This window comes from Pseudomonas sp. KnCO4 (assembly GCF_045344305.1).
Lineage (GTDB): Bacteria > Pseudomonadota > Gammaproteobacteria > Pseudomonadales > Pseudomonadaceae > Aquipseudomonas > Aquipseudomonas anuradhapurensis.
In genome coordinates this window covers 3104034-3160051 of record NZ_CP174199.1, presented here as the reverse complement: position 1 = coordinate 3160051, position 56018 = coordinate 3104034, and the positions used below count along the sequence as shown (strand labels likewise).

Sequence of the window (56018 nt, the reverse complement as noted above, 5' to 3'; positions counted from 1 at the left end):
GGCCAAGCTGCCGCCGGCGGTGGTCGATGCCCTGCGGGCCCGTGGCGAACTGCCGGATGCGCGCTACGAAACCCTGGCCGCCTTCGCCCGCGAAGTGATCGCCACCCGTGGCAATGTCAGCGAGGCCACTTACCAGGCCTTTCGCGCGGCCGGTTTCAGCGAAGGGAATGCGCTGGAGGTGATTCTGGGGGTGAGCCTCGCAACCCTGTGCAACTTTGCTAATGTGTTCGCCCAGACGCCGCTCAATGACGAGCTGAGCAAGTACCGCTGGCAGCCAACCGCGTAACTGTGCGCCTGGCGCTGGTGGCGCCTGCGATATCAAAAGGAGTAGGGACATGCTTGATGCTGCATTTCGTCAATGGCTGGATGCCAATGCCGAGGCAATCGACCAAGGGCAGTGCGACCCGCAACGGGTGCTGGCGCACATCGCCGAATCGCAGCTGCTGCGCATTGGCGTCGACCCCGCACTGGGGGGCAACGGTGGCACGGTCACCGATGCGGTCGAGGCCATCGCCGCCATCGCCAGCCGCTCACTGGCCGCAGCCTTCGTCTGCTGGGGCCAGCGGGCGTTTATCGAATACTTGCTGCAAAGCCCTAACCAGGCCCTGCGCGAGCGCCTGCTGCCCAGCCTGCTGACCGGCGAGCTGGCGGGGGCCACCGGGTTGTCCAACGCCATGAAATTCCTCTCCGGGATCGAGGCGCTGCAAGTGCGTGGCCGCCCCGGGGCGGCGGGCTGGACACTGGAAGGGCGGCTGCACTGGGTGACCAACCTGCGCAAGAGCGGGTTCGTGGTGGCGGCAGCCATCGAGGACGATGCTGGCGGTTCGCCCTTCGTCCTGGCCATTCCCTCCGACAGCCAGGGGCTGGAGCGTTCTGATGACCTGGAGCTGATGGGCCTGCAATCGAGCAATACCGCAGCGCTGGCGTTCCACCAGGTAGAGCTCGGCCGTGACTGGCTGCTACATGACAACGCCCGCGCGTTCCTGCCCAAGGTGCGCCCGGCGTTTCTTGCCTTGCAGTGCGGCATGGCCATCGGCCTGGCGCGGCGTTCGCTGCATGAGGTGCACGATCACCTCCATGGGCGGCTGTCGTTCCTCGAAGAGCATCGCCAGGTCCTCGACGAGCGCCTGGAAAACACCGTGGCCGAGCTCAAGCAGGGGTTGCTCGAAGAGCGCTTCCAGAGCCAGCCGGCGGCGCTGTTCAAGTTGCGCATCACCCTCGCTGAATGTGCTGCCGATGCCGTGCAGCTGGAGCTGCAAGCCAGCGGCGGCAAGGCGTACCTCGATGAGTTCGGTGCCGGTTTCGCCCGCCGCTGGCGCGAGTCGGCGTTCGTGCCGATCGTTACCCCAAGCCTGGTGCAGCTGAGGGCCGAGCTGCATCGCCAGGCTGCCAGCGCATGAGCCAGGCATTGCTCGAAGCCCGCGAGATCAGCCTGGGCTACCCACGCGACGGCGGCTGGCAGCAAGTGCTGGCGCGCTTCGACCTGCAACTGGCGCCAGGGGAGGTGGTGAGCATCCTCGGCCCCAGTGGGGTGGGCAAGTCCAGCCTGCTGCGGGTGCTGGCCGGCCTGCAGCAGCCGCATGGCGGCCGCGTGACCCTGCACGGTGAGCCGCTGCAAGGGCCCCACCCACGCCTGGCGGTGGCCTTCCAGGACCCGAGCCTGCTGCCCTGGCTGAGCCTGGAAAAGAACGTCGCCTTTGGCCTGGATTTCGCCCGCCAGCCCAAGCTGGCCGCAGCCGAGCGCCAGGCCCGCATCGACCATGCGATCGGCGCGGTGGGCCTGGCCCATGCGCGCAACCAGTACCCGGCGCAGTTGTCCGGCGGCATGGCCCAGCGCACCGCGCTGGCACGCTGCCTGGCGCGCCAGCCTGAGGTGCTGCTGCTTGACGAGCCGTTCGGCGCGCTCGACGAAGTGACCCGTGCCGACATGCAGCAATTGCTGCTGCAACTGATAGCCACCCATAACACCGCAGCCGTGCTGATTACCCACGATATCGACGAAGCCTTGTTGTTGTCCGACCGGGTGCTGCTGCTGGGCGATCACCCGGCGCACATCCTCGGCCAATGGCACATCGACCTGCCACAACCGCGCGCGCAGCGGGTCGAGGAACTGGGCGCACTGCGAATCGAGATTCTCAAGACCCTTCGGCGGGCCAGCCGCACCGCTGCACCTTCCTCTACCTCGTTGCCTTCGGAGCCTGCACATGTGCATGGATGACTGCTGTTCCTCCACCTCGCGTCGTGATTTCCTCAAGCTCAGCGCCATGCTGACGGCTGCCGGGGCCGTGCCGCTGCTGTCCAGCCTGCAGGCCCGTGCCGCCGCCGAGCCCGACGCGCCGGTGCGCATCGGCTACCTGCCGATTACCGATGCCACGCCGTTGCTGGTGGCGCACAATAACGGCCTGTTCGAGGCCGAAGGCATCAAGGCCGAGCGCCCGGTGCTGTTGCGCAGCTGGGCGCAAGTGATCGAGGCGTTCATCTCGGGCCAGGTCAACGTCATCCACCTGCTGTCGCCGATGACCGTGTGGGCACGTTATGCCAGCAAAGTGCCGGCCAAGGTGGTGGCCTGGAACCATGTGGGGGGCTCGGGCCTTACCGTGGCGCCGGACATCACCGACATCAAGCAGCTGGGCGGCAAGACCGTAGCCATCCCGTTCTGGTATTCGATCCACAATGTGGTGCTGCAGCAGATGCTCGGCGACAACGGCCTGACGCCGGTGTCGAAGCCCGCCGACAGCCAACTAGCGGCCAACGAGGTCAACCTGCTGGTGCTGCCGCCCTCGGACATGCCGCCGGCCCTGGCCAGCAAGCGCATCGCCGGCTATATCGTCGCCGAACCGTTCAACGCCCTGGCCGAGAACCTCAAGGTCGGCCGTGTGCAGCGCTTCACCGGCGATGTGTGGCGCAACCACGCCTGCTGCGTGGTGTTCATGCATGAACATGACCTGAACAACCGCCCGGAGTGGTCGCAGAAGGTGGTCAATGCCATCGTCAAGGCCCAGCAATGGACCCGCGACCACCGCGCCGAAGCGGCGGCGCTGTTGTCCAAGGCCGGCCCCAACAAGTACACGCCGCATGAACCGGCGGTGCTGACCAAGGTGCTGGCGCCGGCTGCCGACGACCGCGCCGGCTACATTGCCAGTGGCGCGATTCAACATCAGCAGTGGGATGAAAAGCGCATCGACTTCCAGCCCTACCCGTACCCCAGCTATACCGAAGAGCTGGTCAAGCGCCTCAAGCACACCTTGATCGAGGGCGAGCACAGTTTCCTTGCCAGCCTGGACCCGGCGCACACCGCCCGCGACCTGGTTGACGATCGCTTCGTGCGCAACGCCATCGCCGCCGTCGGTGGCCCCTCGGTGTTCGGCATTGCCGAGAACTACCAGCGTAGCGAGGAGTTCGCGGTCTGATGCGCAAGCATGTCGTACATGTCGGCCTCGGCCTGGCCGGGCTGCTGGGGTTGCTGTTGTTGTGGTGGGCGGGCGTGCAGGTATTCGGCGCGGCCGATGGCCTGTCGGCACGCTTCTCGCCCCAGGCGACCCTGGCCAGCCTGGCCGAGTTGCTGGGGCAGGGCGAGGTCTACGGGCATATCTGGGTCAGCCTCAAGCGCATCCTGATCGGCTTGCTGCTGGCGCTGCTGATCGGGGTGCCGCTGGGCTTGCTGGTGGGCAGCTACCGGCACCTGGAGGCCGCGACCACGCCGGCGTTCCAGTTCCTGCGGATGATCTCGCCGTTGTCGTGGATGCCGGTGGTGGTGATGCTGATGGGGGTGGGTGACCAGCCGATCTATTTCCTGCTGGCATTTGCCGCGTTGTGGCCAATCCTGCTGAACACCGCCGCCGGGGTCCGGCAGCTGGATCCGCGCTGGCTGCAGTTGACCCGCAGTTTGAGTGCCACCCGTTGGGAAACCTTGTGCAAGGTGATCGTGCCGGGGGTGATCGGCCATGTGCTCACCGGTGTGCGCCTGGCCATCGGCATTCTGTGGATCGTGCTGGTGCCGTGCGAGATGCTCGGGGTGAGCGCCGGGTTGGGCTACTTCATTCTCGATACCCGCGACCGCCTGGCGTATTCCGAACTGATGGCGATGGTGTTGCTGATCGGGGTGTTGGGGTTCGTGCTGGATGCCCTGGCGCGTGGGTTGCATCGGCGCTGGGTGCATGGCTGAAGAACCATGGGGCTTGTTCGCCGGTAAGCCCGCGAACAAGCCGTTGGATCAGTGCACGCTAAGGCGTTGGCGCACACACGCCTGTGCCTGAGCGGTCAGCTCATCCAGCCGCTCATCGCGCTGCTGTTCCGCTTCGAGCATGGCATCCTCACCCTGCTGGTTGAGCAGGTAGGTATGGATCTGCATCACTTCGGCCGTCTGGTAGATCGGCGCGATATCCAGGCGCCCGATCAGCGCACCGCTGGCGCGCCCGGTGCTGCTCATCAGCACTTGCGGGCCATTGGCGGCCACCACCTGCATGCCCATGGCCTCGAACCACGGCACCTGGCTGGCAAAGGCATTCAGCTCGACACAGGTGTAGCGTGCCTGCAACTCGGCCAACAGGGCGCGGGCGATGCCCTGGCGCCGATGGCTGGGGCGCACGGCCAGGAAGGCCAGCGCACACACCTGTTTGTCATCCTCGGCAGGCAGGGACAGGGCAAAGCCCAGCAACTGGTCCGGTGCTTCGGCATCCAGCGCCAGGGTCAGCGCCACGGCCAGGCCGCGGCTGCCGTCCAGCGCCTGCAGGTACTGGTGCACCTCCATGCCGACGCCGTACTGGTACAGCGGATACAGCGGGTTGTCGGCGCTGATGGCAACACTGCTCAGTGTGCCGACATTGTGGATCACCAGCTCGCGGATCTGGTTCTGGAAAGATTCGGGCGGCACGCTGTCGAGGCGGCTCAGGATGAACATCGGGGGGCGGGCTCCGGCGGTTGGATGGACGGCCTGCGCCGTGGCGGCGCGGGCCCGGTAGTCTAACCGTTTTTTGCCATCAGCCTTGTAGCTGCAACGCACCGAGCATCAGGTCGAGGTTTTGCACTGCCGCACCCGAGGCACCTTTGCCGAGGTTGTCGAACACGGCGGTCAGCAGCACCTGGCCATGTTCGGGGTTGGCGAACAGTGCCAGGCGCAGGTCGTTGCTGTCGTTCAAGGCCTCCGGATCCAGCGTTGGCGCTGCACCGTGCTGATGCAGGGGCATGACCTGGACGTGGCGGGCACCTTGGTAATGCTGCTCCAGGCAAGCCTGCAGCTGCGCGGCGCTGACCTGGCCGGGCAGCAGGCGCAACTGCAGCGGGATGCTCAGCACGATGCCCTGGCGGTAGGCCGCGTAACCGGGCAGGAACATCGGCCGTGCCGACAGCCCGGCGTGCTGCTGAATTTCCGGCACGTGCTTGTGCGCCAGCTCCAGGCCATACAGTTGCAAGGTCGGGGCTTTGTCGGCACCGGGCTGCTCATGCCGTTCGACTGCCGCGCGGCCACCACCGGAATAGCCGGAGATGGCGTGGATGTTCAGCGGGTAATCCGCTGGCAGCAGGCCAGCCTGGACCAGTGGCCGCAGCAGGGCGATGGCCCCGGTGGGGTAGCAGCCGGGGTTGCTGACGCGCTTGCTGTGGGCAATGCGTTCGGCTTGCTGCGCGTCGAGTTCCGGCAGGCCGTAAACCCAGCCAGGGGCGGTGCGGTGCGCGGAGCTTGCATCGATCACCCGCACCTGCGGGTTGTCGATCGTCGCCACCGCGTCGCGCGCGGCATCGTCGGGCAGGCACAGCAAGGCGATGTCGGCGCTGTTGATCGCCTCGCGGCGACGTTGCGGGTCTTTGCGTTCGGCGCCCGGCAGGGTCAACAGGCTCAGGTCGCGGCGGCCTTGCAGGCGCGCATGGATCTGCAGGCCGGTGGTGCCTTGGTCACCGTCGATGAAAACAACAGGGGTGTGCATGGTCAGCGTCCGCTCGGGGAAGGATGGCCTATCCTCGCCTGTGGTGTTGATAAAGGAAATTTGAATATCATGACGGCAACCTTCAGATTTGCTGAACAACACGGCCCTTGATATGCGCGAAATCAGCCTTGACCGCCTGCGCACGCTGGTGGTGATCGTCGACCTCGGCTCGTTTGCCGAGGCCGCCCGCCAGCTCAACCTGGCGCCGCCGACCATCAGCCTGCACGTGGCCGAGCTGGAGGCGCGCATCGGCGCGCCGTTGCTCACCCGTGCCCGCGGCCAGGTGCGCCCGACCGCCATCGGCGAAACCCTGCTGGCCCGCGCCCGGCGCCTGTTGGCCGATGCCGACCAGGCGCTGGATGAAGTGCGCCGGCAGGTCGAGGGGCTGACCGGCAGGGTGCGCCTGGGCGCCTCGACCGGTGCCATCGCCCACCTGCTGCCGCAGGCGCTGGAGCATTTGCGTGCCGTGCACCCGGGGGTCGATGTGCAAGTACAGGTACTGACGTCCCAGGCATCGCTGGCCCGCTTGCGCGAGGGCAGCCTGGATATCGGCCTGGTGGCCTTGCCGCAGGTGGCTGGCAAAGGGCTTGAGGTCACCCCTTGGCGGCGCGACCCGATCCTGGCGTATGTACCGGCCGACTGGCAGCCTCCGGCCAAAGTCACGCCGGCCTGGCTGGCACAACGGGCATTGATCCTCAACGACAGCAGTACCCAGCTGTCGCGGGTGACTGGCGAATGGTTCGCGGCGGCAGGGTTGTACCCCGAAGCACGCATCGAGCTTAACTACAACGATGCGATCAAGAGCCTGGTCGGGGCCGGGTACGGGGCAACGTTGTTGCCGCAGGAAGGCGAGGCGGCCGAGCTGGACCGGCGCATCGTCCGCCGGCCGTTGCGCCCGGGGCTGTGGCGGCAACTGGGTATCGCCTGCCGCAAAGGGCAGGTGGAGCGGGCCACCGGGTATGTGCTGCAGGCATTGGCGCGGCTGCGGCAGTAGGGGGCTGCCGCAGCCCCCAGGTTTCACCCCCGTTCTCGCGCTCGCACCGCGGTCACCGTCTCGCCACCTACTCCCCAGTTGTCGGTCGGCACTTCCTCGATCACCACGAAGGTACTGGCCGGCGGCTTGCCCAGCACCTGCTGCAACATCTGCGTGGTCTGTTCGATCAACTGGCGCTTGTGTTCCGCGCTCACCCCTTCATCGGTCACACGAATATGGACATACGGCATGGCTGTTCGCGCCTCCACTCAGTGCCAGGTGCCAGCGGTGCTACCGCCATCCACCGGCAGGATGACACCGCTGACGAAGCGTGAGTCGGCCAGGTACAGCACGGCGTCCACCACATCCTGCGGCAAGCCGGTGCGGCCACTGGGTGACAGCGCGCCCATCCCCTGCATGTTGCCGCCATGCAGCGGCGTGTCGATGATCCCTGGCGCCACGGCATTCACCTGCACGCCGCTGGCCGCCAGCTCCAGTGCCAGGCCTTTCACCGCCTGGTTCAGGCCGCCCTTGACCAGCACCGGCAGCAAGGCCGGCACGCGGGTGTCCGGTTGCAGGGCGATGGAGGCGGTGATGGCGATGATCTTGCCATGCCCCTGGCGGGTCATGAGCCGCGCCGCCTCCTGCGCCGGGTAGAAGAACCCCTTGAGGTTGGTGCCGACCAGCGCGTCGACATCCGCTGCGCTGTACTCCGTGGCTGGTTTGGCAATGAAGATGCCGGCATTGTTGATCAGCAGGTCGACCCCGCCGAAGGCCTCCACGGCGCGGGCGAACAGGCGCTGTGCGGTGCCTGGCTCGGCGATGTCACCGGCTACGCCGATGAAGCGCGAAGGCTGGCCGAGGCGGGCGGCGGCCTGCTCCAGGCGGGCCTGGCTGCGGGCGTTGCCGATCACGTTGTCGCCGCGTTCGAGGAAGGCCTCGGCCAGGGCGAAACCCAGGCCGCTGGAGGCCCCGGTGATGATGACGGTACGTGCGGTGTTCATGTGGCGGATCTCCAGTGAAGTGAGCCATGAGCTTGGTGTGGAGCCACTCTAGGACGTTACCGCTACTTGAAAAATGCGGCGCATGGTATTTCAATCGATACACCATGTAATCAATCGAGCCGCCATGAGCCGCCATTTCGATGACCTGCAACTGGGCAGCCTGGAGCTGTTCTGCCTGGCTGCCGAGCGGGGCAGCTTCAGTGCTGCCGCCACCGAGGCCGGCGTCACCCCGGCGGCGGTCAGCCGCAGCGTGGCACGCCTGGAGGAACGCCTGGGGGTGCGCCTGTTTGTCCGCACCACCCGGCAGATGCGCCTGTCCGCTGCGGGCCAGGCCTATTACCAGCAATGTCGGCAGGCGCTGGGGCAGCTGGTCGAGGCCGAGCGCCAGGTCACCGGCGGGCAGGTCGAGCCGAGCGGCCGTTTGCGCATCAGCGCGCCCACGCCCTACGCCCACCACCGCTTGCTGCCGCTGCTGCCGCGGTTCCGCCAGCGCTACCCGGGTGTGCAGGTGGATGTGCATGTCAGCAACCGCAATGTCGACTTTGCCGAGGCACCGTTCGACCTGGCGATTCGTGGCCGCGAGCCGGCCGATTCGCGTCTGGTGGCGCGCCGCCTGGAGAATGCCGAGCTGGTGGTGGTGGGCACGCCGGGCTACCTGGCCCGTGCCGGTACCCCGCAAACCCCGCAGGACTTGCTGCAGCATGAGTGCATCCAGTTCGAGCTGCCCAGCACAGGCCGTCGCCCAGCGTGGACCTTTCGCCAGGGTGGGGTACAGGTGGAGCTCGACACCCAGGGGCCGTTCACCTGCCAGGGCGACTTCCTCGCCACCGCCACGCTGGTGCGTCATGGCGGCGGCCTGATGCAGGCTTACCGGTTTACCGTGGCCGATGCCCTGGCCAGTGGCGAGCTGGTGGAGGTACTGAGCGCGTATGGCGGGACGTCAAGGCCATTCATGCTGCTGTACCCGCAGGCTCGGCATATGCCGTTGCGGGTGCGGGTATTGATCGACTTCCTGTTCGCCGAAGCCGGCTCAGCGCGCGGCTGATCAGAACCAGCGATCGTTCTTCTTGCGCCCACGGGTCAGCGACGGCAGGATCAGCCCGGCCAGCAGGCCAGCGCCAGCAATGCTGCCGCCATACACCATGTAGCGCATCATCACCTGCTTGTTCTCGTCGCCCAGGCGGGCCTTGGTATCGCGCAGGTCCGACTGGCTCTGGTCGAGCTGTTCGTTCAATGCCTGGTTGCGCGCCTGCAGTTCATCGATCAGCTTTTTCCGTGAATCGAGCGTCTCCTGCATGCCCTGAACACGGTTCTTCCAGCTGTCGTCGATGGTCTTCAGCTGCCCGGTCAGGTCGGCGACCTGGGCATCGAGCTGCGGCAGGCGCTCGCCCTGGCCCGGCACCGCTTGCAGGTCGCTGCTGAGAATCCACACCACGTCGCCATTCTGGCCACGCACCTGGCTGTAGTTGCCCTGGGTGCCGAGCAGGGTCAGTTTCTGCCCGGACTTGAGGGTACCGACGATGCGGTGGCCATCGGTCGGGCCGCTGCGCACATAGGTGCTCAGGCTGTCGCTGACCCAGCGTGCATCGCTGGCGGGCTCTTCGGCGTGCACCGGTGCGGCAAGCGCCACCAGGGTGGCAATCAGGCCGCTGCGCAGGGCAGTGAGGGCGGAAGCAGTCGGGCGGGAATCGGGCATGTTGGTCTTCGCTGAAACAGGACAAAGGTAGGCCCGGTGACTGGGCCGATGAACCGGTCGGTGAGTTGACCGCCAGCGAAAGACCGTTTTTTTATCGGCAGGTTCACCACCTGACGTCGGAAATGTCTGCAGAATATTGCAGAAGCAGCCACTTGGCCGGGCTCGCGCCGGTGTTTGATGCGGCGCGCTAGACTCCAGTGTCCACCTCTTTCATGGAGCAAGACCATGACTGCCAAGAACACCATTTGCCTCTGGTACGACAACGATGCCGAGGCGGCGGCAACCTTCTACGCCAGCGTTTTCCCCGATACCCGGGTGACGGCGGTACACAAGGCACCGAGCGACTACCCGTCGGGCAAGCAGGGCGATGTGATCACTGTCGAATTCACCGTCATGGGCATACCTTGCGTGGGGCTCAATGGTGGCAAGGCCTTCAGCCATTGCGAGGCGTTTTCGTTTCAGGTCAGTACCGAGGACCAGGCCGAGACCGACCGCTATTGGCAAGCCATTGTCGACAATGGTGGCGAGGCCAGCGTCTGCGGCTGGTGCAAGGACCGCTGGGGGATTTCCTGGCAGATCACCCCGCGCATCCTGATCGAAGCCATCGGCCACCCGGATCGCGCGGCGGCCAAGCGCGCGTTCGAGGCCATGATGCAGATGGGCAAGATCGATGTGGCCAGGATCGAGGCCGCCCTGAAGGGCTGAGCCGAGGGGGAGGTAGCCGCGCGCGTGGCGCACGTCCAGCCGCGAACACCGGCGAAGCCGGTGCCAGGGGTGGGATGATTCGCGGCTATCGGCCCCACCCAGGCCGCGTCAGGTTTCAGACACCTCGCTTGCCGCTGGCGTGGCCTTGCTGGATGCCTTTTTCTCCTGCACCACGATGTAGAACTCCTCGCCGTGCTTGACCGCGCCATACAGCACGGCCTTTTCGATCAGTTCGTTACCGCGCAGGTGGCGCAGCATCATCGGGTCCTTGCGCAGGTCGCGGTACAGCGCCAGGCACAGCAGCACCATCACCACCACGAACGGCAGGGCCACGACGATGGTCAGGTTCTGCAGCCCCGTCAGCGCCTCGCCGGGGTCGCGTGGGTCGCCGATGGCCAGCATGATCGCCGCCACCGTACCGGTCAGCGCGCCCCAGAAGATCACCGTGCGGCGCGATGGCGTGGTGGTGCCGTGTTCCGACAGTGTGCCCATCACCAGCGAGGCGGCGTCGGCCCCCGAGACGAAGAAGATGCCCACCAGGATCATTACCAGCACCGAAGTCGCCGAGGCCAGCGGGTAGCTGGCCAGCAACTGATACAGCGCATGGTTGCTGTTGACTGCGCCATTGGCCAGTTGGAAGGCACCTTCGCGCAGGGCCTCGATGCTCGCGCCGCCGAAGATGGTGAACCACACCAGGCTGACCAGGCTCGGTACCAGCAACACGCCGGTGACGAACTGGCGGATGGTACGGCCACGGCTGATGCGGGCGATGAACATGCCCACGAATGGCGTCCAGGAAATCCACCAGGCCCAGTAGAACACGGTCCAGCCGGCCAGCCAGCTGTTCATCTGCTCGCCGCCGCTGGCATTGGTGCGGGCCATCATTTCCGGGAGCATCTTGATGTAGATGCCGATCGAGGTCGGCAACAGGTTGAGCATCAGCAGGGTCGGGCCCACCATGAACACGAACGCCGCCAGCGCCAGGGCCAGCACCATGTTGGTGTTGGACAGCCACTGGATACCCTTGCCGATGCCGGAAACCGCCGAGGTGACGAAGGCGATGGTCAGCAGGGTGATGACCGAGATGTAGAACAGCTTGCCGGGGTTGTCGATCCAGCCGTTGTATTCCAGGCCGCCGGCAATCTGCAGGGCGCCCAGGCCGAGTGAGGCGGCCGAACCGAACAGCGTGGCGAAGATCGCCATCATGTCGATCATGCGGCCCAGCGGGCCATTGGCATGCTTGCCGATCAACGGCCGGAAGGCGGCGGAAATCAGCTGCGAGCGGCCGCGACGGAAGGTGCCGTAGGCAATCACCAGGCCGACGATGGCGTACATGGCCCATGGGTGCAGGGTCCAGTGAAACAGCGTGGTGGCCATGGCCACCTGCATCGCTTCGCTGGTCTGCCCAGCGGCTGCCCCTGGCGGTGGTGACACGTAGTGCGAAAGGGGCTCGGCAACGCCGAAGAACATCAGGCCGATGCCCATGCCGGCGCTGAACATCATCGCCACCCAGGACACCGTGCGGAACTCGGGCTGTTCGCCATCCCGGCCCAGCGGTACCCGGCCGTAGCGGCTGGCGGCCAGCCACAGCACGAACACCACGAACAGGGTAGAGGTCAGCACGAAGAACCAGCCGAAGTTGAGGATGACCCAGGACTGCGCGCTGGAGGCGTTGCTGGCGAGGCTGGCCTGGTTGAGGAAGCCCCACAGGACGAAAGCGATTGCCAGGAGGCTGGTGAAGCCAAAGACGATCCAGTCGAGCTTGCCCTCGAAATGCCGGTCCTGGCGTGCTTCGGCGGTTTTCGAGGGGTCTGTCACGCCAAGGTCGAGCGTTTCGGTGATGTGTTCCTTTGCCATGAATTTCAGGGCCCTTTTTCTGGCTTACCTGCTGGTGCAGGCTTGTTGTCGTATGGGCTACCGGGCTCGCGCATTGCCTCGGCGGGAAACTGCTGGCGCGATTATCCTGCGCAGGAAATGCCAACGCCTGTCCCGACAGCGCCGTGGGGCGTCCATTGCGCGACCTGGCAAATACTTTTAGTTCTGGGGGTGATGGCCCTTTCTGCTTCGCGTTCTGGTACCCTGAAGGGCATTAACCGGGCCCGCCCATCCAGGCACCGTAGAAGCGCTGCTGCGTGGGCCTGGCCGTACCAGGAAACGGAGATTCGTCAACATGGCCACTGATCGCGTGAGCCTGATTCATTTCGATAAATTGAGCATGAGCCCAGCCGCTGCCGATCGGTTCCAGAAAGCCCTCGATGCGCTGGAAGCGCTCAAGCTGCAGGACCGTTACGTGTACCTCATCGCTCCTTATCTGGGTGATATCGCCGACGCCTCCGACAGCGAGCAACTGGCCATCGCCCTGGACCAGGGCCTGCGCGTGGTCGACGAGCTGCCGGTCAGCAAGGCCGAGGACGTACGCCAGGTGTTCCAGGGCGCCGCCGCACAGGCGCGGGCAGCCATGCCTGGCTAAGTGGCAGCATGGCCAAAGACATCGACAACCCTTGCGTCTCGCTGTGCCAGCTCAATAGCGAGCTGTGCCTGAGCTGTGGCCGCACCCGCGACGAAATCCGCAAATGGCGCGGCATGAAGCGCCCCGAGAAGATGGCCACCGTGCAGCGGGCGGCCACGCGCATGAAAGCTATCGCCAAGAAGGCGGCCAAGCGGCAGAATGCCAGCTGAACCTGCGTACCCTGCACGCGGCCCTTCCTGTTTTGTTGTCTGACGAGCCTGAAATGGATTCTCACTCGCTGTTAGCCTTTACCCTGGTCGCGGCCATCGCGATCGCCAGCCCTGGCCCTGCCACCCTGATGGCCATCAACAACAGCCTTGCCCACGGCCAGCGCAGCGCGATCTGGTCGTCGCTGGGCAATGGCTCGGGCCTGTTCTGCCTGTCGGCTGCAGCCATGCTCGGGCTGGGCGCACTGCTGGCCAGTTCTGAAATGCTCTTCAATGCCGTGAAGATTCTGGGCGCCGGCTACCTGTTCTACCTGGGCGCGCGGCAATTGCTGAAAACCAGCCCGATGCTGGCACAGGGTGGTGCAGAAGGGGTGCCCAAGGTACGACCGACGCCGCTGAAACTGTACAAGTCGGCCTTCTTCACGGCCGTGACCAACCCCAAGGCGACCATGTTCTTCACCGCGCTGTTCCCGCAGTTCATCGACCAGGGCGCGGCATTGCTGCCACAGTTCCTGATCCTGACCGGGATCTTCGTGGCCTTGTCGCTGGTTTCGCTGAGCCTGTATGCCGCGTTGGCGGCACGCGCCAAGGGCGTGCTCACTCGGCCGTCGCTGTCACGCTGGGTAAGCCGGGTAGTGGGCACCACCTTCATCGGCTTTGGCGCGGCGATCCTGGCGATGCGCCGGCAGGGCGCCTGAGGTACGGGTGGTGCAGGCGTGACGCCTGCCGCTTCGGGCCACCCGTGCTGGCCGACAGACGGCCAGCGGGATGAGCGCAGGTGTTCCAGACTGTTCATGGCGCGCACAGACAGATGCTGCAGCCGACCGAGGGTTGTCCATGATCGAGCGTTGCTTTCGCCACGCCTTGCGGCTGTTGCCGTGCCTGTTGCTGCTGCCGCTGGTGGCAGTAGCAGATGAACCATGCCGGCGGCTGACGGCCACCGGCAACCCGGAATACCCGCCTTATCTGTGGCGCGACCCGCAAAACCCGCAGCAACTGATCGGTGTCAACGCCGACCTGCTGAAATACCTGGGCAAGCAGCTGGGGCTGGAAATCGAATTGATCTATACCGGGCCGTGGTCGCGCGCGCAGGAAGAAGTGCGCACCGGCCGTATCGACCTGATGGCCGGGTATTTCCTGACCCAGGCCCGCCAGCAACAGATGGACTTCATCGCCCCACCATTCCTGCACACCCCAAGTGTGGTCTGGGTGCGCCAGGACAGTGGCTTCGCCTACCAGCAATGGGCCGACCTGAAAGGCCGCAAGGGCGGCATCCTGGTCAGCAACAGCCATGGCCAGCAGTTCGACGACTACGCCAGGGCCAACCTCACCCTCGAAGCAGTACCCGGCGCCAGGCAGGCGTTCGAGAAGTTGCTGCACAAGCGCAGCGATTATGTGGTGTACGAGCAGTATCCTGGCATGGCCCTGGTGCGCAGCTTGGGTATCGCCGGCACGGTGCGGGTGCTGGAGCCGCCGATTTCCAGCGAAGGGCTGTACCTGGCGATGTCGCATCACTCGCCCTGCAACCAGCCGCAGTTGCGTGAAGCGCTGGCGCGGGAAATGGAAAAGATCGTCGCCGGCGCGTTGCCTGAACAGCTGTTGCAGCAGAACCTGGAGCGTTGGCAGTAGGCCCTCTGCGTGGCCCTTGTAGGAGCGGCCTTGCGTCGCGATGGGGCGCGAAGCGGCCCTGGTTTTCAGCTTCGCAGCGGAGATTGCCAGGGCCGCTTCGCGCCCCATCGCGACGCAAGGCCGCTCCTACACGGTCCGTGATAGCTGCTCGGCTTCCTTGGCCCGGGTCACATTGACCGCGCCGGGCAGGCTGACGGCGTTCTTCGCAGCGAGGAGCTCGGCCATCACGCTGACCGCGATCTCCGCCGGTGTCTTGCTGCCGATATAGATCCCGATGGGGCCATGCAGGCGCTGCAGTGAGGCTTCGCTTTCGCCGAAGTGTTCGATCAGGCGCTCACGGCGCAGTTGGCTGTTGCGTCGCGAGCCAATCGCACCGATGTAGAACGCCGGGCTGCGCAGGGCTTCGAGCAGGGCCAGGTCGTCCAGCTTGGGGTCGTGGCTGACGGCGACGATGGCGCTGCGCAAGTCCGGGGCAAAGGCGCGCACCACGTCGTCCGGCATGCCGGCCAGGTGATTGACCCCGGCAAGGTTCCAGCCCGCCCGGTACTCGGGGCGCGGGTCGCACAGGGAAACACTGAAGCCATTGAACAGGGCCATGGTCGCCAGGTATTCGGCCAGCGCACCGGCACCGATCAGCAGCAAGCGGTAGCCGGGGCCGAGGGTGTGGCACAGGCGCTGGCCATCGAAGCTGAACAGCTCGGGCGTGCTGGTGGCGGCGAGGCTGGCCGTGCCGCTGCGCAGGTCGAGGTCGCGGCGCACCAGGTTGCCGCTGTCGAGGCCAGCCAGCAGCTGTTCCAGCTGCGGCAGCGACGGGGCGAACTCCAGCACCAGTTCGAGCGTGCCGCCGCAGGGCAGGCCGAAACGGTGGGCATCGTCGGCGCTGACGCCGTAGCGCACCAGCTGCGGCAGGCCATGGGGCATGCCAGGGCCGCCATAGGCGGTGGTGTAGCGGTGGATGAGGTCGTCTTCGATACAGCCACCGGAGACACTGCCGACCACCCGGCCATCGCTGCGCAGGGCCATCATCGAGCCCACCGGGCGTGGCGACGAGCCCCAGGTGCGGGCGACGGTGGCGAGCAGGGCGCGGTGACCGGCGGCGAGCCAGTCGCGGGTGGTGCGCAGCACCAGCAGATCGATGCTTTCCATGGGGACTCCATTAAACCTGATGTTGGCTGTGCCGGCCTCTTCGCGGGCTTGCCCGCTCCCACAGGGACCCCACAGTCCTGATACCTGTGGGAGCGGGCAAGCCCGCGAAGAGGCCGGTACAGGCATTACCCATTTCAGCGCATGTGCAAAATGATCGGGCTACTGCTGGCCGGGTCGGTATGCCCGCGCAACTTGCCCACCGCCTGCGCGTTCACCGCACCGCCATTGTTCCCCCAGGCACTGCGCACGAAACCCAGCACATCAGCAATGTCCTGCTCGCTCAATTGCTCACGGAAGGCCGGCATGCGATAGGCATCGGGCAACCCGGCCGTCACCACCCGTTGCGAACCATTGAGGGTGATATTGATCGCCGAGGCGGCTTCCTTGGCCAGTGCCGAAGTAGCGCCGGCCAAAGGTGGCATCCATTCGGCCTGGCCCTTGCCATCCAGGCCGTGGCACGACGCACAGCGAGTTACATAGGTAGGCGCCCCAGGGCTATCGAGCCGTGCCGCTGCCGATTCGGCCTGGTACTGCCACGGCGCACCATCGCGTTGCGGGTCGCCGGGCAGCGACTTCAGATAGCGGGCGATGGCGGCCAGGTCGTCGTCGCTCATGAACTGCGTGGAATTGTTGAAGGCCTCGGTCATCGAACCGAATACCACGGCGTGGCGGTTGCGCCCGGTCTTGAGGAACTGCGCTATTTCCGCCTCGCTCCAGCGCCCCAGCCCGGTGTTGTGGTCGGCGCGCAAGCTGGGGGCGTACCAGCCATCGAGCAGGGCGCCGGCGAGGAACGGCTTGCCACTGTCATCCAGGGCCTTCTCGTTGAAGGCCAGGCCGCGTGGGGTGTGGCAGCTGCCGCAGTGGCCAGGGCCCTGGACCAGGTAGGCACCGCGGTTCCACTGTGCATCCTGGCCGGCCTGCTCGGCGTATGGCGTGCTGGTGGCGAACAGGCCGTTCCACACGGCGATGGGCCAACGCAGGTTCAGCGGCCAGGGGATGGCACCGGGCTGGTTGGCCTGTGGCACCGGTTGCACACCGAGCATGAAGAAGGCGTAAAGCGCCTTGACATCGTCATCGCCAAGCTTGGCGTAGGACGGGTAGGGCATGGCCGGGTACAACCGCCGGCCACCGGGCGCGACGCCGTGGCGCACGGCGCGGTCGAAGTCGGCCAGGCTGTAGCGACCGATGCCGGTGTCGCGGTCGGGGGTGATGTTGGTGGCATGGATGGCACCCAGCGGGGTAGCCATTTCCAGCCCGCCGGCGAACGGCTTGCCGTCCGGCACGCTGTGGCAGGCCACGCAGTCGCTGAGCCGGGCCACGTACTCGCCACGGCTGACCAGCGCCGGGTCGGCGGCCGTGGCCGGTGCGCCGGCAAACGGCGAAACCGGCTCGCGGGTGACATACCAGGCCAGCAGGCCTGCCGCGACCAGGCACGGCAACGCCAGCCAGCCAGCGGTTCTTGCGAAACGATGGGTCATGCTGCGTCCTTGTGCGGTCAGCTGAAGGTATGGCGGCTCAGCGGCAGGCTGCGCACGCGCTGGCCGGTCAGTTGCGCGACCGCGTTGACCACTGCCGGGGCGACGGCGGGCAACGGTGGCTCGCCGATACCGCCCATCTTCGCCCCGCTCTCGACGATACGCACATGTACCCGGGCCATGCGCGAGGGCGGCAGGATCGGGTACAGGTCGAAGTTGCGCGCGCGTGGCTTGCCGTCGACGTATACCGCTTCTTCCAGCAGCGTCTGCGACAGGCCCAGGGCGACAGCGCCGTTGACCTGGTGCTCGATGATCGCCGGGTTGACGATGCTGCCCGGGTCGATGGCCTGCCAGATGTCGTGCACCTTGACCTGGCCGTTCTCGATCGACACCTCGGCAATGACCGCTGCCTCCGAACCGAACGGCGAGGCCATGGCCACGCCGCGTGCACGCTTGCTACCGTCCTCGGCAGTGAACGGCCCGCGCTTCCAGCCACCGGACAGTTCGGCGACCGCCTGCAGCAGGGTGGTCAGGCGCGGGTTGTCACGTAGCAGGTGCAGGCGCAGTTCGAACGGGTCCTTGCCGCCCTTGTCGGCCAGCTCGTCAAGGAACGACTCGTAGAAGAAGTCGTTCAGCGAGTTGCCCACCGAGCGCCAGTAGCCAAGCATGGCCGGGCCTTTGACGTAGACCTGGGCGATGCGTTTGTTGGCGATGGCGTAGGCCTTGCCCGACAGCCCTTCGAGCGCAGTCGGGTCGAGCTTCTCGCCCTGTTTGCCGGCGAGGGCTTCGGTCGGGCCTTCGGTGGCGCTCACGGCTTCGAGGGCCACCGGCAGGCCGTCGGCATCCAGCCCGGCGCGGAATTTCACCACCGCCACCGGACGTAGTACGTCACGCAGGAACTCTTCCTCGCGGCTCCAGATCAGCTTCACCGGGCGGCCGACCTCCTTGGCCAAGGCAATCGCCTGAGGGTAGGGGTTGGCCGAGTCGTAGAGGAAGTGGCGGCCGAAGAAACCACCCAGCAACGGCGAGTGCAGGGTGATCTGTGCCGGAGCCAGGCCGGTGCGCCGGGCGATATCGTCACGGAACATGTCCGGCGCCTGGTTGGGCAGCCACACCTCCAGCGTACCGTCGGCGTTGAATCGCGCCAGCGCCGAGGGTGGCTCAAGCTGGGCATGGTTGAGGTACTGATTGTGGTAGGTCGCCTCGACGCGGGTCTTGGCACTGGCCAGCATGCCGGCCACATCGCCCTGGTTTTCTTCGTCGCGGGCCGGGGCTTCGACCGTGGCCAGGTGGTCGCGCCAGCCATCGCTGGAGAAGTCGGCCGGCATCGGCCGTACCGGGCTGTCGGCGGCAGGCTCCTGCCAGTCCACCTGGATGGCTTCCACCGCACGCTTGGCGTGCCACCAGCGCTCGGCAACCACCGCCACGGCGCCAGGCAGCTGATGCACCGAGTGCACACCCGGCATGGCCTTGACCTGCTCTTCGTTGCGCAGGCTGCCGACGGTCATGCCCAGGCGTGGCGCGTGCTGTACGGCAGCATGGAGCATGCCGTCGACCTTGACGTCGCTGCTGTACACGGCCTTGCCGGTGGACTTGTCATAGGCATCCAGGCGGCGTACCGGCTTGCCGATCCAGCGAAACTGGCTGGGGTCGCGCAGCTTGACGCTGGCCGGGTCGGGTACCGGCAGGTCCATGGCCCGTGCGGCCAGTTCACCATAGGGCACGGAACGCCCACTCGTGGTATGTACCACGTTACCCGGGGTGGTGGTGAGTTGCTCAACCGGTACGCCCAGCTGTTCGGCGCCTGCCTGCAGCAGCATGGCGCGGGCGAGGGCGCCCAGGCGGCGCATGGTCGGGTAGCTCATGCGTACCGACATGCTGCCGCCGGTGATGCGCATGCCGTTTTCCATCACTACATAGGCTTCCCCAGGCGGCGCGCTATCGACCACGAACCTGGCCGGGTCGACATCCAGTTCTTCTCCGACGATCTGGGCCATGGCGGTGAACGGGCCTTGTCCGCCTTCCATGAACGGGCTGAGCAGGCGTACCGTGCCGTCCGGGCGGATCTCCAGGAATGCCGGTACCTGAGTGCCGCGTTCGGCGCTGGTAGCGGCCGCTGCCTGCACGCGGGCCGAGCCCAGCGGCAGGCCGAAGCCAAGCACCAGGGCGCCGACCGCCGTGCCGGCCAGAAAGCGCCGACGCGACAGGTTGAGGGTCGCGCCGTGCTGCAACTTGAGCAGTTCGTCTGCAGGTGTATCGATGGGCGTGCGCATCAGGCCTTCTCCCCTTGAGCCAGGTCATGCATGGCGGCGTGGATGGCGTTGTAGGTGCCGCAGCGGCACAGGTTGACCATCGCCGCGTCGATCTGCGCGTCACTGGGTTTGGGCGTGTGCTTGAGCAACGCGGTGGCCGCCATCACCTGGCCAGACTGGCAATAGCCGCACTGGGCAACCTGGTGTTCGACCCAGGCCGCGACCACCCGCTTGCCCACGGCGTCGGCCTCGATCGCCTCGATGGTGGTCACCTCGCGCCCGACCACACCGGCCACCGGCGTGACGCAAGCGCGCACCACGTTGCCGTCCACCAGCACCGAACAGGCGCCGCACTGGGCCAGGCCGCAGCCATACTTGGTGCCGGTCAGCCCCAGGTCGTCGCGGATCACCCACAGCAAGGGTGTATCGGCGTCTGCCTCGACCTGGTAGGTCTTCTGGTTGATGCGTAGTTCCATGGTTCACCTGCCCGTCTACGGTTACTGTCGCGCTGTCTTTGCGGTCGGGGAATACGCTGTTCCCCAGTCCGAAAACGCTAGCACAGGGGGCTGACCGTTGATCTGCTGGACAGTCCAGATTCAGAGGATCAGGCAAGTAATCCGGTGGAATGCGCAAGCTGGTCGCGCAAACAGGACTTCCGCGGTGAAAACCCGGATAATGCCGGCCACTTTCGTTTTGCACGCTTAAATCACGGTAATCCCGCATGGAAATCAAGGTCAATTTTCTCGACAATCTCCGTCTCGAAGCCAAGTTCGACGACTTCACGGTGATCGCCGACCAACCGATCCGTTACAAAGGTGATGGCTCGGCCCCGGGGCCGTTCGACTATTTCCTGGCGTCCTCGGCCTTGTGCGCGGCTTACTTCGTCAAGCTGTACTGCCAGACCCGCAACATCCCGACCGAAAACATTCGCCTGGCACAGAACAACATCGTCGACCCGGAAAACCGCTACAACCAGATCTTCAAGATCCAGGTCGAGCTGCCCGAGGACATCTCCGACAAGGACCGCCAGGGCATCCTGCGTTCCATCGACCGCTGCACCGTGAAGAAGGTGGTACAGACCGGCCCCGAGTTCGTCATCGAAGTGGTCGACAACCTCGATGCCGATGCCCAGGGCCTGTTGATGCCGGTGTCGGACACCAGCACCTACATTCCTGGCAAGGACCTGCCGCTGGAGCAGACCATCGCCAACATGTCGGGCATCCTGGCCGGGCTGGGGATGAAGATCGAGATCGCTTCGTGGCGCAACATCGTGCCCAACGTATGGTCGCTGCACGTGCGTGACGCCCAGTCGCCAATGTGCTTCACCAACGGCAAGGGCGCGACCAAGGAAGCCGCGCTGGCCTCGGCGCTGGGCGAATTCATCGAGCGCCTGAACTGCAACTTCTTCTATAACGACCAGTACTGGGGTGAGGACCTGGCCAACGCGCCGTTCGTGCACTACCCGAACGAGCAATGGTTCAAACCGGGCCCGCGGGACGCGCTGCCGGTGGAGATCCTCGACGAGCACTGCCTGGCCATCTACAACCCGGACGGCGAGCTGCGCGGCTCGCACCTGTACGACACCAACTCGGGCAACACCGCCCGTGGCATCTGCTCGCTGCCGTTCGTGCGCCAGTCCGACCAGCAGGTGGTGTACTTCCCGTCCAACCTGATCGAGAACCTGTTCCTCAGCAACGGCATGAGCGCCGGCAATACCCTGGCCGAAGCGCAGGTGCAGTGCCTGTCGGAAATCTTCGAACGGGCGGTGAAGCGTGAGATCCTCGAAGGCGAGCTGTGCCTGCCGGACGTGCCGCAGGAGGTATTGGCCAAGTACCCGGCGATTGTTGCCGGCATCCAGGGCCTGGAGGAGCAGGGCTTCCCGGTGCTGGTCAAGGATGCTTCGCTGGGCGGCGCGTTCCCGGTCATGTGCGTGACCCTGATGAACCCGCGTACCGGTGGCGTATTCGCCTCGTTCGGTGCCCATCCGAGCCTGGAAGTGGCGCTGGAGCGCAGCCTCACCGAATTGCTCCAGGGCCGTAGCTTCGAGGGCCTCAACGACCTGCCGCAGCCGACCTTCGAAAGCCACGCGCTGACCGAGCCGAACAACTTCGTCGAGCATTTCATCGACTCCAGCGGCGTGGTGTCGTGGCGCTTCTTCAGCGCCAAGGCCGACTTCGAGTTCGTCGAGTGGGACTTCTCCGGCCATGGCGAGGATTCCAACGTGCAGGAGGCCGCGACCCTGTTCGGCATCCTCGAAGACCTGGGCAAGGAGGTGTACATGGCCGTGTACGACAACCTTGGCGCCACCGCCTGCCGCATCCTGGTGCCGGGTTACTCGGAAATCTACCCGGTGGAGGACCTGATCTGGGACAACACCAACCGCGCCCTGTCGTTCCGCGCCGATATCCTCAACCTGCACAGCCTCGACAACCGCGCCCTCAAGCTGCTGCTCAAGCGCCTGGACAACTGCGATGTCGATGACTACACCACCATCACCACGCTGATCGGCGTGGAGTTCGACGAAAACACGGTCTGGGGCCAACTGACCATTCTTGAACTGAAGCTGCTGATCTGCCTGGCAGTGCAGCGCTTCGAGGAGGCCAAGGAACTGGTCGAGGCGTTCCTGCAGTTCAACGACAACACCGTCGAGCGTGGGTTGTTCTACCAGGCCTTGAACGTGGTGCTGGAAGTGTTGCTGGACGACGAGCTGGAAATGGACGACTACGAGGCCAACTTCCGGCGTATGTTCGGCGACTCGCGCATGGACGCAGTGTTGGGCTCGGTCGATGGCAGCGTGCGCTTCCATGGCCTGACCCCGACCAGCATGAAGCTCGAAGGCCTCGACCGCCACTTGCGCCTGATCGAGAGCTATAAAAAGCTGCATGCGGCGCGGGCCAGGCTGGCCTGACCAGGCGTTACTGGCTGATATCGCCGGGGGCCGCTTTGCGGCCCTTCGTGACGCAAGGCCGCTCCACAAGTGCGCGCCCGTATAGATCGCTTTCAAATAGCCGCTATCCCCAATCTGTCTTGTCGCTTCGCCTGCCAGGCGCGTAGCGTTTTGCTTCTACCCCCTCAATCCATGGCGCGTTGACCGCCAGAAGGACCTCGGCCGCGCACCTTGCAAAGGCGCAGACCATGAATACCTCTTTGGATACCAATGCCCTGAAAGCCCGCCAGCAAGCCATATGGGCCAGTGGCGACTACGCGGTAATCGGCACCACCATGCAGATCGTTGGCGAGCGCCTGGCCGAGGCCTGTGACCTGCGCTGGGACGAACAGGTGCTGGATGTTGCCGCCGGCAATGGCAACGCCACCCTGGCCGCAGCCCGACGCGGTTGCCGCGTCACCTCCACCGACTATGTGCCCGAGCTGCTCAGGCGCGGCGAAGAACGGGCGCGGGCCGAGCGCCTCGATGTGGTGTTCCAGAGCGCCGATGCCGAAGCACTGCCGTTTGCCGATGGCACCTTCGATGCGGTGCTGTCGAGCTTCGGCGTGATGTTCGCACCCGACCAGGCCCAGGCTGCGCGGGAACTGAGCCGGGTGTGCCGGCCCGGTGGCCGGATCGGCCTGGCCAACTGGACCCCGCAAGGCTACGTCGGGCAGATGTTCAAGACCCTGGGGCGGCATGTACCGCCGCCTGCCGGGGCCTTGCCGCCCTCGCGCTGGGGTGATGAGGAACAACTGCGCGTGCTGTTTGCAGGCGCGTTTGACGCGTTGCAGGTCAGCCGCCAGCTGTTCAACTTCCGCTATCGCTCGGCGGCACATTACCTCGAGGTGTTCCGCACCTGGTTCGGACCGATGCGCACGGCCTTTGCCTCGCTGGAGCCGGAGGCGGCTGCGGCGCTGGAGCGTGACCTGACCGAGTTGCTGAATGCCTGCAATGTCGGCGGCCCGACATCACTCGTGGTGCCGAGCGAATACCTGGAGGTGGTGATCACGCGCCGCCGTTAGCAGGGGTTCCTTCGAACGCCTCTGCCGGTGGTGGCGCAGCCTGGACATTGAACAGTTTGCAGATGAAGTACCAAGCGATGGCAACTGTCAGGTTGTAAGGGAACAGCACGGCCCAGAACGGTAGTTGCCAGTTCTTCTTGCCCTGCATTTCACCGGGTTCGCCGGTTCGCCAAGGGGCATAGTGGCGCCAGGCTTCGGCCGGGGTCAGGCAGATGGCGTGCAGAGGCTTGTGCCACCAGTTGGGTTCGCCGGGAGGGGGGAGTTTGTCCGGGCCATGGTCCATGAAGTGACGCAGATATTCCCATACTTCGGCGACGTGCTGGACGTCGGAGTCGGTGGGTTCGTTGCTGTCGACCCAGAGGCAGTCTTTCTGGTGGAGGCTGCCGTCTGCTCGGCGTGGGGCGAAGGCTAAGGCGTAGCTCGTGGAATAGGAAGAACCGCCGAATTCTCTGCGTTTGAATAAGCCGCCTCTGATGTTGCTCCAGCCAAAGGTAAATAACTTTCCTACTCGCTTGTAATAGATTTTTCTTGTAAGCCTATTGAGGTAGATGTCTGAGAGGTTTTTTATATAAAATATCCTGTAGGCCAAGAATGGAGTAAATGTGAACGGTAAGATAATCTGCATGGCAAGAAATTCGTAGGCACCATCAAGTTCGTAGTTTGTCGAGTCATCGAGAAGCAGCGGGTAGGTAAAAAGCGCTGTGCATATACACATTGCTGTATACATCTTGCCCATGAATACTGAGTCTGTAACCCATGGGTTCCGCAGGCGCAGAATGAACTTGGTCGTATCGACTAACTGCCCTGAGATTTTTGGCTCTATGTTGGTTTTTGTATTAGGGCTGAATAGCCATATGGTTGCCATGGGGTTATCTCTGAATGAAAAAGACGGCGTGGGATTTGGGGGAAGTAGCCAGGTAGTGGTTGAGGTGATAGCTTATTGATAGTTTTGCATTTCTGGCTTTTTCTCTGTAAATTTTATAATGCAATGCGACGCCAGCGGGAGTGATATAGCAATCTGGTGTTGGAGTAAGCGTTACTGCGTTTCCGTCGGTGTCTTCGATTCTTAATGTGCCAGACCATTCGCTTTGCCCGATCATGAAGTCGGGTAGTAATATCGTGAACTCAATCGTGGGCACCTCAATTGATACTTGGCCATGTATAATTGTTGCCCAGTCCGGCGTTGGCCAATGGCTGTTAGTACTAAGCTTTGTTGTTAGCGCTCCTAAGCCGAGCTGCGCTGATTGTTCTAGGGAAATTGCTATTGGGGCATACGTCTCAGCATGCCATGATTCGACTTCTTCGATAAGGCTGGCGAAGCGGGGTAGCTTGTTTTGAAAGTCTAGGTTCAAGCCAGGCCGGATTTCACCATCGTTTTCCCTAGTCCCAAAAATACACCTGCTTGCCCATAGCTCTATCGGACTGTGCAAGCGCTCGTGCGCTTTCGAATAGAGATATAGTCCTGCGATATTAGTGTGGCCCCTATCAGCACGATCCCCACTGCAGCCCAACCCGCAAAAGGAATAAAGAATGTCGGGCCGGCGATGGCTAAGCCTCCCTCTAACATAAGGATAGAACCAATAGCAGTTGCTGTGCCGCCAGTTATATTGTACAAGCCGGAAACCGAGTCTCCCTTTTGTGATTGGCGCCACCCCTTTGTGAAATCAGAGAAAAGACCGAAAATTATTGCCGGGTAGCCTGATGCCCTTGAGAAGAGATGACTACTTAATAGGTTGATCATTCCGTTGCTAAAGCCCATGCCCGGCGCCGTGGCACTTAATCTCAACATTACGGCTTTCTGTGCGGCCCTCACGCTGACTAGTGTGGCTGCTGTCGCACCCATTACGCCGAAGATGGACGCAGCGAACCCAGCGTGTATTCCAAGGCATCACTTTTCTGCAGGCTGCTGTAGGCCGTCTTCAGCGATAACACGTTGAACCACAGCATCCCGGCGTTCAAACCACCGCCAACGCTGGATGTCAGCAACCCGAGAAAGTTGGGTTTCACCCGTACGGTAGTGGTCATTTCAACTGAAATCGTCCGGCTTCCCGAGATACGCAGGCGCTTCATTTCCTCCACCTGCGCCATGCCGCTTTTCAGGTACTTCTGCACCTCCTGGCTGAATGGATTTTCCCTGATTGCCTGGTCGGTAATCCGGTAGCGTGCCGCCAACAGCCCGAGCGCTTTCTCGGCATTGGCTTCACCTGCCGCCAGCAGCACTTGCTGGCGCAGGCCACGGCTGGCATCCCAGCGAGTCTGCCCACGCAGGCGCTTGAGCACCACGGTGTTGACCGACTGGGCCGTCAGGTCGGTGATGTCGGCCATGGCCGGAAAACGCCCGGCCAAGCCTTCGATCACGTTGTCGCTGGCGCCGAGCAGGCTGCCGATCGCGTCGGCCTTGTCCTTGAACGGGTTGAACGGGGCGAGGGCGGTGTAGAGCGGGCTGTCGTGCTGGTCCAGCCACTGCTCCAGGCGCTTGAAACGGCGGTCCTGGTCTTCGCTACCGGGGGCCGGCTGGCCCATCGGCTGGATCAGCAGCGCCAGGGAGATTTCCAGCCCGCGGGCGGAAGTGAGTTCGTCGCGGTCGTAGCAGGCCAGGGCGGCGGCCAGGCTGTAGGGATCGTCGATATGCAGGGGTTCGGCGGTTGCCAGCCTGGCGTCATGGTCGTGGCTGGCTTGCAAGGCCTGGTTGCGCAGGGCGCCGATGCGCTGCTCCAGCTCATCGCGTTCGGCGAGGAAGCGCAGGTAGCTGGCGCTATCGAGGCGCTGTGCCAGGCGCGCGCCATTGGGTGAATAGTCTTCGTGGGTGAGGGCCTGGAACCGCGATGCCGAGGGCGACAGGGCTGGCCCGCGCCGTTCCGTGCCCAGCCGGAACGCGGCCAGCTCCGGGGATGGCGCATCCGCCGGATACAGGCTTTCCAGGGTCTTGTTCAGCAGCATGGCAACCAGGTTGCGGTGGTGGAAGTCGCGGCTCTGCGGGCTCAGCTGTTCGGCATCCAGCCGGTAGCAGGCCGGCACCCGTTCGTGCTCGGGGCCCTCGGCGGGTTTCAGGTGCTGCAGCTGCTCGGCGGGCATCAGGTCGCGCAGTTGGTGCTGGTAGGCGGACACCGACAGGCTCAGGTCCAGGGCCATGCCCTCGGCGTCGGCGAGCGCCAGCACCACCGGTACCTTCGGCTGGGTGTAGGGGTAGTGCCGACCGATGGCAACGAGGTTGCCGATGGGCAAGGTTTCGCTGAGCGGATCGCTGCTCCAGCTCAGGGGCATGCGCCGCGCGGCAGGCTTGAAATCTTCGACCCAGGTGGGCAGGGCACTGACTGGCAAGACGTGGGGCTGGCTTGACGGGGCCTGGCTGGCGCTGATGAGTTCGGCCATGTCCAGCTGGCGCATGTGGCGTTTGCGCAAGGCTGGCGAAGCGCTGATGCGGGCGGTCATGGCGTTGGTCCACAGGTGCGGGCTGTAGCCGATCCACACGTCGCTGGCGGTATCGGGGCAGGTGTCGGCCCAGACCCAGCCCAGGGTGCGGCTGGACAGGTAGCGATCGCGCAGGTGGTAGCCCTCCAGGCCGCGATAGCGCAGTTCCTTGTAGAGGCCTGCGCCGAGGTACTCGTGGATGACCAGCTTCTGGCCCCGGGGGCCCTGCATGAACACGTAGACATAGCCCGGGCGCAGGGCGCGCAGGGTGTAGGCGGAATGCTGCAGCGGAGGGAAATCCTGCTCCAAGTTGAAGCCGGCATCGGCATAGCGGCAGGCGGGAGCGTCGCCGCTGCGCGGGACGATGGCATAGCGCACCGGCAGGATGGGAATGCGTGCGCTGCAGGCAGGGCCGGAGGTGGCGCTGCTCACGGAGGCGTCGTTCATGGGGGCTCCTTACCCAGGGGCAATCTGTGTGAATCATGAAAAGCCAAAAGCCTGGTTCACGACAGATAAGTCCATCGTTCGCCTATCAACGGTTGTTGAAAAGCAGTCGGGCGGGAATGCGTTGTTGTTGCGTTATTGGCGGCTTGTATCGCCGGGGAGTTCCGGTCAAGTTGCCATCGAGCAGCCTTGCTGGTCTGGTTTCAATGGCAAGACAATGCCCAGGCTTTCGCTTTCAAGTCGAGAGCGAAAGTGTAAAAACATATTTGATCTAGTTGCGATCAGGGCGTGGCGCAACAAGCAGAAAATATTTCAGATTTATTTGTAGGAAAGAACTTACTTTAGTTTTTGTTTAAATACATTCAGTTCTTGCACTTGGCCATGACCACCTGGCAAGTTCGCGGTGAGCCCCCCGACCGGCTGGCATAACGCACGCAGTTGTCCAGCGACTTCTTGCGGGCGATGCTCAAGGTATCGCCCCATGCCAGGCCACCTTCGCCAGTGGTGGGGACGGCTTTGGCGAAGCAGTTGGAGCCTATGGTGCGTGCCGCGTAGTGGGTCGTGCCGGTCTTGCTGGAGCAACCGGCCACGAGCACCAGGCCGAGCGCCAGCAGGGTGGTCAACGCCCAGGGTGAACGCGGGCGAATCGGGTTGCTGCTCATCGGTGGTCTCCTTGCGCCAACGCCTCGCAGCATAGGCCATTCAAACCAAACGGTGAACTATCGCCTCGTCCAGAGGCTCCTTTGCTAGGCGCGCCCTGCGCACGCCTGGTGGCCACGCCATCAGCCCTTGGGTCACTGAATGAAAAGGAGGCACCGTGACCGCATCCGAGCAAACCTTCTACCGCCATACCCCCAGCCCGCTGCATGCCTTGCTGCTGGCCGGCAGCGTGCCGTTGTTTCTCGCTGCGCTACTGAGCGACATCGCCTACTTCAACAGTTACCAGATCCAGTGGAGCAACTTCGCCGCCTGGCTGATCGCCGGCGCCCTGGTATTTTGCGGGCTGGCACTGTTGTTTGCGTTGGCCAACCTGATCCGTGCCGAGCACAAGGGCGGCCGGCCGACGCTGTACTTCGTGCTGCTGCTGGTGACCTGGGTGCTGGGGCTGATCAATGCCTTCGAACATGCCAAGGACGCCTGGGCGGTAATGCCGTCCGGGCTGGTGCTGTCGGTGCTCGTGAGCGTGCTCGCGACAGTGGCCGCCTGGACCGGTTTGAGCGGCCTGCGCTCGGGAGGTGCGGCATGAAGCTTGTACCTGCATTGAGCCTGTTGAGCATGGCGTTGCTGTTGACTGCCTGTGGCGGTGATGGCGAGCCGAACCAGGCCCTTGGGCCCGACCCGAAACTGCCGGCGCCACAACGTGGCCTGCTGCCGAGCATGAAAATCGCCCAGCCGGTAGCCTGGGGTGAGCAGAAGCCGACGGTACCTGAAGGCTTTACCGTCACTGCCATCGCCACCGGCCTGAAGATCCCGCGGCAGACCCTGGTGTTGCCCAATGGCGATATCCTGGTCGCCGAGGGCCGCGGTGGCAGCGCGGCCAAGCTCAAGCCCAAGGATGTCATCGCCAGCCAGATCAAGGCCAAGGGCAATACCCAGGTCAAGGGGGGCAACCGCCTGACCCTGCTGCGCGATGCCGACGGCGACGGTACCTATGAGCTGCAGACGGTGTTTGCAGAGAACCTCAATGCGCCGTACGGCCTGGCCTTTGCCGACGGCAAGCTGTACGTGGCCAACCAGGATGCCCTGGTGCGCTTCGACTACCAGGACGGCCAGACCCGGGCCGATGGCCCGCCGACCAAGGTCACCGACCTGCCAGCCGCGATCAACCATCACTGGACCAAGGCGCTGACGATCAGCCCGGATGGTCGTTACCTGTACGTGGGCATCGGTTCCAACAGCAACATCACCGAACGCGGGCTGGAGGTGGAGATCGACCGGGCCATGGTCTGGCAGGTCGATGCTGCAACCGGCGCGCACCGGCCCTATGCCACGGGCCTGCGCAACCCGACGGCGCTGGCCATCCAGCCGCAGACTGGGCAGCTGTGGGCGGTGGTCAACGAACGCGATGAGCTGGGCCCCGACCTGGTGCCGGACTACCTGACCTCGGTGCGTGACGGTGGTTTTTACGGCTGGCCTTACAGTTACTGGGGGCAGAACGTGGATCAGCGGGTACGGCCGCAGAACCCGGACAAGGTAGCGGCGGCGATCAAGCCGGATTACAGCCTCGGTTCGCACGTGGCGGCATTGGGCGTGGCCTTCTCCATCCCGGCCATGGGCGAGCGCTTCGCCGACGGTGTCTTCGTCGGTGAACATGGCAGCTGGAACCGGCCCAAACCGGTCGGCTACAAGGTCATCTTCGTGCCGTTCGGCAATGGCAAGCCGGCAGGTGAGCCGATCGACTTCGCCACTGGCTTTCGCGGTGAGGATGGCAAGACCCGCGGGCGTCCGGTGGGGGTGACGGTGGACCCGCGTGGTGCATTGATCATCGCCGATGACCTGGCCAATACGGTCTGGCGGGTAACGCGCAAGCGTTGATGGCGTGGGGGGATGCGCCGGTGCTGGAGCGGCCTCGTGTCGCGAAAGAGGCGCGCAGCGGCCCCGCATTGCAGCTTCGCCGCGATGATCAATGGGGCCGCTTTGCGGCCCTTTCGCGACACAAGGCCGCTCCTACACGGGGCGCGGGCTGCTTGCCCGGCGATCAGAAGCGGTAATTGAAGCTGGCTTCCAATGTACGCGGTGCGCCTGGGGTGATCAGGTCCACCGAGCCGTGCGCAGAGGCGTAGTAGTCGCGGTCGAACACGTTCTTTAGGCGCAGCGCGGCGTCCCACTGCGGCACGCTGTACAGCAGCGCGGCGTCGAAGCTGGTGTAGCCCGGCATCACTACCACGTTATCGAGTGCGGTGTAGCGCTCGTCGACGTAATTGGCACCGGCGGCCACGCGCCACTGCGGGGTCAAGGTACGCACCAGCCAGACGTTGGCGCTGTTACGCGGCGTCAGGGTAGGGGTCTGGCCTTCGTTGGCCACGCCATTGGTCTTGCTGTTGGATTTGGTGATTTCGGCGTCCAGATAGGCATAGCCGGCATAGATCTGCCACTTGTCGCTCAGCTGGCCGCTGACGGTGGCTTCGAAGCCGTCGGTGCGCTGCTCGCCAGCCAGCACGGTGAGGTTGGGGTTGGCCGGGTCGGCGGTCTTCATGTTGGTGCGCTCGAGGCGGAACAGCGCCGCTGTCAACGACAGGCGACTGTCGAGCAGGTCCCACTTGGCGCCGATTTCGTAGTTGGTGGTTTGTTCCGGCTCAAGGTGCTGGTTGCTCGGGCTGACCGCGAACACCTCGCCCGAGGGCTGGTAGCTGCGGCTGACCGAAACGTAGTAGGACTGCATGGCATCCGGCTGGTAGACCAGGCCAGCGCGCGGGCTCCAGGTCTTGTCGGTGCGGTCGAGGTCGACATTCTGCGCGCGGTCGTCGTCGTATTCCTGGCCAAAGATGTCATAACGCACGCCGACCAGCGCTTTCCAGTGTTCATTCAGCTCGATCAGGTCCTGCACGTACAGGCCAGTGGTCTGCTGCCAGTTGGTGCCCTTCGACGACAGGTTGGCGGCGTGTTCCGGCACCGCTACCAGGGCGTCTCGGTACACCGGCACCTGGGCCACGTTGTTCTGGCTCAGCACCCGCTGGTGCTTGTCCTGGAAGCCCACCTCCAGGCCATACAGCAGGTTGTGCTGCATCCCGGCCAGCTGCGCCTGTTGCTTGAGCTCGGTCTGGTTGAACAGGCCGTACTCGTCGCGGGCGACATTGCCGCGGTTGAGCTTGACCAGCAGCTCGCCATCGGGCGCAGTGACGAAGCGCTTCGGGCTGCTGTCGGCGAGGGTGTTGTTGCGGTCCAGGTCGTAGCGGTAGTAGCGGCTGGTGTTGCTCAGGGTAAAGTCGTCGTTGATGCGGTAATCCAGGCTTGCGGTCAGCGAGAACACTTCACTGCGCGCATAGTCCTGGTCGGCATCGCCGGAACCGAAGCGCTTGTCACGCTGCACATCCACCGGGCGGTTGCCCAGGGCCGGGATGCCGAAGTCGATCAGGCGCTTGTCGTACAGGTAGGTGGCGCCCAGGTTCAGTTCCAGGTCGTCGGAAAGGCGGAAATACGCCGATGGCGCGATGGCCTTGCGGTCGATGTAGCCATCGTCACGGAAGGTGTCGCTGTCTTCGAAGGCACCGGTCACGCGGTAGGCCTGGTTGCCCTGCGGGTCGGCCCAGCCACTGTCGAACTGGGTGCGGCGCTTGCCTTCGCTGTCGAAGCTCAGGCCGACTTCGCGCTTGGGTGTGAAGCTGGGTTTCTTGCTGATGCTGTTGATCAGGCCACCCGAAGAACCACGGCCATACAGCACGGCGGCAGGGCCCTTGATTACCTCCACCCGCTCGATGTTGGACAGGTCGCGGAAGTACAGCGCATCGTCGCGCACACCGTCGATGTACATGTCGCCAATGGCGCTGAAGCCACGGATGGTCACCTGATCGCGCTGGCCATCGCCGTTGGACAGGCCGACGCCAGGCACGTTCTTCAGCACATCTTGCATCGACTGGGCGCCCTGGTCCTTGATCACGCTTTCCGGCACCACGTTGACGGTTTGCGGGATGTCGCGCAGCGGCGCGTCGATCTTCAAGGCGCTGCGGCTTTCACTGGCCTTGTAGCTCTGCTGCTCATAGGCGCTGGTGACGGCGGTGGCGGGCAGGGCGAGGGAACCCTGCGACTCAGGTTGAGCTGCATGAGCAGGCATGACCAGCAGGCCGAGCATGGACAGCGATGCCGGCGCAACAGACTTTTTTGCCATTACAGGTGACTCGTTGTTGTATTCGAGGTTGCGAATACTAACGATTCTCAAATGTAAAGCAAGTGTAAAGAATTCGCATTTGCTATTGCGACGGCCTGCCTGGTTGCACGCGGGCTGAACCTGTCGCCAGGGGCCGGCCCGGCAAGCCAACCGGGAACGGCTATGCTTGTCAGCGCGTGAGCATCACGCGCAATCGTCCGGTCTTGATTACAGGGAAGCAGGCCTATGAATCCAATTCGCTCCATCGCTCGTGCTATCGCCCTTGCCACGCTGGCCTGCGCTGCCAGTTTCACGGTGCAGGCTGCCGGTATTCCCATCGGCAGCGAGGCGCTGGAAAGCCACGTCACCACGCAAGTCACGGCCATCGACCTGGGCAAGCGCCAGGTCACGGTGAAAGGTCCCGATGCGAAGAAGGATGTGACCTTCCAGCTCACGGAAAAGGCCAAGGCACTGCACAACCTCAAGGTGGGTGACCAGGTCGACATCTATGTCACCCGCGCGGTGGCCTATGTGTTGAATCCCGAAGTAGGCGGGGCGCCAAAGGCGACTGACGAGTCCGGTAGCATCCGCGCCACGGCGGACAACCCCAACCCTGGTGGCGAGGCATTCCGCCAGGTCAAGATCACCTCGCAGATCAAGAAGATCGACCTCGATAAGCATGAAGTCAGTTTGCTGCCGCCGGAAGGCAAGCTGCAGGTGGTCAAGGTGGAAAACCCGGACCTGCAGGCACGCATGGAGAACCTCGAGGTCGGGCAGACCGTCGACGCGATCTACACCGAAGTGCTGCGCGTCGAAACCTCACGCTGATCTCACCCAGCGCCGGCCTCGGCTGCTGCCGGGGTCAGGCTTCGGCTGGCCCGGGCCTGTATCCGCCGCGAGGCCTTGCAGGCGGGAGGGTGTTGTTGAAACAGCCGTAGCACCCAGTCAGGGCGGGTCTTGCTGGCATCGTTGAGCCAGTTGGCGACCGAGTCCTGGGCATACTTCTCGGGTTCGGCCAGCAGTGGCACCAGCATCGGCTCGGCCACCTCCGGCTGTTGCTTGAGTGCGGCAATGTGTTCGCACCAGACCCCGCGGGGGCGCAGGATCTCGATGCAAAACCGCCGCACCAGCGGGTCGGCATCGCCAACATGGCGGCCGAGCAGGAGCAAAGCGGCGTCAAGGTTCTGCGCCAGGCGCGGGCGCAGGGCAATCCAGGCCCACTCGCGTACACCGAAGTGTTCATCACGAGCGAAGCGCAACTGCGCCTGCAGGGCCTCTTCCAGGGGCAGCGAGCGGGACAGGTGCGCCTGGGCAAATGCCGCCCAGCTGCGCACGGTATCGGACGGGTGTGTGCAGCATCGCTCGAACGCCTGTTGGCGCCAGGGCGCGGCAGCCTGCTCCAGCCATTGCCCCAGCGCCAGGCCAATGGCGGCGACCTTTTTCGACAGGCCCAGCGCCTGGGCCAGTTCGGCGCTGGCGGTCAACTGCTCCAGCAGTGCCTCGGGAAGCTGGCCGGCCAGCGCGTGGGCGAGGGCCGCCTGGTCTACCGCCAGGCATTCGGCCAGGTTGCGGGTGGGCAATTGGCCAAGGTCGATCAGGGTCTTGCGTTGCTCCTGCAACATGTTCCACCTCCATGTGGTCGGCCAAGGTACGACAGTACCCTCAGGCATGCATGCTACGAATAGTGCGCGTGCAGGGTTTTGATTTCCATCACTTCGGCGGGTTGTACGATCATGGCCGTCATCGAAACGCTGAAGGAGAGCGGCCATGTTCAGTAAATCCATGCTTCTGCTGGCACTGCCGGTGGTGATGGCGTTGCTTGCCGGTGCCGTGTTGCCGTTTCAGGCTGCAGGCAACGCCGCCGTTGGGCGCGCACTGGGGCACTGGTTGTGGGCGGCGTTCACTTCGTTGACGGTGAGCTCGCTGGTGGTAATTGCTGCATTGCTATTGCTCAGGGTGCCGGCACCGGACCTGGGCAAGGCCCTGCAGGGGCCGTGGTGGCTGTGGATCGGAGGGGTACTGGGGGCCCTGTACCTGGCCGCAGCGGCAGCGCTGACGCCCAGGCTTGGCGCTGCGGGGTTTCTGGTGTTGGTGGTGGCGGGGCAGATCATCACGGCAGTGCTGGTCGACCATTTCGCCGTGATGGGCCTGGGCGGCAAGCCACTGAACCTGGCCAGGCTGGCAGGCCTGCTGCTGATCCTGGTCGGTGTGGTGCTGGTGCAAGGCAATTGGGCGGCGGGTTCACTGCCCGGCACCGCTGTGATCACGAAGCCGCCGCAGGGCTGATCCGTGCTCCGGCTGGCTGCAGGCCCGCACGGTCTCGCGCAGCCAGCGGTGTCCCGGGTCGCTGTCCTTGCGAATATGCCAAGCCTGCTGGTAATCGAACGGGGCGATAGTCAAAGGAGGCTCGAACTGACGCAGCGTCGGGTGCTGCTGCAGGGGCCCTGCCGCCCGCCGCGCTACGGTAAGGACCAGGTCGGTGCCGGGCAGCACTTCGATGGCCGCGCTCCAGTGCGGCAATGCCAGGGCAATGCGACGGCGCAGCCCTAGCGCGGCAAGGGCACGTTCGATCTCATCGAAGGCATCGGGGCGCATGGCCATCAACACGTGCGGGCGGGCCAGCCAGTCCTCCAGGGGCAGGCAGCCGCTGGCGGGCAGTACCTGGCAATCGGCAACGCTGATGAAGTCCTCGGCAAACAGCGCCTGGGTGGTGATTTGTTCGGGTGGGTCGGGGAACAAGCCCAGGGCCAGGTCCAGTTCGCCGTCAAGCAGCTGCGCCAGCATGGTTTCGCGGCTGGCCTGGCTGATGGCCAGGTCCACGCCAGGGGCGACCTGGCGCAGCTGGCGGACCAGCGGCGGCAGGACAATCCGTGAAGCGTAATCCGACAGCGACAGACGGAAGCGGCGTTGGGCCTTGGCCGGTTCGAACAGCGGCGTGGCCAGCAGGCCGTTGAGGGTGTTCAAGGCGTCCTGCAGCGGGCTGGCCAGCGATTCGGCACGCGGGGTCAGGACCATGCGGCCGTTCTGGCGCACCAGCAACGGGTCGTCGAAATGCCTGCGCAACTGCGCCAGCGCGTGGCTGACCGCAGGTTGGCTACGGTGCAGTCGCAGGGCTGCGCGCGTGACGTGCTTTTCGCTCAGCAAAGCATGCAGGGCCAAGAGCAGGTTGAGGTCGATTCTACGCAGTTCATCCATCTTGTGAATGGTCTCGATCCGATACGACGGTTGCGATCAGCTTAACAAATACCCGTTGAAGCGATGCCGCTGCGTCATGCTGCCTTTTCGTACTGGTGTACCCGCAGCTGACGGTGAAGGCCGAGTCCGCCGAGCCAGCGTATCCCTGCCCGCCAAGGCAAACGAGACAGTGAGGGATGATGATTTAAAACTATCATTTTCAATGAGTTGCGATGATTTGTTAAAGCGAAACAGCGCTTCTTGTAGGAACGGCCTTGTGTCGCGATGGGCCGCAAGGCGGCCCCAGGAATCTGGGCTTTTGCCGCACATTATCGGGGCCGCTTGCGCCCCATCGCGACTCAAAGTGTCTCCTACAACACATTAAGTATCTTTCGTAACGTATTGATAAAAAAGACTAACGTCTCGCTATAGCATGCTGCACACACTGCTCGTAGTAAGTCTGCCTGATCGCCGCCGGCTTGAGCCGCGAGCGGCTGTTATAGGTCTGCTCGGTAATGCCGAAGGCGGTCATGCGCATCCACGGTTTGGCGAACTTGCGAACCTGCAGCTTCTTGCGGGTGGCATACAGCGTTACCCCGGAAAGCTTGGCCTGCTGGGCCTCGGCGGCGATCTGCGCGCCCCAGTCGCACGTGTGGCGATCGTTCTGGCTCAACGCCCGTGCCTGGGCGCCGAAAGCGAGCGTAGCCAGCAGGCAGCCGGCCACCGTTGCTAGAATTACGCGCATGTTGCTGTCCTAAACGTCTGACGGAACAGGGAGTTTGCTTTCGCTTCAGGAAGCCGGGGGCCAGCAATTTGCCGTCAGTGAGAAACGCCGTGTCGCCACCGGTGGCGGGGGCGAGAAATACCGCACCGTATGTATGTGATCGTACAACTGCTTGCGCTATGATGACGGCTGTCTTTCTAGGTGAAATACAGCGTAATGACAGAGCAGCAGGTACAGCCAAGGGCCCGGCGCAAGCCGCGCAGCCTGGCGCAGGAACTGGTCACGGTGCTGACCGAGCGTATTCGCAGCGGCCAGCTCAAGCGTGGCGACAAGTTGCCGACCGAATCGCAGATCATGGCCGAAGAGGGCGTCAGCCGCACCGTGGTGCGCGAGGCAATTTCGCGGCTGCAGGCCGCCGGGCAGGTCGAGACCCGTCACGGTATCGGTACCTTTGTCCTGGATGCGCCGGCCACCGGTGGCTTCCGCATCGACCCGGCGACTGTCGTCACATTGCGCGAAGTGCTGGCGGTGCTGGAGTTGCGTATTGCCCTGGAAATCGAGTCGGCAGGCCTGGCAGCACAGCGGCGCAGCGATGAACAGCTGGCCGGCATGCGGGCGGCACTGGATGAAATCAACGAAGGGGCAGCCCACGCCAGTGATGCGGTGTCTGCCGACTTCCAGTTCCACCTGCGCATCGCCCAGGCCAGCGGCAACCACTACTTTGCCGACATCATCAACCACCTGGGCACCAGCATCATTCCGCGTACCCGGCTGAATTCGGCGCGGCTGGCGCATGATGACCAGGCACATTACATGAGCCGCCTGATGCATGAGCACGAGGCGATCTACGAAGCCATCGCCCGGGGTGACAGCGAAGGGGCCAAGATGGCCATGCGCATGCACCTGAGCAATAGCCGTGAGCGTTTGCGCCAGGCCCATGCCGAGGCCGAGGCGCAGGGGGCCTGAACCCCTGGCTGGCAGCGCCGGGCTGTTCGCCGGCACGCCGAAAGAAAAGCCCCGCCATGCGCGGGGCTTTGTCGTTTCGGGCAACCGGTCAGATCGGCCCTTCACGCCATTGGCCATTCACCAGCCGACGCAGCCCCAGCGGGTTGTCATCGCGCAGTGCTGCGGGCAACAGCGCCTGCGGGTAGTTCTGGTAACACACCGGGCGCAGGAAGCGGTCGATCGCCAGGGTGCCGACCGAGGTGCCGCGGGCATCCGAGGTTGCCGGGTACGGCCCGCCATGCACCATTGCCTCACATACCTCGACACCGGTCGGGTAGCCGTTCACCAGAATCCGCCCGACCTTTTCTTCCAGCAGTGGCACCAGCCAGGCAAAGGCCTCGAAGTCCTCGGGCTCGCCGATCAGCGTTGCGGTCAGTTGCCCACGCAGGCCGAGCAAGGCGCTGCGCAATTGCGCGTTGTCCTGCACTTCGACGGCCACGGTGGCAGGGCCGAACACTTCTTCCTGCAGCAACGGGTCGGATTCGATCAGCAAGCGGGCATCGGCCTTGAACAGCTGCGCACGGGCCTGGCTGCCTGCCTGAGCCTGGCCGGCCAGGTGCTGGATACCGGCGTGGGCCTGCAAATGCTCCAGGCCAGCAACGTAGCTGCGCAAGCCTGCGGCGTTGAGCATGGTCTGGCCGGCTTGTTCAGCCAGGTGGTGGCCAAGCTCGGCCAGCAACTGGCTGTACTGCGGCGACTGCAGGCCGATCACCAGGCCCGGGTTGGTGCAGAACTGGCCAGCGCCGAGGCAAACCGAGCCCGCCAGTTCGTGGGCAATCGAATCGCCACGCTTGGCCAGGGCCCCGGGCAGGATGATCACCGGGTTGATACTGGACATTTCGGCGAACACCGGGATGGGCTGCGGGCGTTCGGCGGCCATGCGGCACAGGGCGTCACCGCCTTTCAGCGAGCCGGTAAAGCCAACTGCCTGGATCGCCGGATGCTTGACCAGCCACTCGCCGACGCCGCCACCGAAGACCATGTTGAATACCCCGTTGGGCATCCCGGTGCGCTCGGCGGCGCGCTGGATGGCGCTGGCCACCAGGTCGGCCGTGGCCATGTGGCCGCTGTGGGCCTTGAACACTACCGGGCAACCGGCAGCCAGGGCGGCGGCGGTGTCGCCCCCGGCGGTGGAGAAGGCCAGCGGGAAGTTGCTGGCGCCGAACACCGCAACCGGGCCGACGCCGATGCGCATCTGGCGCAGGTCTGCGCGTGGCAACGGCTGGCGCTCTGGCAGGGCGAGGTCGATGCGCGCCCCAAGGAAATCACCGCGGCGCAATACCTGGGCGAACAGGCGCATCTGGCCACTGGTACGGCCGCGCTCGCCTTGGATACGCGCGGTGGGCAGGGCGGTTTCGCGGCAGACGATGGCAACAAACGCGTCGTCCAGCTCGTCCAGTTCGGCGGCAATGGCGTCGAGGAACTCGGCGCGCCGCGTCGGGGCCAACTGGCGGAATTCGGCAAAGGCCGTCGCGGCAGCCTTGGCAGCCTGGTCCACTTCGCCTTCGGTAGCCTGGAAGAAATGGTATGGCAGCGCCTCGCCAGTGCTGGCGTCCAGGCTCTGCAGGCGCTGTTGGCCCGCGGCGCTGCGCTGGCCGGCGATGAAGTTGTGGCCGAGGATTTCAGGCATGGGGTGCTCCTGTGGGCTTTAGGGTAAAAGTGGAACTCATTTGGGGCGCGCAGCCCTGTTGGAGCGGGGTTATCCCGCGCACAACCCAACGGTGGATGGCACCGGCTGTGCTGGTGATCGCGGGTGAACCCGCTCCTGCAGGGATGGCGAAATAGCGGACGCCCGAGCAACCTCGGGCCATCAGGTAATCGGCGCCGGGTTGAACAGGGTGATGTCGTTATGCAAGCGGTGCTGCTCGGCCCAGGTCCGCTTGCGGCCGCTGGCCACGTCCAGGTAGTAATGGAACAGCTCCCAGCCCAGCGCTTCGATGGTCGCGCGGCCGCTGGCGATGCGCCCGGCATCGATGTCGATCAGGTCGGGCCAGCGCTGGGCCAGCTCGCTGCGGGTGCAGACCTTGACCACCGGCGCCATGGCCAGGCCATAGGGGGTGCCGCGGCCCGTGGTGAACACGTGCAGGTTCATGCCAGCGGCCAGCTGCAGGGTGCCGCAGACAAAGTCGCTGGCCGGGGTGGCGCAGAAGATCAGGCCTTTGCGCTTGACCCGCTCGCCCGGGCCAAGCACGCCCTGGATGGCGCCACTGCCGGACTTGACGATCGAGCCCAGGGCCTTCTCGACGATGTTCGACAGGCCGCCTTTCTTGTTGCCTGGTGTGGTATTGGCGCTGCGGTCGGCGGCGCCCTGTTGCAGATAACGGTCGTACCAGTCCATCTCGCGGACCAGCGCATCGGCAACGTCCTGGTCTTGCGCGCGCGAAGTGAGCATGTAGATCGCATCGCGCACTTCGGTCACTTCCGAAAACAACACGGTGGCACCGGCACGAACCAGCAGGTCGGCAGCGTAGCCCAGCGCCGGGTTGGCGGTAATGCCGGAAAAGGCATCGCTGCCCCCACACTGCATGCCCAGGATCAGTTCGCTGGCTGGTACGCTTTCGCGGCGGCGCTGGTCGAGCTTCTTCAGGCGGGTTTCGGCCAGCTGCATGATCTGTTCGATCATCTCCGCAAAGCCCAGGCTGGCGTCCTGCAGGCGGTACAGCCAGGGCTCGCTGAGGTCGACCGAGGGGTCGTCGGCATGCATCACCTGGTCGGCCTGCAGCTTTTCGCAACCCAGGCTGATGACCAGGGCCTCGCCGCCGAGGTTGGGGTTGCGCGCCAGGTTGCGCACCGTGCGGATCGGGATGTAGGCATCGCGCGCGTTGATCGCCACGCCGCAGCCGTAGCTGTGGGTGATGGCGACCACGTCGTCGACGTTCGGGTAGCTGGGCAGCAGCTCGCTGCGAATGCGCTTGACGGCGTGCTCCAGCACGCCAGCCACGCACTGCACGGTGGTGGTGATGCCCAGTATGTTGCGGGTGCCGACGCTGCCGTCGGCATTGCGGTAGCCTTCGAAGCTGAAGCCTTCGAGCGGCGGCAGCGGCTGTGGCACAGCATCGCAGCGTGGCAGGCTGTCCAGCGCCGGGGCCGCCGGCATGGCCAGCTGGCTCTCCTGCACCCAGCTGCCCTGGCGCAGGTCTTCCAGTGCGTAGCCGATCACCTGCCCATAGCGGCGCACGGGTTCGCCCTTGGCAATGGCCACGCTGGCCACCTTGTGGCTTTGCGGCACGCCTTCGACCAGGGTCAGGCCGTCGGCGAAGCGGGCGCCTTCGCCCAGGCCGCCGGCATTGACCACCACCACGACGTTGTCGTCAGCGTGCAGGCGGACGTAGCGGGGCGAGTCGGAATGTTCGATCAACTGCATGTTCGGGCCCTACTTGTGAGGTTCTCAGGCTTTGGTACATCCGCCTGCGCCGGGGGAGGGTCGAGGCAGGCGTGCTCGGTCAATGATGTGAGCTGGCCAGTTCGCCGCTGGCGGCTGGCCCGGCGTCAGGCTTTGGGGTTTCGCGCAGCTCGATGCGCTTGATCGGGCCGACGATGACCAGGTAGCTGAACACCGCCACCAGGGCATTGGCGCCCACATACACCAGTGCCCACTTGAACGAGCCGGTGGCGCTGATGATGTAGCCGATGACGATCGGAGTGGTGATCGAGGCGATGTTGCCGAAGGTATTGAACAGGCCGCCTGAAAGCCCGGCGATCTGCTTGGGCGACGTGTCGGCGACTACTGCCCAGCCCAGTGCACCGATGCCTTTGCCGAAGAACGCCAGGGTCATGAAGCCGACCACCATCCATTCGGTATCGACGTAATTGCAGAACACCATGCTGGTCGACAGCAGCAGCCCGCAGACGATCGGTAGCTTGCGCGAGAAGGTCAGCGAGTTGCCACGGCGCAGCAGCCAGTCGGAGATCACCCCGCCGAGCACGCCGCCGATGAAACCGCAGACCGCCGGCAACGAGGCGATGAAACCGGCCTTGAGGATGGTCATGCCGCGCTCCTGCACCAGGTATACCGGGAACCAGGTGAGGAAGAAGTAGGTGATGGCGTTGATGCAGTACTGGCCCAGGTACACCCCCAGCAGCATGCGGCTGGTCAGCAGTTGCCTGATATAGCCCCATTTCGGGCCGTCGCTACCGCGCTTCTGGTCCATGTCCACCAGGCCGCCATTGTGCTCGATATGCTCGAGCTCGGCCGGGCTGATGCGCGGGTGTTGGCGCGGGTTGTAGATGGTCTTCAGCCAAACCATGGAGAACACGATGCCCAGTGCGCCCATGACAATGAACACGTGCTCCCAGCCGAAGCTGAACACGATCCAGCCCATCAGCGGTGCGAACAGGGCCGTGGCGAAGTATTGGGCCGAGTTGAAGATGGCCGAAGCAGTGCCGCGTTCCTGGGTCGGGAACCAGGCCGCGACGATGCGGGCATTCCCCGGGAACGACGGGGCTTCGGCAAAACCGACCAGGAAGCGCAGGGTGAACAGCGTGACCACCGCCCAGGCCACCGGCAGGCCACCGACAAAGCCCTGCAGCAAGGTGAACAACGACCAGGTGAAGATGCTGAAGGCGTAGACGTTCTTGGAACCGAAGCGATCGAGCAGCCAGCCGCCGGGAATCTGGCCCGCCACGTAGGCCCAGCCGAAGGCAGAGAAGATGTAGCCCAGGGTGACGGCATCGATGCCGAGGTCTTTCTGCAGGCTGGAACCTGCGATGGCGATGGTGGCGCGGTCGGCATAGTTGATCGTGGTCACCAGGAACAGCATGAACAGGATCAGGTAGCGCACATGCGTCTTTTGGCTCGCTTGCATGCTGGCAATACTCCCACTAGTTATTTTTGTGCGGGGTCATCAAGGATAACCGGAGTGGCTGGCCACTCCGGGCGCGGCGTCGGGCAGGCCGCGGGCAGTGCCTACTGCGGGCCCATCTTGTCCATCAGCGCAGCGAGCTGCTGGTACTCGTCGGCAGTCAGGTCGGTCAGCGGGGTCCGCACCGGGCCTGCATCGTAACCGGCAATCCTGGCACCGGCCTTGACGATACTGACGGCGTAACCGGCCTTGCGATTGCGGATGTCCAGGTACGGCAGGAAGAAGTCGTCGATCAGCCTGGCCACGGTGGCGTGGTCGTCACGGGCAATGGCGTTGTAGAAGGCCATGGCGGTCTTCGGCACGAAGTTGAACACGGCGGAGGAATACACCGGCACGCCCAGGGCCTTGTAGGCAGCCGCATAGACCTCGGCGGTCGGCAGGCCACCCAGGTAGCTGAAGCGCTCGCCCAGGCGGCGACGGATCGACACCATCAGCTCGATGTCGCCCAGGCCGTCCTTGTAGCCGATCAGGTTCGGGCAGCGCTCGGCGAGCTTTTCCAGCAGGTCGGCGTTCAGCCGGCAGACGTTGCGGTTGTACACCACCACGCCGATGTTCACCGCTTTGCACACCGCCTCGACGTGGGCGGCAACGCCTTCCTGGCTGGCTTCGGTCAGGTAGTGCGGCAACAGCAACAGGCCCTTGGCGCCCAGCCGCTCGGCTTCCTGGGCGTACTCGATGGCCTGGCGGGTAGCGCCACCGACGCCGGCGAGGATCGGTACCGAGGTGGCGCAGGTGTCGACGGCGGTCTTGATCACCTGGCTGTACTCGCTGGCGGCCAGGGAGAAGAACTCACCGGTGCCGCCGGCGGCGAACAGGGCGCTGGCGCCGTAGGGAGCGAGCCATTCCAGGCGCTTGACGTAGCCCGCCGGGTTGAAGTCGCCCTGGGCATTGAAGTCGGTGACCGGGAAGGACAGCAGGCCGTGGGAGAGGATGGATTTCAGTTCTTGTGGCGTCATTGTTGTAGGCATCCTGTGGCGCTTGGGGTGAAGGGTGTTGTTTTGCGCTTGAGGTAAGTTATCGTACAACTAGTGCGATGACTAGTGCCTTTTGGGAATTTTTTGCGGGGATGGTAGGGGGATGCCAGGGCGGATTGGTTTTAGATGTGTGTGGTTGCGTAAATCGAGCGCCGCCCGCGCGGCGCATCGCGGATGAAATCCGCTCCTACATTTGTTGCAACGTGCCGAACCTGTTACGCCATGGTTGCCAGCCTTGGCGCATGACTTGAGCCTTGCATACCGGCTGACAACCATGGCCTGTCAGGCATGGCCACGTTGCAACAAATGTAGGAGCGGATTTCATCCGCGATGCGCCGCGCGGGCGGCGCTCGATCTCCCAGGCGCAGAGAATCCAACGACAACCACTCGGCAGTCATCGTATCTCTTAAAAGAAAAAAAGATCGCGGAGACAGGCACAAGCCGCCACCCGCTTCCACGGGAAGTGTTCTGGGACCAGCAGAGGGTGACCGGGGAAACGGGGGCGACCTTGCGCCGCCCCGCGATCAAAGCGCAGTGAAACGAAGGTCAGGCAGCCTGCTGGCGCTTGATCTGCGCCTTGCGTACCTGGGCCCGGCACGCATCGCCGAAGGCCTGGAAGATCTTGATCGAGTCCGGGTTGCTCGCCGCTTGCCACTCTGGGTGCCACTGCACGGCAAACAGGAACGGCGAGAGGCTCGGGGCGTGAATCGCCTCGACCAGGCCGTCTTCGGCGTGGGCGATGGCCTCGATGCCGGCGCCGAGCTTGCGCAGGCCTTGGCCGTGCAGCGAGTTGACGCGAATTTCGTCGGTACCGAGGGTGTCACGCAGCCAGCTGCCAGGCTCGATCTTCACGCCGTGCACCTGGGCGTATTGCACCTCGACCGGGTCTTCAGGGTTTTCCCGATGGTCATTGAAGCCAGGCTCGGCGTAGACCTTCTGGTAGATGTCGCCACCCAGGGCCACGTTGATTTCCTGCATGCCCCGGCAGATGCCGAAGATCGGCAGGCCACGCTTGATCGCTGCCTTGACCAGGGGGATGTCGAACAGGTCGCGGTTCTTGTCCTGGCCTTTGCCGGGGGTCTGGTTTTCCTGGCCGTACAGGGCCGGGTCGATGTTGCTGCCAGCGCCGGTCAGGTACACGCCGTCGGCCATGTCCAGGTAGGTTTCGAGGTCATCGATGCCGCAGCAGGTGGGGACCAGCACCGGTACGCAATCGGCGAATTCGACCAGCGGAGTGATGTATTTGTGGGTCATGACCTGGTAGTCATGGCCTTTGCGCTCTTGGCTGCCCATGGTCATCAGGACGACGGGTTTGCGCAGGGAAGGTTGCTTGTTGCCAATGTTGCTGTTGGACATATGTCACCTTGGGACAGGTTCGGCCTGTCGTTGTTGTGCAGGTGCACGGCGCTTGGCCTTGGGTGCAGCCTGTAGCCCCGAGCACTGCCGGCTCGTCAGAGGCGACGATTCCGGTCGGGGCTTGTAGATAGCTTGCCAGAGCCGTTCGATATGTCAAACGACGGAACAGGGCTTGATGCCAGGGAAGGCGCCGGTTTTTGGGGGCTGAAACCGATGCGGGCCTGTGCCGGCGTGGGTTTGGCGGGGGTTAAGGTCAATAATATTTAACGATGCAGTCGGGTCTTTGCAGCGGTGCAATGAAGGCCCGGCAGAGTCGCTCACGCCGTCGGCTGACGCTCACCTGTGTAGGAGCGGCCTTGTGTCGCGAAAGGGCTGCATGGCAGCCCCAGGATTTCAGCGCAGAAATACAAATGCCGGGGCTGCTTTGCAGCCCTTTCGCGACGCAAGGCCGCTCCTACACAGGTATCGCGCCGGCTTGGATGATTTTCAGTCAGTGCAGGATCTGCGCCAGGAACCCTTTGGCCCGCTCGGTACGCGGCTGGTTGAAGAACACCTGCGGCGGGCTGTCCTCGATGATCTGCCCGCCCTCGAGGAACAGCACGCGTTCGGCGACCTGCCGGGCAAAGCCCATTTCATGGGTGACGCAGAGCATGGTCATGCCGGTACCGGCCAGTTGCACCAGCACGTCCAGCACCTCGGCGACCATCTCCGGGTCCAGCGCCGAGGTGGGCTCGTCGAACAGCATGATGCGGGGCTTCATGCACAGCGCCCGGGCGATCGCCACCCGCTGCTGCTGGCCACCGGACAGCTGGCTGGGGTACTTGTGCGCCTGGCTTTCGATACCGACCTTGCTCAGGTACATGCGTGCGCGCTCTTCGGCATCCTTGCGCGACAACCCGCGCACGCTGGTGGGGGCCAGCAGGCAGTTGTCCAGCACGCTCATGTGCGGGAACAGGTTGAAGTGCTGGAACACCATGCCGATATCGCTGCGCACCCGCGCCGCGTCGCGGCTGCTGGCAGCCAGGTCGATGCCGTCCACCTTGATGCTGCCCTGCTGGGCCACTTCCAGGCGGTTGATGCAACGGATCAGCGTCGATTTGCCCGAGCCGGAAGGCCCGCAAAGCACGATGCGTTCGCCTTCGCGCACCTGCAGGTTGATGTCGCGCAGTACATGGAAGGCACCGTAGTGCTTGTTAAGGCCCTCGATGCGGATCAGCACCGGGCGTGGGTCGGGTTCGGGGGCAAGGCTGGCAAGGCTCAGTGGTGCGGTCATGTTTGTTGTTCTCCCGCGTGGGTTCAGTCGAAACGGGTCGCGCTATAAGGCGCGGGGTCGGTGAAGGGGCGCTCGCCGGTGACCAGTTCGGCCAGCAGGCGGCCGCTGACCGGGCCCAGGGTGAGGCCGTGGTGGGCATGGCCGAAGTTGAACCACAACCCCGGGTGGCGTGGAGCCGGGCCGATCACCGGGCGCATGTCCGGCAGGCAGGGGCGGCGGCCCAGCCAGGGGCTGTCGTCCAGGCGCTGGCCCAGCGCCGGGAACAGCTTGCGGGCCAGGGCTTCGCAGCGGCCCAGCTGGATCTGGTTGCCCGGGGCGCTGCTGGCTGCGAACTCGATGCCGGTGGTCAGGCGCACGCCGCGGGCCATGGGCGCCAGCACGTAGCCGCCCTGGGTATCGCAGATGGAGTGCTCCAGCTGCGCGCCGTCACGGGTGCTGTAGTGCATGTGGTAGCCACGCTTGATCGCCAACGGGATTTCATAGCCCAGGCCGCTGAACAGATCGGCGGACTGTGGGCCGAGGCAGGCCACCACTTCATCGGCGCTGATCGGGCCGCGGCGGCTGTCGACCTGCCATTGGCCACCGAGCTGGCGCAGGCTGCGTGCATCGCCATGCAGGAACTGCCCGCCGCGTTGCAGGAACAGGCTGGCGTAGCCACGGGTGAGGGCGCCAGGGTTGTTCACGGTCTTGGGGTCGAGCCAGTGGATGCCACCGACCACGGTGGCGTCCAGTTGCTGTTCGCGGGCCTGCAGTTGCCCGCATTCGAGGATTTCGAACTGCAGGCCATAGCGGCTCAGGCCTTTGGCGTCGGCCTTGGCCTGCGCGAACAGCGCCGGGTCGCGGAACACTTCGATCCAGCCTTTGGCCTGCACCAGGCCTTCCAGGCCGGCGGCCGCGATCAGCGCATCGTGTTCCTCGACGCAACGTTGCACCAGCGGCAGCATGTCGGCGGCAGCCCCGGCCAGGCGCGCAGGGGCCGACTGGCGCCAGTAACGCCATAGCCACGGGGCCGTCTTGGGCAGGTGCAGCAGGCTGTAGCGTACATCGGGCTGGCGGTTCAGGCCGTAGCGCAGCAGCGCCCCCAACTGCCGCGGGAAGGCGTAGGGGATGACGCTGGAGCGCTCGATCAGCCCGGCATTGCCGTGGCTGGTGCCGCTGCCCGGTTCGTCGCGGTCGATCAGGATCACCTGGCGCCCGCGGGCCTGCAGGTGCAGCGCGGTACTGACGCCGACGATGCCGGCGCCGAGGACAAGGGTCTGGCAATGCATTGGAACGTATCCTTCGGTCAATTCAGGTGGCGGCCCAGGCGGGCTTCCAGGTGCTTCAACAGGCGCCGCACCAGTTCGACGATCAGCAGGTAGAGCACGGCGGCCCACAGGTAGATCTGGAAGTCGAAACTGCGCGAGAAGGCCAGCTTGGTCACGCCCATCAGGTCGTAGATGGTCACCAGCGAGGCGATCGCGCTGGCCTTGATCATCAGGATCAGTTCGTTGCCCAGCGGGCCGATGGCCACCAACAGCGACTGCGGCAGGATCACCTTGAAAAAGGTGGTCGAGCGCTTCAGGTTCAGGGCCCGCGCTGCTTCATGCTGGCCAGGAGCCACGGCCATCAGGCTGCCGCGGAAGATCTCGGCCTGGTAGGCGGCCGTGTTCAAGGTGAATGCCAGCAAGGTGCAGAACCACGCCTCGCGGAAGAACCACCACAGGCCGACGTCCTGCCAGAAGCCCTTGAGCGAGCCCAGGCCGTAATACAGCAGGAACAGCTGGGCCAGCAGCGGCGAGCCGCGGAAGAAGTACACGTAGCTTGCAGCCATGCGTTGCAGCAGCAGGCTGCGCGACATGCGCGCCAGGGCCAGCAGCAGGCCCAGCAGGGCACCCAGGCTGAAGGAAATCGCCACCAGTTTGGCGGTTACCAGCAGGCCATCGAGGAAGCGCGGGCCGTAGCGCTCCAGCAGGTTGGGGTCGACCACCAACGCCAGCAGTTGTTCGAGGCTCATGCGCGTGCTCCTTGCAGGTGGCGGTTGCTGCGCCGTTCGATGAAGGCGAACACGCGCCCGGAGAGGGCGGCGAACAGCAGGTAGCCCAGGCAGGCGACGCCATAGAAGAACATCGGTTCCTTGGTCACGCTGACCGCCAGGTTGGTCTGGCGCATCAGGTCGACCAGCGAGATGGTGGAAACCAGTGAGGTGTCCTTGAGCAGCGACAGCCAGTTGTTGGACAGGCCGGGCAGGGCGATACGGGTGAGTTGTGGCAGCAGCACCTTGAAGAAACCCGTGCGTTTGCTCAGGCCCAGCGCCGAGCACGCTTCCAGCTGGCCCTTGGGCAAGGTCTTGAAGGCGGCCAGCCAGATTTCGCTGGAAAAGGCGGCGAACACCAGGCTGAAGGCGATCATCGCGGCCAGGAAGGTGTTGATCAGGAATTCACCCGGATAACCCATGGCGGCGAGGATCTTCTGCGCCGCGATCTGGCAACCGTAATAGATGATCAGCAGCGTCAGCAGTTCGGGCAGGCCACGGAACACGGTGGAGAAGGTGGTGGCCCAGAGCCGCGGCAGGCGCTTGCGCGAGCGTGCCGCGAGGGCGACCAGCAGGCCCAGCGGCAGGCCGACGGGCAGGCAGGCCAGGGCCAGGGACAGGGTGACCAGGGCGCCGGCCAGCAGCGCCTGGCCCCAGCCTCCGCTGGCGAAGGACAGCAAGGACAATTGATCGAGCATGACAAACCCCTAGGATGGGCAACGCGGACTCTTTGCAGGAGCGGCCTGGTGTCACCAAGGGCTGCGCAGCAGCCCCAGGATCTATGCCGTGGCAGGGATTGCCGGGGCCGCCTTGCGGCCCTGTCGCGACGCAAGGCCGCTCCTGCAGATTGCGCAGTTTCCTGAAGATCAGTTGTAGATATCGAAAGCGAAGTACTTGCTGGCGATCTTCTGGTAGGTGCCGTTGGCCACTATCTGTTGCAGCGCGGTATTCAGGCGCTGGCGCAGGGCTTCGTCGTCCTTGCGCACGGCAATCGCGGCGTCGGCCTTGGTGTTGGCCACGTCACCGAGGATCTTGCAGCAGTCGCCGCCGTTCTTGGTCATCCACTCCTGCAGCGGGAACTTGTCGGCGATCACGCCATCCAGGCGGCCAGCGGCGAGGTCGGCGTTGGCTTCGTCCATGGTCGGGTACAGCTTCACGTCGGCGCCTGCCTTGGCATAGACGTCTTCGGCGTAGATGGCCTGGGTCGACGACGACTGCGCGCCGACGGTATAACCGTCGAAGTTGGTCTGGGCGTCGCTGATCTTGCTGTCCTTGGCCACGGCGACGGTCAGCGGTGTGCGGTAGTAGTGGTCGGTAAAGGCGATCTTCTGGCGCCGCTCCTCGGTGTTGATCATCGAGGCCACCACCGCGTCGTACTTGCGTGCCATCAGGGCGGGGATGATGCCTTCCCAGTCCTGGGCCACCAGCGTGCATTCGACTTTCATCTGCTCGCACAGGGCGTGGGTGATGTCGACATCGAAGCCATGCAACTGGTTATTGGCGTCGACGTAATTGAAGGGCGGGTAGGCGCCCTCGGTGGCGAAGCGCAGGGTTTCGGCACTGGCGGCGCCCGACAGCAGCAGGGCGCACGCACCCACCAAGGCCATGGTCTTGTTCATCTCGCACCTCTTGCACTCTTGCTATTGTTGTTTTCCCGCCGACCACGAGGTGTAGCCGACGAATTCGTTATGTAGAGCGGCAGTTGCTTCCAAGCGTTTTTCAACATCCGGCCCGAGCTTCTTGCAGACCTCGTTGACCATCAGGTGCACCCACGACAGCATGGTCGAGGTGGACTCCCAGAACAGGTTGAATTCGGTGGGGATGCGGAACACCTCGTCGGCATTGGCATCGGCCCAGTCACAGAAGGTGTCGGTCACCAGGGTGACCGCAATGCCGGCCTCGCGCGCCTTCTGGCACAACAGCAGGGCATGGCGGGAATAGCGGCGTGCCTCGAATACCACCAGGGCGCTGTCCTCGGCGCGGCCCAGCAACACGTCGCCGAAGTGGCCGGCGCCGAGATCGACCAGTTGCACACCGTCGCGCAGGTACTGCAGCAGATGGCTCATGCACATGGCGATGCCGCGCTCGGTCTGGAAACCGGCAATGAACACCCGCTGCTTGCTCGCCAGGCGTTGCGCGACGGCGTGCCAGGCGCTGCCCTGGCGATACTCGTGCACACGCACCAGGGCGGCGATTTCCAGCTCCAGGCTGCCAGCGTTGTCGCCGGCGTCCTGATTCTGGCGGTAATCTTGCAGGCGGTCGCCCACCAGCCACGGGCCGTCACCCAGGTCGTTCTGCAGGTCTTGCTTGAGCGCCTTGAGATGGGCATAACCCAGTGAGCGGCAGAAGCGGCCAACGCTGGATTCGCTGACGCCCAGCTTGGCAGCGATGCTGGCCGAGGTCTGGAACGGCAGTTCATGCAGGTTGGCGAGCATGTAGGTGGCGATCTTGCGGCCGGAAGCTGCGGCCCCTTCGAGGCTGTGTTCCAGGCGTTGCTTGATCATTTGGCTCATGCTGCGGCTCCAGGGGTGAGGCTTGTGGAAGAAAATGAATGTTTTCTGTCATCAAGTCAACAATTGACAGATAGCTGTCACATGCAGGAAAGTTTTTGTCGTTGCACGCTGTAGCCATTCCAATTCCAACAAAGGAGCTTCAGATGTCCGCACCTTCCACCAGCACCGTCGTGCGCGTGCCTTTCACCGAGCTCCAGGCCTTGTTGCAGGCTATTTTTCAGCGCCATGGCTGCAGCGATGGCGTGGCCCGTGTATTGGCTCACAATTGCGCCAGCGCCCAGCGCGATGGTGCCCACAGCCATGGGGTGTTCCGCATGCCCGGCTATGTCTCGACGCTGGCCAGTGGCTGGGTCGACGGCCAGGCCACGCCGCAGGTCAGCGACGTGGCGGCTGGCTATGTGCGTGTCGATGCCGCAGGCGGCTTTGCCCAGCCGGCACTGGCGGCAGCCCGTGATCTCCTGGTGGCCAAGGCGCGCAACGCTGGCATCGCGGTACTGGCGATTCACAACTCGCACCACTTCGCCGCGCTGTGGCCAGACGTTGAACCTTTCGCCGAGGAAGGCCTGGTGGCCCTGAGCGTGGTCAACAGCATGACCTGCGTGGTGCCGCATGGTGCGCGCAAGCCGCTGTTTGGCACCAACCCCATCGCCTTTGCCGCGCCCTGTGCCGAGCACGACCCGATCGTCTTCGACATGGCCACCAGTGCCATGGCCCACGGTGACGTGCAGATTGCCGCGCGCGCTGGCCAGCAGCTGCCTGAAGGCATGGGCGTGGATGCCAATGGCGAGCCGACCACCGACCCCAAGGCAATCCTCGAAGGTGGCGCCTTGCTGCCGTTTGGCGGGCACAAGGGCTCGGCGCTGTCGATGATGGTCGAGTTGCTGGCGGCGGCGCTGACCGGCGGGCACTTTTCGTGGGAATTCGACTGGTCGGGGCATCCGGGCGCGAAAACACCATGGACCGGGCAGCTGATCATCGTCATCGACCCGAGCAAGGCCGAGGGCGAGCGCTTTGCCCAGCGCAGCCGCGAACTGGTGGAACAGATGCAGGCGGTGGGATTGACGCGCATGCCTGGCGAACGGCGTTACCGCGAGCGCGAGGTCGCCGAGGAGGAGGGGGTGGCGCTGACCGAGCAGGAATTACAAGGCCTTCAGGCGTTGCTTGGCTGACCCGGCCTCTTCGCGGGCACGCCCGCTCCCACAGGGATATCACCGTCCTCGCAGTACCGGTGGGGGCGGGCTTGCCCGCGAAGAATTCGCCACTGCCCCGAGCCATGCATCGTTGCATGGACAACCTTGCACAATAGTTGATGTTCCTGACCGTGCACTCCGGGTATGCTCAGGGCTGACTTTTCGTACTGTCCTGATCCAAGGAGCTGCACGCTGTGTTCAAACATGTCGATGCCTATGCCGGCGACCCGATCCTCTCGCTGATGGAAACCTTCAAGGCCGACCCGCGCGCCGACAAGGTCAACCTGAGTATCGGCCTGTACTACGATGAGGCCGGCGTGGTGCCGCAACTGGCGGCTGTGGATGCGGTGGAAAAACGCATCGCCGGCCAGGACCATGAAGCTTCGCTGTACCTGCCGATGGAAGGCCTGGCCAGCTACCGCCAGGCCATCCAGGCGCTGCTGTTCGGGGCCGATCACCCGGCCGTGACCGCTGGCCGCGTAGCGACCGTGCAGACCGTGGGCGGTTCCGGTGCGCTGAAAGTCGGTGCCGACTTCCTCAAGCGCTACTTCCCGCAATCCGAAGTCTGGGTCAGCAACCCGACCTGGGACAACCACCGCGCCATCTTCGAAGGCGCCGGTTTCAAGGTGCACACCTACCCGTACTTCGACCAGGCCAGCCGTGGCGTGGACTTCGACGGCATGCTGGCCACCTTGCAAACCCTGCCGGCCAACAGCGTAGTGCTGCTGCACCCGTGCTGCCACAACCCGACCGGGGCCGACCTGGACCAGAACCAGTGGCAACAGGTGGTCGAAGTGGTCAAGGCACGCCAGCTGATCCCGTTCCTCGACATTGCCTACCAGGGCTTCGCCGAAGGCCTGGTGGAAGACGCCTACGCCATCCGCGAAATGGCCCGCGCCGGCGTGCCGTGCCTGGTCAGCAACTCGTTCTCGAAAATTTTCTCGCTGTATGGCGAGCGCGTCGGTGGCTTGTCGGTGGTCTGCGACGACGAGGCCACCGCCCAGAGCGTGCTCGGCCAGCTCAAGGCCACCGTGCGCCGCAACTACTCCAGCCCGCCCAACTTCGGCGCCCAGCTGGTCGCTGGCGTGCTCGGCGATGCCGGCCTCAATGCCCAGTGGGCGGCGGAAGTCGAAGTGATGCGCAAGCGCATCCTCGACATGCGCCAGGCGCTGGTCGATGCCCTGGCGGTGCTGCTGCCAGGCCAGGACTTCCAGTTCTTCCTGCGTCAGCGCGGCATGTTCAGCTACACCGGCTTCAGCGTCGAGCAGGTACGCCGCCTGCGTGACGAGTTCGGGGTGTACCTGATCGATAGCGGCCGCGTGTGCATGTCCGGCCTGCGCCCGGCCAACCTGCAACGGGTTGCCGAAGCCTTCGCTGCGGTCCAGAAGTAAACTTCTCCCAGGGCGGCGCGCCCTGGGAGGAGCGGCCTCGTGTCGCGATAGGGGCGCACAGCGCCCCACATTTTGCAGCTTCGCCGCAAATATTGTCGGGGTCGCGTCGCGGCCCATCGCGACGCAAGGCCGCTCCTGCACAGTCCCCTCCAGCCTGTAGGCACAACCCGCTTGTAAAGACAAGTGCAACCGTCCCTCGGATAGGGCTTCGCAAGTGCAACCTTTCCGTGCACAATCGCGCCCCTCTTTCCCGGTTGAGTTGGGCGGAACGTCTAGTCCGCCATTCTCAGCCTGTTGCAGTCTTGCGAGTGGAGCTTCACCCGGAATGAATGAGCAGGCCCCGAGCGTTGAACAACGCTTTGCAGAATCGACCCCCGCCACCCTCGGCAGCTGGTCGCGTCACGACACCACCTGGATGCTGGGCCTGTTCGGCACAGCCATCGGCGCCGGAACCCTGTTCCTGCCGATCAACGCGGGCCTCGGCGGCTTCTGGCCGCTGCTGATCCTGGCCGCGCTGGCCTTCCCGATGACTTATTTTGCCCACCGCGGGCTGACCCGCTTCGTCCTCTCGGGGCGCGCGGGTGGCGACATCACCGAGGTGGTCAAGGAGCACTTCGGCGCCTCCGCCGGCGGCGCGATCACCGTGCTGTACTTCTTCGCGATCTTCCCGATCCTGCTTATCTATAGCGTGGCGCTGACCAACACCGTGGCCAGCTTCATGGAGCACCAGCTGCACCTGGAGCCGCCGCCGCGGGCCATCCTGTCGTTCGTGCTGATCCTCGGCCTGCTGGCCATCGTGCGCTGCGGCGAGCAGGCCACGGTGAAGGTCATGAGCCTGCTGGTCTACCCGTTCATCGTCGCCCTGGGGCTGCTGGGCCTGTACCTGGTCCCGCACTGGACCGGCGGCATCCTCGATGGCGCCCACCAGGTGCCGCCGGCATCGGCGTTCCTGCATACCGTGTGGCTGGCGATTCCGGTGATGGTGTTCTCGTTCAACCACTCGCCGATCATCTCGGCCTTTGCCGTTGACCAGAAACGCCGTTACGGGGAGCACGCCGATGAGCGCAGCGGCCAGATCCTGCGGCGCGCACACCTGCTGATGGTGCTGATGGTGCTGTTCTTCGTGTTCAGCTGCGTGCTCACCCTGAACAGCGCCCAGCTGGCCGAGGCCAAGGCACAGAACCTGTCGATCCTGTCGTACCTGGCCAACCACTTCAGCAACCCGACCATCGCCTTCGCCGCGCCGCTGATTGCCTTCGTGGCCATCGCCAAGTCCTTCCTCGGCCACTACATCGGTGCCAGCGAAGGCCTCAAGGGTATCATCACCAAGACGGGCGCGCGCCCGGGGGGCAAGGCCCTGGACCGTGTGGTAGCCGCGCTGATGCTGGTGGTGTGCTGGATCGTGGCCACCCTCAACCCGAGCATCCTCGGCATGATCGAGTCGCTGGGCGGCCCGATTATCGCGGTGTTGCTGTTCCTGATGCCGATGTATGCCATCCGCCGGGTACCGTCGATGCGCAAGTACAGCGGTGCGGCGTCCAACCTGTTCGTCGTGGTGGTCGGCCTGGTGGCACTGACCTCGGTGGTGTACGGCCTGGTGAGCTGATGCACTGCAGGCGATGAAGCATGCCCGGGGCGTTTGTCGCTACCCGGGCATTTTTTTGTCCACAAGTTTTGTCAGGCAATAGAACAATTTCACCTGCCCCATAGGCACCCGACCGCCTTCATGCTTAACTCAGTGTCCTTTTCAAACCCCCGCATAAGGAATTCGTCATGGCTCAAGTGACTCTCAAAGGCAACCCGGTCCAGGTCAACGGCAACCTGCCACAGCCCGGCGCCCAGGCTCCGGCTTTCTCCCTGGTCGGTGAAGGCCTGGCCGACAAGTCGCTGCAGGACTACGCCGGCAAGCGCAAGGTGCTGAACATTTTCCCTAGCGTCGATACCCCGACCTGCGCTACTTCCGTGCGCAAGTTCAACGCCCAGGCCAACAAACTGGCCAACACCGTGGTGCTGTGCATCTCCGCCGACCTGCCGTTCGCCCAGGCCCGCTTCTGCGGCGCCGAGGGCCTGGACAACGTGAAGAACCTGTCGACCCTGCGTGGCCGCGAGTTCCTCGACAACTACGGCGTCGCCATCGCCGACGGCCCGCTGGCCGGCCTGGCTGCCCGCGCCGTGGTGGTGCTGGACGAGAACGACAAGGTGCTGCACAGCGAGCTGGTTGGCGAAATCGCCGACGAGCCGAACTACGATGCGGCGCTGGCTGTACTGAAGTAATTGCCATCTGGGGGCGGTACAGGCAGCGGAACTTTCCAGCCCGCCACCGCTCCAGGTAACACCCTGTAAACGGCCCGGAACGCGTTCCGGGCCGTTTTCATTTAAAGTTCAGGGTTTTGGCAACGTCAGGCAAAGGTAAACCTCTGGTAAAGGCCCTTTGCTAAAGCGATGCCAGTGCTTATCGTTTCATCCTCCCCACGTCGTCATTCCGAACAAGGTTCGTTCAACCCATGCAAGCGCCCAATTCCCGTTCCCCCCGTCGCTGGCTCGTCGGCCTGCTGATCCTGCTGCTGGTGGCTGCCCTGGCCTGGTGGCTGTGGCCTGCCGCGACGCCTGCGCACAAGGACAGCAGTGGCGGGCGCGCCGGCAAGGGCGCGGGCATGGGCATGATGGGCGGCCGCCCGGGCTTCGGCGGCTCCAGCGACCCGGTCCCGGTGCGTGTCGAGCCGGTGCGGGTGGGCGATTTCCCGCTGTACTACAAGGCGCTGGGCACGGTCACCGCGACCAATACGGTGAACGTGCGCAGCCGCGTCGCCGGCGAGCTGGTGAAGATCCACTTCAAGGAGGGCCAGCAGGTCAAGGCCGGCGACCTGCTCGCCGAGATCGACCCGCGCCCCTACCGCATCGCCCTGCAACAGGCCGAAGGCACCCTGGCGCAGAACCAGGCGCAGCTGAAGAACGCCCAGGTTGATCTGGCCCGCTATAAAGGCCTGTATGCCGAAGACAGTATCGCCAAGCAGACCCTCGACACTGCCGAAGCACAGGTGGCGCAGTTCCAGGGGCTGGTCAAGACCAACCAGGCGCAGGTCAACGACGCCCGCCTGAACCTCGAGTTCACCCAGATCCGTGCGCCGATCAACGGTCGCGTGGGCCTGCGCCAGCTCGACCTGGGCAACCTGGTGGCGGCCAACGACACCACCGCGCTGGTGGTGATCACCCAGACCGAACCGATCAGCGTCGCCTTCACCCTGCCGGAAACCGAGCTGAGCACGGTGCTGGAGCGCTATCGCAGCGGCGCCAGCCTGCCGGTCGAGGCCTGGGACCGCAGCGACAGCAAACTGCAGTCCACCGGCGTGCTGGGCAGCATCGACAACCAGATCGACACCACCACCGGCACCCTCAAGTTCAAGGGCCGCTTCGAGAACAGGGACCTGGCCCTGTTCCCCAACCAGTTCGTCAAC

At 64.5% G+C, this 56018-nt stretch carries 51 protein-coding genes and 1 pseudogene (2 of these 52 cut by a window edge); 24 read left to right on the top strand and 28 right to left on the bottom strand.

Features of this window, described 5'->3' with window-relative positions; translation table 11 throughout:
• The 5 genes in view from ACJA3S_RS14825 to ACJA3S_RS14805 are tightly spaced (at most 49 nt apart) and all read left to right on the top strand, a layout consistent with a single transcriptional unit that may run on beyond the window.
• Positions 1–286, top strand: partial view of a carboxymuconolactone decarboxylase family protein gene (locus ACJA3S_RS14825; RefSeq protein WP_406819064.1) — the 3' portion only. It extends 275 nt beyond the left edge of the window; 286 of the gene's 561 nt are visible here — the last part of the coding sequence; its start codon lies beyond the left edge, outside the window; its stop codon occupies positions 284–286.
• A 49-nt stretch (positions 287–335) separates the two neighbouring features.
• Entirely contained in the window at positions 336–1400 is a 1065-nt protein-coding gene (locus ACJA3S_RS14820) for an acyl-CoA dehydrogenase family protein (RefSeq protein WP_406819063.1), read from the top strand.
• Positions 1397–2218 (top strand): ABC transporter ATP-binding protein, encoded by an 822-nt coding sequence (locus ACJA3S_RS14815; protein ID WP_406819062.1) that lies wholly within the window; start codon positions 1397–1399, stop codon positions 2216–2218. Before ACJA3S_RS14820 ends, ACJA3S_RS14815 begins: the two co-directional genes overlap by 4 nt.
• Positions 2205–3410, top strand: coding sequence for an ABC transporter substrate-binding protein (locus tag ACJA3S_RS14810; RefSeq protein WP_406819061.1), 1206 nt, complete (start codon positions 2205–2207; stop codon positions 3408–3410). The genes ACJA3S_RS14815 and ACJA3S_RS14810 overlap by 14 nt, the downstream gene beginning before the upstream one ends.
• Entirely contained in the window at positions 3410–4165 is a 756-nt protein-coding gene (locus tag ACJA3S_RS14805) for an ABC transporter permease (protein WP_406819060.1), read from the top strand. The genes ACJA3S_RS14810 and ACJA3S_RS14805 overlap by 1 nt, the downstream gene beginning before the upstream one ends.
• Positions 4166–4213: 48 nt before the next feature.
• Here ACJA3S_RS14805 and ACJA3S_RS14800 read toward each other — a convergent pair whose 3' ends face one another.
• Positions 4214–4900: a GNAT family N-acetyltransferase gene (locus ACJA3S_RS14800; protein ID WP_406819059.1), complete on the bottom strand. Its 687-nt coding sequence runs from the start codon at positions 4898–4900 to the stop codon at positions 4214–4216.
• 79 nt (positions 4901–4979) lie between these two features.
• Positions 4980–5921 (bottom strand): N-acetyl-gamma-glutamyl-phosphate reductase, encoded by a 942-nt coding sequence (argC, locus tag ACJA3S_RS14795; protein ID WP_406819058.1) that lies wholly within the window; start codon positions 5919–5921, stop codon positions 4980–4982.
• A gap of 112 nt (positions 5922–6033) precedes the next feature.
• On the opposite strand from argC, the gene ACJA3S_RS14790 reads away from it, so the two are divergent.
• Positions 6034–6915 (top strand): LysR family transcriptional regulator, encoded by an 882-nt coding sequence (locus ACJA3S_RS14790; RefSeq protein ID WP_406819057.1) that lies wholly within the window; start codon positions 6034–6036, stop codon positions 6913–6915.
• Between the two features lie 23 nt (positions 6916–6938).
• Here ACJA3S_RS14790 and ACJA3S_RS14785 read toward each other — a convergent pair whose 3' ends face one another.
• Together ACJA3S_RS14785 and ACJA3S_RS14780 are read right to left on the bottom strand one after the other, a co-directional pair.
• Positions 6939–7145 carry a 4-oxalocrotonate tautomerase family protein gene (locus ACJA3S_RS14785; protein ID WP_406819056.1) on the bottom strand — a complete coding sequence of 69 codons (207 nt, stop codon included), beginning with the start codon at positions 7143–7145 and terminating at the stop codon, positions 6939–6941.
• Positions 7146–7163: 18 nt separating this feature from the next.
• The gene (locus ACJA3S_RS14780; protein WP_406819055.1) at positions 7164–7898 is read right to left on the bottom strand and encodes an SDR family NAD(P)-dependent oxidoreductase; all 735 of its coding nucleotides are present in this window, start codon (positions 7896–7898) and stop codon (positions 7164–7166) included.
• A gap of 124 nt (positions 7899–8022) precedes the next feature.
• Here ACJA3S_RS14780 and ACJA3S_RS14775 point away from each other — a divergent pair, with 124 nt between their 5' ends.
• Positions 8023–8943 carry a LysR substrate-binding domain-containing protein gene (locus ACJA3S_RS14775; protein ID WP_406819054.1) on the top strand — a complete coding sequence of 307 codons (921 nt, stop codon included), beginning with the start codon at positions 8023–8025 and terminating at the stop codon, positions 8941–8943.
• Here the strand turns inward: ACJA3S_RS14775 and ACJA3S_RS14770 are convergent, their stop codons facing one another.
• Entirely contained in the window at positions 8944–9594 is a 651-nt protein-coding gene (locus ACJA3S_RS14770) for a TIGR04211 family SH3 domain-containing protein (protein ID WP_406819053.1), read from the bottom strand. It lies immediately after the preceding gene.
• A 225-nt stretch (positions 9595–9819) separates the two neighbouring features.
• On the opposite strand from ACJA3S_RS14770, the gene ACJA3S_RS14765 reads away from it, so the two are divergent.
• Complete coding sequence (locus ACJA3S_RS14765; protein ID WP_406819052.1) at positions 9820–10299, top strand: VOC family protein; 480 nt, start codon at positions 9820–9822, stop codon at positions 10297–10299.
• A gap of 108 nt (positions 10300–10407) precedes the next feature.
• On the opposite strand, the gene ACJA3S_RS14760 is transcribed toward ACJA3S_RS14765, so the two are convergent.
• Positions 10408–12156 (bottom strand): BCCT family transporter, encoded by a 1749-nt coding sequence (locus ACJA3S_RS14760; RefSeq protein WP_406819051.1) that lies wholly within the window; start codon positions 12154–12156, stop codon positions 10408–10410.
• A gap of 313 nt (positions 12157–12469) precedes the next feature.
• Between ACJA3S_RS14760 and ACJA3S_RS14755 the strand changes: the two genes are divergently transcribed.
• From ACJA3S_RS14755 to ACJA3S_RS14740, 4 genes are all read left to right on the top strand, one after another.
• Positions 12470–12769, top strand: coding sequence for a hypothetical protein (locus ACJA3S_RS14755; RefSeq protein WP_406819050.1), 300 nt, complete (start codon positions 12470–12472; stop codon positions 12767–12769).
• 8 nt (positions 12770–12777) lie between these two features.
• Positions 12778–12978 (top strand): DUF1289 domain-containing protein, encoded by a 201-nt coding sequence (locus tag ACJA3S_RS14750; RefSeq protein ID WP_406819049.1) that lies wholly within the window; start codon positions 12778–12780, stop codon positions 12976–12978.
• Positions 12979–13031: 53 nt separating this feature from the next.
• Complete coding sequence (locus ACJA3S_RS14745; protein WP_170030270.1) at positions 13032–13673, top strand: LysE family translocator; 642 nt, start codon at positions 13032–13034, stop codon at positions 13671–13673.
• Positions 13674–13812: 139 nt separating this feature from the next.
• A complete protein-coding gene (locus ACJA3S_RS14740; protein ID WP_406819048.1) occupies positions 13813–14604 on the top strand; it encodes a substrate-binding periplasmic protein in 792 nt (263 codons plus the stop codon).
• Positions 14605–14730: 126 nt separating this feature from the next.
• Here ACJA3S_RS14740 and ACJA3S_RS14735 read toward each other — a convergent pair whose 3' ends face one another.
• From ACJA3S_RS14735 to ACJA3S_RS14720, 4 genes are all read right to left on the bottom strand, one after another.
• Positions 14731–15750: an XdhC family protein gene (locus ACJA3S_RS14735; RefSeq protein WP_406819047.1), complete on the bottom strand. Its 1020-nt coding sequence runs from the start codon at positions 15748–15750 to the stop codon at positions 14731–14733.
• A gap of 134 nt (positions 15751–15884) precedes the next feature.
• Complete coding sequence (locus ACJA3S_RS14730; RefSeq protein WP_406819046.1) at positions 15885–17228, bottom strand: c-type cytochrome; 1344 nt, start codon at positions 17226–17228, stop codon at positions 15885–15887.
• A gap of 17 nt (positions 17229–17245) precedes the next feature.
• Complete coding sequence (locus ACJA3S_RS14725) at positions 17246–19498, bottom strand: molybdopterin cofactor-binding domain-containing protein (protein ID WP_406819045.1); 2253 nt, start codon at positions 19496–19498, stop codon at positions 17246–17248.
• A complete protein-coding gene (locus ACJA3S_RS14720; RefSeq protein ID WP_170030265.1) occupies positions 19498–19953 on the bottom strand; it encodes a (2Fe-2S)-binding protein in 456 nt (151 codons plus the stop codon). Before ACJA3S_RS14720 ends, ACJA3S_RS14725 begins: the two co-directional genes overlap by 1 nt.
• A gap of 245 nt (positions 19954–20198) precedes the next feature.
• Here ACJA3S_RS14720 and ACJA3S_RS14715 point away from each other — a divergent pair, with 245 nt between their 5' ends.
• Together ACJA3S_RS14715 and ACJA3S_RS14710 are read left to right on the top strand one after the other, a co-directional pair.
• The gene (locus ACJA3S_RS14715; protein ID WP_406819044.1) at positions 20199–22385 is read left to right on the top strand and encodes an OsmC domain/YcaO domain-containing protein; all 2187 of its coding nucleotides are present in this window, start codon (positions 20199–20201) and stop codon (positions 22383–22385) included.
• Positions 22386–22612: 227 nt separating this feature from the next.
• Positions 22613–23428 (top strand): class I SAM-dependent methyltransferase, encoded by an 816-nt coding sequence (locus ACJA3S_RS14710; RefSeq protein ID WP_406819043.1) that lies wholly within the window; start codon positions 22613–22615, stop codon positions 23426–23428.
• Here the strand turns inward: ACJA3S_RS14710 and ACJA3S_RS14705 are convergent.
• The 3 genes and pseudogenes from ACJA3S_RS14705 to ACJA3S_RS14695 form a co-directional block, all read right to left on the bottom strand.
• Complete coding sequence (locus tag ACJA3S_RS14705; protein ID WP_406819042.1) at positions 23412–24293, bottom strand: hypothetical protein; 882 nt, start codon at positions 24291–24293, stop codon at positions 23412–23414. The genes ACJA3S_RS14710 and ACJA3S_RS14705 overlap by 17 nt on opposite strands.
• A gap of 4 nt (positions 24294–24297) precedes the next feature.
• Positions 24298–27286 (bottom strand): annotated as a pseudogene (locus tag ACJA3S_RS14700) (T6SS effector BTH_I2691 family protein).
• A gap of 359 nt (positions 27287–27645) precedes the next feature.
• A complete protein-coding gene (locus ACJA3S_RS14695; protein WP_406819041.1) occupies positions 27646–27945 on the bottom strand; it encodes a hypothetical protein in 300 nt (99 codons plus the stop codon).
• 155 nt (positions 27946–28100) lie between these two features.
• Here ACJA3S_RS14695 and ACJA3S_RS14690 point away from each other — a divergent pair, with 155 nt between their 5' ends.
• The gene (locus ACJA3S_RS14690) at positions 28101–28529 is read left to right on the top strand and encodes a DUF2231 domain-containing protein (protein WP_406819040.1); all 429 of its coding nucleotides are present in this window, start codon (positions 28101–28103) and stop codon (positions 28527–28529) included.
• A complete protein-coding gene (locus tag ACJA3S_RS14685; protein WP_406819039.1) occupies positions 28526–29818 on the top strand; it encodes a PQQ-dependent sugar dehydrogenase in 1293 nt (430 codons plus the stop codon). The genes ACJA3S_RS14690 and ACJA3S_RS14685 overlap by 4 nt, the downstream gene beginning before the upstream one ends.
• 163 nt (positions 29819–29981) lie before the next feature.
• Here the strand turns inward: ACJA3S_RS14685 and ACJA3S_RS14680 are convergent, their stop codons facing one another.
• A complete protein-coding gene (locus tag ACJA3S_RS14680) occupies positions 29982–32108 on the bottom strand; it encodes a TonB-dependent receptor (protein WP_406819038.1) in 2127 nt (708 codons plus the stop codon).
• A gap of 225 nt (positions 32109–32333) precedes the next feature.
• Between ACJA3S_RS14680 and ACJA3S_RS14675 the strand changes: the two genes are divergently transcribed.
• Positions 32334–32915, top strand: a complete 582-nt coding sequence (locus ACJA3S_RS14675) for a hypothetical protein (RefSeq protein WP_406819037.1) — start codon at positions 32334–32336, stop codon at positions 32913–32915.
• 2 nt (positions 32916–32917) lie between these two features.
• Here ACJA3S_RS14675 and ACJA3S_RS14670 read toward each other — a convergent pair whose 3' ends face one another.
• Positions 32918–33709, bottom strand: a complete 792-nt coding sequence (locus ACJA3S_RS14670) for a hypothetical protein (RefSeq protein ID WP_406819036.1) — start codon at positions 33707–33709, stop codon at positions 32918–32920.
• A gap of 145 nt (positions 33710–33854) precedes the next feature.
• Here ACJA3S_RS14670 and ACJA3S_RS14665 point away from each other — a divergent pair, with 145 nt between their 5' ends.
• Entirely contained in the window at positions 33855–34373 is a 519-nt protein-coding gene (locus ACJA3S_RS14665; RefSeq protein WP_406819035.1) for a DMT family transporter, read from the top strand.
• On the opposite strand, the gene ACJA3S_RS14660 is transcribed toward ACJA3S_RS14665, so the two are convergent.
• Together ACJA3S_RS14660 and ACJA3S_RS14655 are read right to left on the bottom strand one after the other, a co-directional pair.
• Positions 34329–35282, bottom strand: a complete 954-nt coding sequence (locus tag ACJA3S_RS14660; RefSeq protein WP_406819034.1) for a LysR family transcriptional regulator — start codon at positions 35280–35282, stop codon at positions 34329–34331. The two genes, ACJA3S_RS14665 and ACJA3S_RS14660, sit on opposite strands and share 45 nt — an antisense overlap.
• A gap of 394 nt (positions 35283–35676) precedes the next feature.
• Entirely contained in the window at positions 35677–36006 is a 330-nt protein-coding gene (locus ACJA3S_RS14655) for a hypothetical protein (protein WP_406819033.1), read from the bottom strand.
• A 195-nt stretch (positions 36007–36201) separates the two neighbouring features.
• Here ACJA3S_RS14655 and ACJA3S_RS14650 point away from each other — a divergent pair, with 195 nt between their 5' ends.
• A complete protein-coding gene (locus tag ACJA3S_RS14650) occupies positions 36202–36951 on the top strand; it encodes a FadR/GntR family transcriptional regulator (protein WP_406819032.1) in 750 nt (249 codons plus the stop codon).
• An 88-nt stretch (positions 36952–37039) separates the two neighbouring features.
• On the opposite strand, the gene ACJA3S_RS14645 is transcribed toward ACJA3S_RS14650, so the two are convergent.
• From ACJA3S_RS14645 to ACJA3S_RS14595, 11 genes are all read right to left on the bottom strand, one after another.
• Complete coding sequence (locus ACJA3S_RS14645; protein WP_406819031.1) at positions 37040–38620, bottom strand: aldehyde dehydrogenase (NADP(+)); 1581 nt, start codon at positions 38618–38620, stop codon at positions 37040–37042.
• Between the two features lie 180 nt (positions 38621–38800).
• Entirely contained in the window at positions 38801–40354 is a 1554-nt protein-coding gene (gene garD, locus ACJA3S_RS14640; RefSeq protein WP_406819030.1) for a galactarate dehydratase, read from the bottom strand.
• 79 nt (positions 40355–40433) lie between these two features.
• Positions 40434–41795: an MFS transporter gene (locus ACJA3S_RS14635; RefSeq protein WP_406819029.1), complete on the bottom strand. Its 1362-nt coding sequence runs from the start codon at positions 41793–41795 to the stop codon at positions 40434–40436.
• A 101-nt stretch (positions 41796–41896) separates the two neighbouring features.
• Complete coding sequence (gene kdgD, locus ACJA3S_RS14630; protein ID WP_406819028.1) at positions 41897–42808, bottom strand: 5-dehydro-4-deoxyglucarate dehydratase; 912 nt, start codon at positions 42806–42808, stop codon at positions 41897–41899.
• A 564-nt stretch (positions 42809–43372) separates the two neighbouring features.
• Positions 43373–44182 (bottom strand): gamma-glutamyl-gamma-aminobutyrate hydrolase family protein, encoded by an 810-nt coding sequence (locus ACJA3S_RS14625; protein ID WP_406819027.1) that lies wholly within the window; start codon positions 44180–44182, stop codon positions 43373–43375.
• A 490-nt stretch (positions 44183–44672) separates the two neighbouring features.
• The gene (locus ACJA3S_RS14620) at positions 44673–45455 is read right to left on the bottom strand and encodes an amino acid ABC transporter ATP-binding protein (RefSeq protein WP_406819026.1); all 783 of its coding nucleotides are present in this window, start codon (positions 45453–45455) and stop codon (positions 44673–44675) included.
• Positions 45456–45478: 23 nt separating this feature from the next.
• Positions 45479–46723 (bottom strand): NAD(P)/FAD-dependent oxidoreductase, encoded by a 1245-nt coding sequence (locus ACJA3S_RS14615; protein WP_406819025.1) that lies wholly within the window; start codon positions 46721–46723, stop codon positions 45479–45481.
• Between the two features lie 17 nt (positions 46724–46740).
• A complete protein-coding gene (locus tag ACJA3S_RS14610; protein WP_406819024.1) occupies positions 46741–47451 on the bottom strand; it encodes an ABC transporter permease in 711 nt (236 codons plus the stop codon).
• Positions 47448–48167, bottom strand: a complete 720-nt coding sequence (locus tag ACJA3S_RS14605; RefSeq protein WP_170030245.1) for an ABC transporter permease — start codon at positions 48165–48167, stop codon at positions 47448–47450. Before ACJA3S_RS14605 ends, ACJA3S_RS14610 begins: the two co-directional genes overlap by 4 nt.
• 168 nt (positions 48168–48335) lie before the next feature.
• Positions 48336–49088 (bottom strand): transporter substrate-binding domain-containing protein, encoded by a 753-nt coding sequence (locus ACJA3S_RS14600; RefSeq protein ID WP_406819023.1) that lies wholly within the window; start codon positions 49086–49088, stop codon positions 48336–48338.
• Positions 49089–49109: 21 nt separating this feature from the next.
• Positions 49110–49982 carry a MurR/RpiR family transcriptional regulator gene (locus tag ACJA3S_RS14595; protein WP_200625833.1) on the bottom strand — a complete coding sequence of 291 codons (873 nt, stop codon included), beginning with the start codon at positions 49980–49982 and terminating at the stop codon, positions 49110–49112.
• A gap of 143 nt (positions 49983–50125) precedes the next feature.
• On the opposite strand from ACJA3S_RS14595, the gene ACJA3S_RS14590 reads away from it, so the two are divergent.
• The 5 genes from ACJA3S_RS14590 to ACJA3S_RS14570 form a co-directional block, all read left to right on the top strand.
• Positions 50126–51151, top strand: coding sequence for an Ldh family oxidoreductase (locus ACJA3S_RS14590; RefSeq protein ID WP_406819022.1), 1026 nt, complete (start codon positions 50126–50128; stop codon positions 51149–51151).
• 215 nt (positions 51152–51366) lie between these two features.
• On the top strand, positions 51367–52563 hold the full coding sequence (locus ACJA3S_RS14585) for an aromatic amino acid transaminase (RefSeq protein WP_406819021.1): 1197 nt from the start codon (positions 51367–51369) through the stop codon (positions 52561–52563).
• A 325-nt stretch (positions 52564–52888) separates the two neighbouring features.
• Complete coding sequence (locus ACJA3S_RS14580) at positions 52889–54169, top strand: serine/threonine transporter (RefSeq protein WP_406819020.1); 1281 nt, start codon at positions 52889–52891, stop codon at positions 54167–54169.
• 167 nt (positions 54170–54336) lie between these two features.
• Positions 54337–54837 carry a thiol peroxidase gene (gene tpx, locus ACJA3S_RS14575; RefSeq protein WP_406819019.1) on the top strand — a complete coding sequence of 167 codons (501 nt, stop codon included), beginning with the start codon at positions 54337–54339 and terminating at the stop codon, positions 54835–54837.
• A 230-nt stretch (positions 54838–55067) separates the two neighbouring features.
• On the top strand, positions 55068–56018 hold the 5' portion of the coding sequence (locus ACJA3S_RS14570; protein WP_406819018.1) for an MdtA/MuxA family multidrug efflux RND transporter periplasmic adaptor subunit. It continues 363 nt past the right edge of the window; 951 of the gene's 1314 nt are visible here — the first part of the coding sequence; the start codon lies at positions 55068–55070; its stop codon lies off the right edge, out of view.

Bases quoted from the DNA above. Each gene is read 5' to 3' on its own strand.
- ACJA3S_RS14670 (WP_406819036.1), bottom strand. From the start codon at position 33,709: ATGTTGCAGGAGCAACGCAAGACCCTGATCGACCTTGGCCAATTGCCC.
- ACJA3S_RS14760 (WP_406819051.1), bottom strand. From the start codon at position 12,156: ATGGCAAAGGAACACATCACCGAAACGCTCGACCTTGGCGTGACAGAC.
- ACJA3S_RS14755 (WP_406819050.1), top strand. From the start codon at position 12,470: ATGGCCACTGATCGCGTGAGCCTGATTCATTTCGATAAATTGAGCATG.
- ACJA3S_RS14800 (WP_406819059.1), bottom strand. From the start codon at position 4,900: ATGTTCATCCTGAGCCGCCTCGACAGCGTGCCGCCCGAATCTTTCCAG.
- ACJA3S_RS14615 (WP_406819025.1), bottom strand. From the start codon at position 46,723: ATGCATTGCCAGACCCTTGTCCTCGGCGCCGGCATCGTCGGCGTCAGT.
- argC (WP_406819058.1), bottom strand. From the start codon at position 5,921: ATGCACACCCCTGTTGTTTTCATCGACGGTGACCAAGGCACCACCGGC.
- ACJA3S_RS14665 (WP_406819035.1), top strand. From the start codon at position 33,855: ATGTTCAGTAAATCCATGCTTCTGCTGGCACTGCCGGTGGTGATGGCG.
- ACJA3S_RS14650 (WP_406819032.1), top strand. From the start codon at position 36,202: ATGACAGAGCAGCAGGTACAGCCAAGGGCCCGGCGCAAGCCGCGCAGC.
- ACJA3S_RS14815 (WP_406819062.1), top strand. From the start codon at position 1,397: ATGAGCCAGGCATTGCTCGAAGCCCGCGAGATCAGCCTGGGCTACCCA.
- ACJA3S_RS14685 (WP_406819039.1), top strand. From the start codon at position 28,526: ATGAAGCTTGTACCTGCATTGAGCCTGTTGAGCATGGCGTTGCTGTTG.
- ACJA3S_RS14590 (WP_406819022.1), top strand. From the start codon at position 50,126: ATGTCCGCACCTTCCACCAGCACCGTCGTGCGCGTGCCTTTCACCGAG.
- ACJA3S_RS14660 (WP_406819034.1), bottom strand. From the start codon at position 35,282: ATGGATGAACTGCGTAGAATCGACCTCAACCTGCTCTTGGCCCTGCAT.
- ACJA3S_RS14675 (WP_406819037.1), top strand. From the start codon at position 32,334: ATGAATCCAATTCGCTCCATCGCTCGTGCTATCGCCCTTGCCACGCTG.
- ACJA3S_RS14645 (WP_406819031.1), bottom strand. From the start codon at position 38,620: ATGCCTGAAATCCTCGGCCACAACTTCATCGCCGGCCAGCGCAGCGCC.
- ACJA3S_RS14635 (WP_406819029.1), bottom strand. From the start codon at position 41,795: ATGCAAGCGAGCCAAAAGACGCATGTGCGCTACCTGATCCTGTTCATG.
- ACJA3S_RS14735 (WP_406819047.1), bottom strand. From the start codon at position 15,750: ATGGAAAGCATCGATCTGCTGGTGCTGCGCACCACCCGCGACTGGCTC.
- ACJA3S_RS14710 (WP_406819043.1), top strand. From the start codon at position 22,613: ATGAATACCTCTTTGGATACCAATGCCCTGAAAGCCCGCCAGCAAGCC.
- garD (WP_406819030.1), bottom strand. From the start codon at position 40,354: ATGCAGTTGATCGAACATTCCGACTCGCCCCGCTACGTCCGCCTGCAC.
- ACJA3S_RS14695 (WP_406819041.1), bottom strand. From the start codon at position 27,945: ATGAGCAGCAACCCGATTCGCCCGCGTTCACCCTGGGCGTTGACCACC.
- ACJA3S_RS14705 (WP_406819042.1), bottom strand. From the start codon at position 24,293: ATGGCAACCATATGGCTATTCAGCCCTAATACAAAAACCAACATAGAG.
- ACJA3S_RS14720 (WP_170030265.1), bottom strand. From the start codon at position 19,953: ATGGAACTACGCATCAACCAGAAGACCTACCAGGTCGAGGCAGACGCC.
- ACJA3S_RS14790 (WP_406819057.1), top strand. From the start codon at position 6,034: ATGCGCGAAATCAGCCTTGACCGCCTGCGCACGCTGGTGGTGATCGTC.
- ACJA3S_RS14730 (WP_406819046.1), bottom strand. From the start codon at position 17,228: ATGACCCATCGTTTCGCAAGAACCGCTGGCTGGCTGGCGTTGCCGTGC.
- ACJA3S_RS14625 (WP_406819027.1), bottom strand. From the start codon at position 44,182: ATGTCCAACAGCAACATTGGCAACAAGCAACCTTCCCTGCGCAAACCC.
- tpx (WP_406819019.1), top strand. From the start codon at position 54,337: ATGGCTCAAGTGACTCTCAAAGGCAACCCGGTCCAGGTCAACGGCAAC.
- ACJA3S_RS14770 (WP_406819053.1), bottom strand. From the start codon at position 9,594: ATGCCCGATTCCCGCCCGACTGCTTCCGCCCTCACTGCCCTGCGCAGC.
- ACJA3S_RS14750 (WP_406819049.1), top strand. From the start codon at position 12,778: ATGGCCAAAGACATCGACAACCCTTGCGTCTCGCTGTGCCAGCTCAAT.
- ACJA3S_RS14715 (WP_406819044.1), top strand. From the start codon at position 20,199: ATGGAAATCAAGGTCAATTTTCTCGACAATCTCCGTCTCGAAGCCAAG.
- ACJA3S_RS14745 (WP_170030270.1), top strand. From the start codon at position 13,032: ATGGATTCTCACTCGCTGTTAGCCTTTACCCTGGTCGCGGCCATCGCG.
- ACJA3S_RS14610 (WP_406819024.1), bottom strand. From the start codon at position 47,451: ATGAGCCTCGAACAACTGCTGGCGTTGGTGGTCGACCCCAACCTGCTG.
- ACJA3S_RS14605 (WP_170030245.1), bottom strand. From the start codon at position 48,167: ATGCTCGATCAATTGTCCTTGCTGTCCTTCGCCAGCGGAGGCTGGGGC.
- ACJA3S_RS14620 (WP_406819026.1), bottom strand. From the start codon at position 45,455: ATGACCGCACCACTGAGCCTTGCCAGCCTTGCCCCCGAACCCGACCCA.
- ACJA3S_RS14805 (WP_406819060.1), top strand. From the start codon at position 3,410: ATGCGCAAGCATGTCGTACATGTCGGCCTCGGCCTGGCCGGGCTGCTG.
- ACJA3S_RS14580 (WP_406819020.1), top strand. From the start codon at position 52,889: ATGAATGAGCAGGCCCCGAGCGTTGAACAACGCTTTGCAGAATCGACC.
- ACJA3S_RS14680 (WP_406819038.1), bottom strand. From the start codon at position 32,108: ATGGCAAAAAAGTCTGTTGCGCCGGCATCGCTGTCCATGCTCGGCCTG.
- ACJA3S_RS14740 (WP_406819048.1), top strand. From the start codon at position 13,813: ATGATCGAGCGTTGCTTTCGCCACGCCTTGCGGCTGTTGCCGTGCCTG.
- ACJA3S_RS14655 (WP_406819033.1), bottom strand. From the start codon at position 36,006: ATGCGCGTAATTCTAGCAACGGTGGCCGGCTGCCTGCTGGCTACGCTC.
- ACJA3S_RS14820 (WP_406819063.1), top strand. From the start codon at position 336: ATGCTTGATGCTGCATTTCGTCAATGGCTGGATGCCAATGCCGAGGCA.
- ACJA3S_RS14600 (WP_406819023.1), bottom strand. From the start codon at position 49,088: ATGAACAAGACCATGGCCTTGGTGGGTGCGTGCGCCCTGCTGCTGTCG.
- ACJA3S_RS14775 (WP_406819054.1), top strand. From the start codon at position 8,023: ATGAGCCGCCATTTCGATGACCTGCAACTGGGCAGCCTGGAGCTGTTC.
- ACJA3S_RS14725 (WP_406819045.1), bottom strand. From the start codon at position 19,498: ATGCGCACGCCCATCGATACACCTGCAGACGAACTGCTCAAGTTGCAG.
- ACJA3S_RS14785 (WP_406819056.1), bottom strand. From the start codon at position 7,145: ATGCCGTATGTCCATATTCGTGTGACCGATGAAGGGGTGAGCGCGGAA.
- kdgD (WP_406819028.1), bottom strand. From the start codon at position 42,808: ATGACGCCACAAGAACTGAAATCCATCCTCTCCCACGGCCTGCTGTCC.
- ACJA3S_RS14780 (WP_406819055.1), bottom strand. From the start codon at position 7,898: ATGAACACCGCACGTACCGTCATCATCACCGGGGCCTCCAGCGGCCTG.
- ACJA3S_RS14595 (WP_200625833.1), bottom strand. From the start codon at position 49,982: ATGAGCCAAATGATCAAGCAACGCCTGGAACACAGCCTCGAAGGGGCC.
- ACJA3S_RS14765 (WP_406819052.1), top strand. From the start codon at position 9,820: ATGACTGCCAAGAACACCATTTGCCTCTGGTACGACAACGATGCCGAG.
- ACJA3S_RS14810 (WP_406819061.1), top strand. From the start codon at position 2,205: ATGTGCATGGATGACTGCTGTTCCTCCACCTCGCGTCGTGATTTCCTC.